55 protein-coding genes (1 of these 55 running past the window's edge) are annotated in these 57671 nt (G+C 32.0%); 7 read left to right on the top strand and 48 right to left on the bottom strand.

Annotation, left to right across the window (positions count from 1 at the left end; all coding sequences use genetic code 11):
* On the bottom strand, positions 1-1440 hold the 5' portion of the coding sequence (locus B0A80_RS17940; RefSeq protein ID WP_089078189.1) for an NAD(P)/FAD-dependent oxidoreductase. It extends 120 nt beyond the left edge of the window; the window shows 1440 of its 1560 coding nt (coding positions 1-1440); its start codon is at positions 1438-1440; the stop codon falls past the left edge of the window.
* 333 nt (positions 1441-1773) lie between these two features.
* Here B0A80_RS17940 and B0A80_RS17935 point away from each other — a divergent pair, with 333 nt between their 5' ends.
* The gene (locus B0A80_RS17935) at positions 1774-2013 is read left to right on the top strand and encodes a hypothetical protein (RefSeq protein ID WP_070907813.1); all 240 of its coding nucleotides are present in this window, start codon (positions 1774-1776) and stop codon (positions 2011-2013) included.
* 110 nt (positions 2014-2123) lie between these two features.
* Here the strand turns inward: B0A80_RS17935 and B0A80_RS17930 are convergent, their stop codons facing one another.
* The 3 genes from B0A80_RS17930 to recQ are packed head-to-tail and all read right to left on the bottom strand — an operon-like array spanning position 2124 to position 5511.
* Positions 2124-2543: a hypothetical protein gene (locus B0A80_RS17930; RefSeq protein WP_089059944.1), complete on the bottom strand. Its 420-nt coding sequence runs from the start codon at positions 2541-2543 to the stop codon at positions 2124-2126.
* A 4-nt stretch (positions 2544-2547) separates the two neighbouring features.
* Positions 2548-3306, bottom strand: a complete 759-nt coding sequence (locus B0A80_RS17925; protein ID WP_089078188.1) for a hypothetical protein — start codon at positions 3304-3306, stop codon at positions 2548-2550.
* Between the two features lie 9 nt (positions 3307-3315).
* The gene (gene recQ, locus B0A80_RS17920) at positions 3316-5511 is read right to left on the bottom strand and encodes a DNA helicase RecQ (RefSeq protein WP_070907816.1); all 2196 of its coding nucleotides are present in this window, start codon (positions 5509-5511) and stop codon (positions 3316-3318) included.
* Positions 5512-5598: 87 nt separating this feature from the next.
* Between recQ and B0A80_RS17915 the strand changes: the two genes are divergently transcribed.
* The 4 genes from B0A80_RS17915 (at position 5599) to lptB (ending at position 8553) form a co-directional block, all read left to right on the top strand.
* Entirely contained in the window at positions 5599-6564 is a 966-nt protein-coding gene (locus tag B0A80_RS17915) for a KpsF/GutQ family sugar-phosphate isomerase (protein ID WP_017494916.1), read from the top strand.
* The gene (tatC, locus tag B0A80_RS17910; RefSeq protein ID WP_017494917.1) at positions 6564-7379 is read left to right on the top strand and encodes a twin-arginine translocase subunit TatC; all 816 of its coding nucleotides are present in this window, start codon (positions 6564-6566) and stop codon (positions 7377-7379) included. Before B0A80_RS17915 ends, tatC begins: the two co-directional genes overlap by 1 nt.
* The gene (locus B0A80_RS17905) at positions 7372-7725 is read left to right on the top strand and encodes a carboxymuconolactone decarboxylase family protein (protein WP_017494918.1); all 354 of its coding nucleotides are present in this window, start codon (positions 7372-7374) and stop codon (positions 7723-7725) included. Before tatC ends, B0A80_RS17905 begins: the two co-directional genes overlap by 8 nt.
* A gap of 87 nt (positions 7726-7812) precedes the next feature.
* Entirely contained in the window at positions 7813-8553 is a 741-nt protein-coding gene (gene lptB / locus B0A80_RS17900; RefSeq protein ID WP_017494919.1) for an LPS export ABC transporter ATP-binding protein, read from the top strand.
* 56 nt (positions 8554-8609) lie between these two features.
* Here the strand turns inward: lptB and B0A80_RS17895 are convergent, their stop codons facing one another.
* Together B0A80_RS17895 and B0A80_RS17890 are read right to left on the bottom strand one after the other, a co-directional pair.
* On the bottom strand, positions 8610-9470 hold the full coding sequence (locus B0A80_RS17895) for a glycoside hydrolase family 25 protein (RefSeq protein WP_017494920.1): 861 nt from the start codon (positions 9468-9470) through the stop codon (positions 8610-8612).
* Positions 9471-9480: 10 nt separating this feature from the next.
* On the bottom strand, positions 9481-10197 hold the full coding sequence (locus tag B0A80_RS17890; protein ID WP_017494921.1) for a CDP-alcohol phosphatidyltransferase family protein: 717 nt from the start codon (positions 10195-10197) through the stop codon (positions 9481-9483).
* A 212-nt stretch (positions 10198-10409) separates the two neighbouring features.
* On the opposite strand from B0A80_RS17890, the gene B0A80_RS17885 reads away from it, so the two are divergent.
* Both B0A80_RS17885 and B0A80_RS17880 read left to right on the top strand, forming a co-directional pair.
* Positions 10410-11477, top strand: a complete 1068-nt coding sequence (locus tag B0A80_RS17885; protein WP_455550105.1) for a putative type IX sorting system protein PorV2 — start codon at positions 10410-10412, stop codon at positions 11475-11477.
* 37 nt (positions 11478-11514) lie between these two features.
* Complete coding sequence (locus tag B0A80_RS17880) at positions 11515-12651, top strand: lipoprotein N-acyltransferase Lnb domain-containing protein (protein ID WP_089078187.1); 1137 nt, start codon at positions 11515-11517, stop codon at positions 12649-12651.
* Between the two features lies 1 nt (position 12652).
* Here B0A80_RS17880 and B0A80_RS17875 read toward each other — a convergent pair whose 3' ends face one another.
* The 42 genes from B0A80_RS17875 to B0A80_RS17670 all read right to left on the bottom strand — a co-directional run.
* Positions 12653-14047, bottom strand: a complete 1395-nt coding sequence (locus tag B0A80_RS17875) for a sugar transferase (protein WP_089078186.1) — start codon at positions 14045-14047, stop codon at positions 12653-12655.
* 57 nt (positions 14048-14104) lie between these two features.
* On the bottom strand, positions 14105-15454 hold the full coding sequence (locus B0A80_RS17870; RefSeq protein ID WP_089078185.1) for an O-antigen ligase family protein: 1350 nt from the start codon (positions 15452-15454) through the stop codon (positions 14105-14107).
* Positions 15454-16530: a glycosyltransferase gene (locus B0A80_RS17865; protein ID WP_089078184.1), complete on the bottom strand. Its 1077-nt coding sequence runs from the start codon at positions 16528-16530 to the stop codon at positions 15454-15456. The genes B0A80_RS17870 and B0A80_RS17865 overlap by 1 nt, the downstream gene beginning before the upstream one ends.
* Positions 16527-17645: a glycosyltransferase gene (locus tag B0A80_RS17860; protein WP_089078183.1), complete on the bottom strand. Its 1119-nt coding sequence runs from the start codon at positions 17643-17645 to the stop codon at positions 16527-16529. Before B0A80_RS17860 ends, B0A80_RS17865 begins: the two co-directional genes overlap by 4 nt.
* A complete protein-coding gene (locus tag B0A80_RS17855) occupies positions 17642-18655 on the bottom strand; it encodes a glycosyltransferase family 2 protein (RefSeq protein ID WP_233430771.1) in 1014 nt (337 codons plus the stop codon). The genes B0A80_RS17860 and B0A80_RS17855 overlap by 4 nt, the downstream gene beginning before the upstream one ends.
* A gap of 4 nt (positions 18656-18659) precedes the next feature.
* Entirely contained in the window at positions 18660-19529 is an 870-nt protein-coding gene (locus B0A80_RS17850; RefSeq protein ID WP_089078182.1) for a CheR family methyltransferase, read from the bottom strand.
* A 6-nt stretch (positions 19530-19535) separates the two neighbouring features.
* Entirely contained in the window at positions 19536-21170 is a 1635-nt protein-coding gene (locus B0A80_RS17845) for a hypothetical protein (protein WP_089078181.1), read from the bottom strand.
* Positions 21163-22701 (bottom strand): glycosyltransferase family 2 protein, encoded by a 1539-nt coding sequence (locus tag B0A80_RS17840; RefSeq protein WP_089078180.1) that lies wholly within the window; start codon positions 22699-22701, stop codon positions 21163-21165. Before B0A80_RS17840 ends, B0A80_RS17845 begins: the two co-directional genes overlap by 8 nt.
* A gap of 4 nt (positions 22702-22705) precedes the next feature.
* A complete protein-coding gene (locus B0A80_RS17835) occupies positions 22706-23860 on the bottom strand; it encodes a glycosyltransferase family 4 protein (protein ID WP_233430770.1) in 1155 nt (384 codons plus the stop codon).
* Positions 23861-24742, bottom strand: coding sequence for a hypothetical protein (locus B0A80_RS17830; protein WP_089078179.1), 882 nt, complete (start codon positions 24740-24742; stop codon positions 23861-23863).
* Complete coding sequence (locus B0A80_RS17825; protein WP_089078178.1) at positions 24742-26175, bottom strand: MBOAT family O-acyltransferase; 1434 nt, start codon at positions 26173-26175, stop codon at positions 24742-24744. Before B0A80_RS17825 ends, B0A80_RS17830 begins: the two co-directional genes overlap by 1 nt.
* 17 nt (positions 26176-26192) lie before the next feature.
* Entirely contained in the window at positions 26193-27293 is a 1101-nt protein-coding gene (locus B0A80_RS17820; RefSeq protein WP_233430769.1) for a glycosyltransferase family 4 protein, read from the bottom strand.
* Entirely contained in the window at positions 27284-28675 is a 1392-nt protein-coding gene (locus B0A80_RS17815) for a glycosyltransferase family protein (RefSeq protein ID WP_089078177.1), read from the bottom strand. The genes B0A80_RS17820 and B0A80_RS17815 overlap by 10 nt, the downstream gene beginning before the upstream one ends.
* Positions 28676-28818: 143 nt before the next feature.
* On the bottom strand, positions 28819-29439 hold the full coding sequence (locus B0A80_RS17810) for a glycosyltransferase family 10 domain-containing protein (RefSeq protein ID WP_165769282.1): 621 nt from the start codon (positions 29437-29439) through the stop codon (positions 28819-28821).
* Positions 29440-29816: 377 nt separating this feature from the next.
* On the bottom strand, positions 29817-31532 hold the full coding sequence (asnB, locus tag B0A80_RS17805) for an asparagine synthase (glutamine-hydrolyzing) (RefSeq protein WP_089078175.1): 1716 nt from the start codon (positions 31530-31532) through the stop codon (positions 29817-29819).
* Positions 31532-32230 carry an acylneuraminate cytidylyltransferase family protein gene (locus B0A80_RS17800; RefSeq protein ID WP_089078174.1) on the bottom strand — a complete coding sequence of 233 codons (699 nt, stop codon included), beginning with the start codon at positions 32228-32230 and terminating at the stop codon, positions 31532-31534. The genes asnB and B0A80_RS17800 overlap by 1 nt, the downstream gene beginning before the upstream one ends.
* On the bottom strand, positions 32227-33216 hold the full coding sequence (locus tag B0A80_RS17795; RefSeq protein ID WP_089078173.1) for a glycosyltransferase family A protein: 990 nt from the start codon (positions 33214-33216) through the stop codon (positions 32227-32229). Before B0A80_RS17795 ends, B0A80_RS17800 begins: the two co-directional genes overlap by 4 nt.
* A gap of 28 nt (positions 33217-33244) precedes the next feature.
* Complete coding sequence (gene neuC, locus B0A80_RS17790) at positions 33245-34402, bottom strand: UDP-N-acetylglucosamine 2-epimerase (protein ID WP_089078172.1); 1158 nt, start codon at positions 34400-34402, stop codon at positions 33245-33247.
* 103 nt (positions 34403-34505) lie between these two features.
* Positions 34506-35519 (bottom strand): N-acetylneuraminate synthase family protein, encoded by a 1014-nt coding sequence (locus tag B0A80_RS17785; RefSeq protein WP_089078171.1) that lies wholly within the window; start codon positions 35517-35519, stop codon positions 34506-34508.
* Between the two features lie 30 nt (positions 35520-35549).
* Positions 35550-36464 carry a glycosyltransferase family 2 protein gene (locus B0A80_RS17780; protein ID WP_089078170.1) on the bottom strand — a complete coding sequence of 305 codons (915 nt, stop codon included), beginning with the start codon at positions 36462-36464 and terminating at the stop codon, positions 35550-35552.
* Between the two features lie 26 nt (positions 36465-36490).
* Positions 36491-37639 (bottom strand): glycosyltransferase family 4 protein, encoded by a 1149-nt coding sequence (locus B0A80_RS17775; RefSeq protein WP_089078169.1) that lies wholly within the window; start codon positions 37637-37639, stop codon positions 36491-36493.
* Between the two features lie 16 nt (positions 37640-37655).
* A complete protein-coding gene (locus tag B0A80_RS17770; RefSeq protein ID WP_089078168.1) occupies positions 37656-38543 on the bottom strand; it encodes a glycosyltransferase family 2 protein in 888 nt (295 codons plus the stop codon).
* Positions 38544-39389: a glycosyltransferase family 2 protein gene (locus B0A80_RS17765; RefSeq protein WP_089078167.1), complete on the bottom strand. Its 846-nt coding sequence runs from the start codon at positions 39387-39389 to the stop codon at positions 38544-38546.
* A 1-nt stretch (position 39390) separates the two neighbouring features.
* Positions 39391-40416 (bottom strand): glycosyltransferase family 2 protein, encoded by a 1026-nt coding sequence (locus B0A80_RS17760; RefSeq protein ID WP_089078166.1) that lies wholly within the window; start codon positions 40414-40416, stop codon positions 39391-39393.
* A 2-nt stretch (positions 40417-40418) separates the two neighbouring features.
* On the bottom strand, positions 40419-41579 hold the full coding sequence (locus B0A80_RS17755; protein WP_089078165.1) for a glycosyltransferase family protein: 1161 nt from the start codon (positions 41577-41579) through the stop codon (positions 40419-40421).
* On the bottom strand, positions 41566-42708 hold the full coding sequence (gene rffA / locus B0A80_RS17750) for a dTDP-4-amino-4,6-dideoxygalactose transaminase (RefSeq protein WP_089078164.1): 1143 nt from the start codon (positions 42706-42708) through the stop codon (positions 41566-41568). Before rffA ends, B0A80_RS17755 begins: the two co-directional genes overlap by 14 nt.
* Entirely contained in the window at positions 42705-43592 is an 888-nt protein-coding gene (locus B0A80_RS17745; RefSeq protein WP_089078163.1) for a methionyl-tRNA formyltransferase, read from the bottom strand. The genes rffA and B0A80_RS17745 overlap by 4 nt, the downstream gene beginning before the upstream one ends.
* 12 nt (positions 43593-43604) lie before the next feature.
* Positions 43605-44873, bottom strand: coding sequence for an ABC transporter ATP-binding protein (locus tag B0A80_RS17740; RefSeq protein ID WP_233430768.1), 1269 nt, complete (start codon positions 44871-44873; stop codon positions 43605-43607).
* 23 nt (positions 44874-44896) lie between these two features.
* Positions 44897-45760 carry an ABC transporter permease gene (locus B0A80_RS17735; protein WP_089078161.1) on the bottom strand — a complete coding sequence of 288 codons (864 nt, stop codon included), beginning with the start codon at positions 45758-45760 and terminating at the stop codon, positions 44897-44899.
* Positions 45761-45964: 204 nt separating this feature from the next.
* Entirely contained in the window at positions 45965-47935 is a 1971-nt protein-coding gene (locus tag B0A80_RS17730; RefSeq protein ID WP_089078160.1) for a polysaccharide biosynthesis protein, read from the bottom strand.
* An 85-nt stretch (positions 47936-48020) separates the two neighbouring features.
* Positions 48021-48905: a glucose-1-phosphate thymidylyltransferase RfbA gene (gene rfbA, locus B0A80_RS17725; protein WP_089078159.1), complete on the bottom strand. Its 885-nt coding sequence runs from the start codon at positions 48903-48905 to the stop codon at positions 48021-48023.
* Positions 48906-48984: 79 nt separating this feature from the next.
* Entirely contained in the window at positions 48985-49830 is an 846-nt protein-coding gene (gene rfbD / locus B0A80_RS17720) for a dTDP-4-dehydrorhamnose reductase (protein WP_089078158.1), read from the bottom strand.
* Positions 49830-50378 carry a dTDP-4-dehydrorhamnose 3,5-epimerase gene (gene rfbC / locus B0A80_RS17715; RefSeq protein WP_089078157.1) on the bottom strand — a complete coding sequence of 183 codons (549 nt, stop codon included), beginning with the start codon at positions 50376-50378 and terminating at the stop codon, positions 49830-49832. The genes rfbD and rfbC overlap by 1 nt, the downstream gene beginning before the upstream one ends.
* 26 nt (positions 50379-50404) lie before the next feature.
* Positions 50405-51547, bottom strand: a complete 1143-nt coding sequence (locus tag B0A80_RS17710) for a DegT/DnrJ/EryC1/StrS family aminotransferase (protein ID WP_089078156.1) — start codon at positions 51545-51547, stop codon at positions 50405-50407.
* Positions 51540-51965 carry a WxcM-like domain-containing protein gene (locus tag B0A80_RS17705; RefSeq protein ID WP_089078155.1) on the bottom strand — a complete coding sequence of 142 codons (426 nt, stop codon included), beginning with the start codon at positions 51963-51965 and terminating at the stop codon, positions 51540-51542. The genes B0A80_RS17710 and B0A80_RS17705 overlap by 8 nt, the downstream gene beginning before the upstream one ends.
* On the bottom strand, positions 51962-52927 hold the full coding sequence (locus B0A80_RS17700) for an MraY family glycosyltransferase (protein ID WP_089078154.1): 966 nt from the start codon (positions 52925-52927) through the stop codon (positions 51962-51964). Before B0A80_RS17700 ends, B0A80_RS17705 begins: the two co-directional genes overlap by 4 nt.
* A gap of 18 nt (positions 52928-52945) precedes the next feature.
* Positions 52946-53860, bottom strand: coding sequence for an NAD-dependent epimerase/dehydratase family protein (locus tag B0A80_RS17695; RefSeq protein ID WP_089078153.1), 915 nt, complete (start codon positions 53858-53860; stop codon positions 52946-52948).
* A gap of 1 nt (position 53861) precedes the next feature.
* Positions 53862-54650 carry a glycosyltransferase gene (locus B0A80_RS17690; RefSeq protein ID WP_089078152.1) on the bottom strand — a complete coding sequence of 263 codons (789 nt, stop codon included), beginning with the start codon at positions 54648-54650 and terminating at the stop codon, positions 53862-53864.
* A gap of 9 nt (positions 54651-54659) precedes the next feature.
* On the bottom strand, positions 54660-55697 hold the full coding sequence (locus B0A80_RS17685) for a glycosyltransferase family 4 protein (protein ID WP_089078151.1): 1038 nt from the start codon (positions 55695-55697) through the stop codon (positions 54660-54662).
* Positions 55698-55709: 12 nt separating this feature from the next.
* On the bottom strand, positions 55710-56744 hold the full coding sequence (locus tag B0A80_RS17680) for a hypothetical protein (protein WP_089078150.1): 1035 nt from the start codon (positions 56742-56744) through the stop codon (positions 55710-55712).
* Positions 56744-57229, bottom strand: a complete 486-nt coding sequence (locus tag B0A80_RS17675) for a glycosyltransferase (protein ID WP_089078149.1) — start codon at positions 57227-57229, stop codon at positions 56744-56746. The genes B0A80_RS17680 and B0A80_RS17675 overlap by 1 nt, the downstream gene beginning before the upstream one ends.
* Positions 57222-57671, bottom strand: a 450-nt coding sequence (locus B0A80_RS17670; RefSeq protein WP_208861493.1) for a hypothetical protein, incomplete at its 5' end; no start/stop codon positions are given. The genes B0A80_RS17670 and B0A80_RS17675, both read right to left, overlap by 8 nt.

The following is a 57671-nucleotide window of genomic DNA, read 5'->3' as shown; positions in this document are numbered from 1 at the left end:
TTCATAAGTCATAGGGTCTCTCGGAATTCGAACTGGTGATGATGTACGGCTTTCAGGAGCATGCAAAATTGCTTCATTGGTTAAATAACCGCGCATTGATTTTCCAAATTCTTTAAACCCTTCGCGTAGAATTTGTGATAAAAATCCCGGAAAAACCTGCCCCATTTCAACCGAAGTTGTTCCAGGAACATAAGACGTTTTCGGAATATCAGCTGAAACTTTATTCTGTGTAAAGTCGATCATTCGCTGAGCAGGAACCTTTTGAGTCTGCCCTGCCAAATGCCATGCTTTTTGTTCGATACTTTTTTGAAATTCCATTCCGGCTAAAGCTCCAAACTTTGCAAAAGGCTTAAAATCTTCCAACTTTAATTCGATTACAATTCCTGAATTTGCCGTAACCTGATCTCGTTTCGAAGGCGACCAACCATTCGTAACCACCTCACCCGGACTCGTTGCACAAGGTGCAATTACACCACCCGGACACATACAAAACGAATACATTCCGCGACCGTTGACCTGTTTTACAATAGAATATGGCGCAGGAGGCAGATGCTCCCCGCGATAATCACAACTATACTGAATACTATCAATTAATTGCTGAGAATGTTCTGCACGAACTCCTAAAGCAAAAGGTTTTGCTTCTATAAAAATTTTCTTTTTGTCTAATAACTCAAAAATATCTCGTGCTGAATGTCCTGTTGCCAGGATTAATTTATTTGCCAGAATCTTGTCGCCGTTTTGAATAACGACACCTTCAACTTCATTATTCTTTACCAGAATATCAGTAACGCGTGTATCAAACAAAACCTGACCACCAAACTCTATGATTTTATTTCGAATATCTTCAATAATTTTTGGCAACTTATTGGTCCCAATGTGAGGATGTGCTTCTATGAGAATGTCTTCAGAAGCTCCAAAAGCAACAAGCAATTCTAAGATTCGGGTTACATCTCCACGTTTTTTAGAACGTGTGTATAATTTTCCATCTGAATAGGTTCCTGCTCCACCTTCACCAAAACAATAATTAGAATCTTCGTTAACGATATGTTCACGATTTATTGCTTTTAAATCACGACGACGTCCGCGCACATCCTTTCCGCGCTCCAGTACAATTGGTTTTAAACCTAACTCTATTAATTGAAGCGCCGCAAAAAGCCCTGCCGGACCTGCTCCAACTACAATTACTTCTTGTGCCGACGAAACGTCCTTATATACAGGCAATTCTATTTTAGTTTCCTGAAAAGGTTCACCTTGCAGATAGATAATAACTTTTAAATTGATTTTGATCGCTTTTTGACGCGCATCAATTGATCGTTTCAAGATCGAAACGTGTTGAATTTCTTTGGGAGAAACTTTTATTTGTTTAGACAAATGGTCTTTCAGCAACAATTCGTTTGCTGCTATTTCCGGTGTTACCTGAAGTAAAAGTTCTCTTGGCATTGTATTTTATTTATTCAAATTAGCTTTTCTTTCTATGAAAAGAACATGCAAAAATACTATTTTGAAATGAAAATACATCAATTGAAAATTTTATCTGAATTAGGATGACAACGTCCAGTCGCATTGAGTGAGGTCAAAATATAGCAAAGGTTCTCGTCTCCGCTCGAACTGACATAGGGTCTCGTCTCTGCTCGAACGGACAAAGGTTCTTAACTCCGCTCGAATTAACAAGGGTTCCCGACTTCGCCCGAACGGACAATAAGACAATTTCAAAGTGAAACTTCAAACTAACCTTTGTACCTTTGCCTCTTTGAAACTTTGCACCTATAAATAATGTCCAGAAAAATAAAACTAATTTGGGATTTCCGTGGGCCAGCTTCTGCTAAAACAGCTGAGCATCATGAAATTCACTTAAAAGAATATATCATAATCGAAAAACTTCCGTTAAACATTACAGGATTTAAAATCATAAACGACATGCATGCCATTGCTTTTATGGTCGTTACCGATGAAAATATGATTCCCGTAAGAGATGCTTTGAAGCCGCATCGGGGGGAAGTATTTGAAGGATAAAATTCTAATTTTTGGGATGAAATTCCAATAAAAATAAATTCCAAATTCCAATTGCTTAACCAGCTTGGAATTTGGAATTTATATCTTGAGTTTTTTTTATTTTGCAGCAATTAGAAATTAATTTTATAATCGCTAAATATATAGGTATCCTTTTTCTCTCCTGAAAGTTTTATGCTTTTAAATTCTACTACTTCATCATTCTTTATTTCATAACTATACACTTCTGGATTTTTTGCATTCGAAGACAATTCATAAAATTTTCCTTTTTCTGTCCACCATTTCCCTTTTTCAGTAAAAGTTTCTATTTGACAATCCTCTTTTGTGGTAAACATAATTACATAGGTACCGTTTTCAAATCTTTGTTGTATCCAGTGCTTTTCTACTCCTTCAATCTGTTTTTCAACTTCAAAACCTTTCCAGACTCCAATTAATCTAGAATCTTGTTCTTTACTTTCTGTCGAAAAACTAAAAATTAACATCGCCAATAATAAAAGACCAAGTGATGTAAATAAAAATGATGTTTTTTTCATATAATTAGTTTAAAGGAATTTCTATTGTTTTCATATAATCGTTTAAAAAAATAAACATGAAAGATTCCACTTCCTTATCGGCTTTGTAATCAGCTTCTTTTTGCTTTAAATATTTATTTTCTTTACTATTACTATTTGAGTTTTCAAGTGTCAATTTATTTAAAACCTTATCACTTTCAGCCGTCATTTCTTTAAATTCTTTTGCTTTTTGTTTGTATTCGTCAGTCTTTTTATAATATTTAAAATATTTCTTTTTAAAATCCATAAACTCTTCGGCGGTTAATTTTTTAGATTTTACGTTTACTCCATCTTTTAGTTCTATCAAAGTATAATTTTCAAATACAGAACTATATCCCATATGAACATACTGCAACATTTTTCCTGAAGGACAAATTAGAAGACCCGAATAAAAGTTACATTCAAAATTTTTGTTTTCACCAAAAATAGCTTTATAAATAGAAGTCAAGAAAAAATCGCTTTCGCCTTTACTATTCTTCTTGTAATCCTCCTTATATATATTTTCAACAACCAGTTTTCCTTCCAAAAACTTAAAATAGGCGATATAACCTCTCCAATTTGCACTAGAGATGGTAGTTATTAAATTTTCAGGAATAGGATGTATCTTGAAATATTCTTCTAATGGATTTGACTGAATTCGCAATGTATCTTTATCAATAATCAAATAATCTGAAACCTGAGCAGTTGCAAACGATTTGGTAGATATCAATACGACAAAAATAAAAATAGCTTTTAAAAACTTCATAAAAACAACCTAGTTTGCAACCTCACTAATAAACTTAATTCTCATCAAACGCAACTCATCAATATCATAGTCACCATCAAATTCTTTAAGAGCATCCTCGATTTTATCAGATTCAGATTCCATGAAATAATCGTGAATTTCTTCCTGCTGATCGTCATCCAGCATGTCATCAACCCAGTATTTGATATTTAGTTTGGTACCCGAATAAACGATTTGTTCCATTTCTTTGATCAAAGCGTCCATCGAAAGTCCTTTTGCAGAAGCGATATCGCTTAGCGGCAATTTTCTGTCGATGTTTTGAATGATATATAATTTATTAGCGGAGTTAACTCCTGTAGATTTAACTACTAAATCATCCGGACGAATGATATCATTATCCTCAACATATCTGCTGATTAAAGAAACGAAATCACCACCATATTTTTTAGCTTTCCCCTCACCTACACCATGAATATTAAATAATTCCGTTAAAGTAATTGGGTATTTCAGAGCCATATCCTCAAGTGAAGGATCCTGAAAAACAACAAACGGAGGAACTCCTAATTTTTTAGCTACTTTTTTACGCAATTCACGGAGCATGCCCATTAAAACCTCATCGGCTGTTCCTGACGATTTTCCTGCGGTTACAATTGCTTCATCTTCAGATTCACTGTACTCATGATCTTCAGACATCATAAATGAAACCGGTTTTTTAATGAAGTTCAAACCTTCTTTCGTGATTTTCACCACACCATAAGTTTCAATATCTTTTGACAGATAACCTGCTACCAAAACTTGTCGGAGCAAGGCCATCCAATATTTCTCATCGTGGTCAGAGCCCGATCCAAAAAACGACTGGGTATCTGTTTTGTGAGCTTTAATTACAGCATTTACGCGGCCAATTAAGGTAAACACAATTTCTTTTGACTTATAAATATGCTTGGTATCCCGAACGATTTCCAACAATTTAACCACCTGATCTTTGGCTTCAATTCTTGTTTTAGGATTACGAACGTTGTCGTCCATATCTGCACCTTCACCAGTCTCGCTGTCGAATTCTTCACCAAAATAATGCAATAGGAACTTTCTGCGTGACATTGAAGTTTCGGCATACGCTACTACTTCCTGCAAAAGAGCAAATCCAATCTCTTGTTCTGCTACTGGCTTCCCGGACATGAATTTCTCCAACTTCTCTACATCTTTATAGGAGTAGTATGCCAGACAATGTCCTTCTCCTCCATCACGACCGGCACGACCCGTTTCCTGATAATAACTCTCCAATGATTTTGGAATATCATGATGAATTACAAAACGAACGTCCGGTTTATCAATTCCCATTCCAAATGCAATAGTTGCCACTACCACATCAACATCTTCCATCAGGAACATATCCTGATGTTTGGCACGGGTTTTAGCATCTAAACCTGCATGATACGGCACAGCACTGATCCCGTTAACTTGTAAAACTTCGGCAATAGACTCTACTTTTTTACGGCTTAGGCAGTAAATAATTCCGGATTTGCCTTTATGTTGCTTGATAAATCGAATAATATCCGACTCTATATTTTTTGTTTTTGTTCGAACTTCGTAGTACAAGTTCGGTCTGTTGAACGATGCTTTGAAAGTATTCGCATCGGCCATTTCAAGATTTTTCAATATATCCTCCTGAACTTTTGGGGTTGCAGTGGCGGTAAGTCCAATAATAGGTACTTTCCCTAATTGTTTGATTATATTTTTCAGATTACGGTATTCCGGTCTAAAATCATGGCCCCACTCTGAAATACAATGCGCTTCATCAATCGCTACAAAGGAAATGGATACACTTTGTAAAAAAGCCACATACTCTTCTTTTGTTAACGATTCAGGCGCTACATACAAAAGCTTAGTCAAACCTGAAGTGATGTCTTTTTTAACCTGGGCAATTTCTGTTTTGGTGAGAGAGGAATTTAACACATGGGCAATTCCGTTTTCTGAGGAAAGGCTTCGAATAGCATCAACCTGATTTTTCATCAAAGCTATCAAAGGAGAAACAACTATAGCCGTTCCGTCCTGAATTAAAGCGGGTAATTGATAACAAAGAGACTTTCCACCGCCAGTTGGCATAATTACAAAAGTATTCTTCTTCTCTAAAATACTCGTAATGACTTGCTCCTGCAAGCCCTTAAATTGGCTAAAGCCGAAATACTTCTTTAATTCCTTGTGTATTTCAATTTCGTTTGAATTCATTCTTTATATTAATGGATATTTTGTATAAATTTGCAACACATAAAGATACAACTTTCTTTTATACATACAAATTTTAAATATTCTGTTTTGATCACAAAAGAAAATATATTGGCAATCGCCAAAAAAACCATACTATCTGAGAGCGAAGCAATTACAAAGCTAATTGATTTTCTGGACGAAAATTTCTACGAAGCTGTCCAACGTATTTACGAAACTAAAGGCCGATTGATCGTTACAGGCATCGGAAAAAGCGCCATTATTGCTCAAAAAATGGTCGCTACTTTTAACTCAACCGGCACGCCTTCTATGTTCCTACATGCCTCAGAAGCCATACACGGTGATTTGGGTATGATACAAAACGAAGACATCATAATCTGCATTTCAAAAAGCGGAAACAGTCCTGAAATAAAAGTATTGGTTCCTTTGTTAAAACGTTTCGGAAACATCCTGATTGGGATGACCGGGAATGTAACTTCCTTTTTAGCTAAGGGCTCTGACTATGTATTAGACACCACTGTCGAAACAGAAGCCTGCCCGATCAATCTGGCACCAACCAACAGCACCACTGCTCAACTTGTTATGGGAGATGCCTTAGCCGTTTGTCTGATGGAAATGCGCGATTTTAAACCCGAAGATTTTGCAGTTTATCACCCTGGCGGAGCTTTAGGAAAAAAACTATTACTTCGTGTTAAAGACATGATTGAGCATTCGTTAAAACCAATGGTTACTCCTGATACCTCTATCAAAAAAGCAATTTTTGAGATCTCTGAAAAAAGACTGGGTGTAACTGCGGTAATCGAAAACGATAAAATTATCGGAATCATTACTGACGGAGACATCCGAAGAATGCTAAATGACGTAGATACTATTGCTGATTTAACTGCAAAAGATATTATGTCTAAAAATCCTAAATTCGTATCTTCAGAAACAATGGCGGTTGACGCTTTGAATATCTTAGAAGATTTTTCGATAACGCAGCTTATTGTTGCAGATAATGGAGAGTACAAAGGAGTATTACATTTACATGACATTTTAAAAGAAGGAATCGTATAATGGCAAAAAAAAACCTTGGCGAGATGTCATTTCTGGATCATCTTGAAGAATTAAGATGGTTGCTGGTTAGAAGTACAATTGCAACTATGATAATGGCATTTGTAACCTATTTTATAAGTGACTATTTATTTGACGAAATTATTCTTGGCCCAACCCGACCTACTTTTTTTACTTATGTTTGGTTCTGCGATTTATCACACCAACTAGGCTTTGCTGACAGCATCTGTATCACACAGCTGAATTTCATTATCCAAAATACAGAAATGGAAGGTCAGGTAAATATCTTTGTATGGATGTGTCTTTTAGCTGGTTTTATTCTGAGTTTCCCTTATATTTTATGGGAGATCTGGAAGTTTATCAGTCCTGCTTTATATGAAAAAGAGCGAAAAAATGCCAGAGTATTTATTTTCACCTCTTCTTTACTTTTCTTTTTAGGAGTACTGTTCGGATATTTCGTCGTGATCCCAATGTCGGTAAATTTCGTTGCCACTTTTTCTGTGAGTGATGTTGTAAAAAATCAATTCACATTAGACTCTTATATGGGAATGGTGAAAACAAGTATACTGGGAAGTGCCATCTTTTTTGAACTGCCAATTGCCATCTACTTTTTAACTAAATTAGGATTAGTAACTCCTGAATTCTTAAGAAAATATTGGAAATACGCCGTTATTATCATCTTGATTATCGCGGCGATTGTAACACCTCCGGATGTAGTAAGTCAAACTATTGTAGCGATACCAATGTTGCTTATCTACGAAGTAAGTATCCTGATTTCTAAGATTGTTTATCGAAATAAAATGAAAGAAAATGTCTGATATCATAAAAGAATTTAATGATTACCGTTCTAAAATGAACGAGAAATTATTGGCTGACAATAATAAAATTGTAAAAAGAATTTTCAATCTTGACACCAATGCTTATGCTCCCGGAGCTCTTGATGTTAAAACAAAAGAGCTTTTAGGATTAGTAGCCTCAGCCGTTTTGCGTTGTGATGATTGCGTAAAATACCATCTTGAAACCAGCCATAAAGAAGGTGTTACGAAAGAAGAAATGATGGAGGCTATGGGGATCGCAACTTTAGTTGGCGGAACCATCGTAATTCCACATTTGAGGAGAGCATACGAATTTTGGGAAGCTTTAGAAGAAGCTGAAACTAAATAATTGTTAATACGTTTATTTGTTGAATCGTTTATTTGTTAATTTGTAGCGAATAAACGATTCACACGTTTAAACGATTAAACTTAAAAAATGAAATTAAGAGCCGATAATTTAATAAAAACCTATAAAGGACGCAGTGTTGTAAAAGGAATTTCCGTTGAAGTTAATCAAGGGGAAATTGTAGGTCTTTTGGGACCTAACGGTGCCGGAAAAACGACTTCGTTTTACATGATTGTAGGATTGGTTAAACCTAATTCAGGAAACATTTATCTGGACGATCTGAATATTACCGATTATCCTATGTACAAACGTGCTCAACAAGGAATTGGCTATTTAGCACAGGAAGCTTCTGTTTTTAGAAAATTAAGCATTGAAGACAATATTCTGAGTGTTTTGCAATTAACTAAACTATCAAAAGAAGCGCAGATCGCCAAAATGGAAAGTTTAATTGAAGAATTCAGCTTAGAACACATTCGTACCAACCGTGGAGATTTGCTTTCGGGTGGAGAACGTCGTCGTACTGAGATTGCACGTGCTCTGGCAACAGATCCAAAATTCATTTTACTAGATGAACCTTTTGCAGGAGTTGATCCGGTTGCAGTTGAAGACATTCAGAGAATTGTAGCACAGTTGAAAAATAAAAACATCGGAATTTTAATTACCGACCACAACGTTCAGGAAACTTTAGCCATCACTGATAAAACATATTTAATGTTTGAGGGTGGAATTTTAAAAGCGGGTGTACCTGAAGAATTAGTGGAAGATGAAATGGTTCGTCGTGTTTACCTGGGGCAAAATTTTGAACTTCGTAAAAAGAAACTTGAATTTTAAGAAAGTCTACAGTCGCAGTTTTCAGTCTCAGGAAAACTGAAAACTGCGACTGAAAACTATTCCACAGTAATAAACTGCAATTGTTCTAAATCTCCGTTGTAAATATTCACATCTACCGTACGCTTGATTCCCGGTAAAGTTGCTTTTTCAGTAAATTGCCAGAACAACCAATCTTCTTCAATCTTCTCTCTGTAGAAATTATAATTAGCGATCCAGAATAAATATTCTCCAAATTCTTCTTTAAGAAAATCACCATAATAACGCTCTCCGGTATAAATAATCGGACGTACCTGATAATGCGCCTCAACCTTATTCAACCAGCGTTTTAATCCTTTCTTCAAACTGTCTAATGACTGATTTTTAGGTAATCTTTCGATATCTAAAACCGGAGGCAGATCCCCTTTTTGTAATTTTACTGTTTTAATAAACAAATCTGCCTGTTCTATCGAATTTTCGTTCGGACGATAGTAATGATAGGCTCCACGAATAATTTTATGCTTTTTCGCACCTAACCAGTTGTGCATAAACTGCCTGTCGACTTTATTATTTCCTGCCGTAGCCCGGATAAAAACAAACTGGACCGGATATTTTTCTTCCAAAACCTCAACATCACTCCAATGTACGGTTCCCTGAAATTCAGAAACGTCAATACCGATTACTTTTCCTTTGTGATTTTCCAGAACCTGGACATTTCTAACATCAGAAAGATGTTTCTCTACAGCATCCTCTTCCAGAACTTTATTTGATTTAAAGCCTAGATAATAAGCCAGTCCATCACGATAATGATAAACTGTCGCAAAAAAAAGCAATACTAAAAAAGAGTAAATAATAAAACGAAGTCCGCTCGCTAAAATTGACCTCTGAGGTTTCGATTTTCGGGAGTAAGAAGCTCTTCGGGTGGTCGTTTTTCTTGCCATTCCAATAAAACTACTTTTTCAAAAAGATATTATTCACTACTGAAAGCAACACATAAATGATAATAATTAACGGAATTGCCATGTACTGTAATAACACCACCAAAACCAAACAAATCAATAAAAACACAATTTGCAGGACATTATCTTTCACAGTAAACTTTTTAATCTTTAAGGCGAACAATGGAATTTCGGCATTTAAAATATAAGCACTGCATAAAGTAATTCCCAAAAGAACCCAATGATTGGTTAACATTTCAAATATAAACAATGAATCAGAGAAATCGATAACTAATGGAAGGCTTAAAATAAAAAGAGCATTCGCCGGAGTTGGCAAACCAATAAACGAATCCGTCTGACGTGTATCAATATTGAAATTAGCCAATCGGTAACAAGAACCTAATGTCACAATAAATCCAAGAAAAGGAACGATTGTTAAGGCAACTTCATTGTTCGGGTCAGCACTTTTTAAGAACAAACTGTACATTACATAACCCGGAACAACACCACTGGTTACCATATCTGCTAACGAATCTAACTGTAATCCAAGCGGACTTGAAACTTTGAACAATCGGGCAAAAAAACCATCAAAAAAATCAAAAAAGATCCCTAAGGAAACCATGCAAAAAGCCATTAAAAAGTTCTCTTGAGAAACAAAAACGACAGCAATACAGCCGCAGAACAAGTTGATTAATGTGATTAAATTAGGAATGTGTTTTTTAATGTTCATGATTTATATTTTTAACAAATGGTGAAGGGCAAATTTCGTATAAATAAGCGACATTAGTAGCAAAAATTTCTATTAAAATTCTCTCCTTTCAAAAGCTTTATAAACATTTTCTCCTGAAAAATTTAAGTTTTACAATAATTTCAATTAGATGAGTAAAATATTATATTTTTGATGAAAATTAAAACAGACTCCGGTTTGCTAAAATATATCCGTTGAAGAAAATCTTTGTATTTTTATTATTGTGGAGTTGCACCTTACAGTATGCACAAACCGTTCGAAAATATTCGAATGAGTTTATGAATATTGGTGTTGATGCAGCCGCCTTAGGAATGTCGGGTGCTGTTGTCGCTTCTACCAATGATGTCAATTCTGTTTATTGGAATCCGGCTGGTCTTACTCATCTTGAGGATCATCAAATTTCATTGATGCACGCCAATTACTTTGCCAATATTGCACAATACGACTACATTGGATATGCCAGCCCGATTGATGACAGAAGTGCCTGGGGAATTTCGATGATTCGTTTTGGAGTTGATGATATCATGGACACCACTCAATTGATCGACAATCAGGGAAATATAGACTACAATCGAATCAGATTGTTCTCTACTGCCGATTATGGTTTTACTTTTTCTTACGCGAGAAAATTACCTGTAGATGGTTTTCAGTATGGTGTAAATGCAAAAGTAATCAGAAGGGTTATTGGAAAATTTGCCAATTCCTGGGGCTTTGGCTTTGACTTTGGCCTTCAATTTGAAAGAAATGGATGGAATTTTGGTTTGATGCTTCGAGATATTACCACTACTTATAATGTATGGAATATTAATGAAGAGGAATACAAGAAAATTGCCAATGCCATTCCGGGAGAAAACAACGAATTACCAGAAAGTACTGAGATTACTTTACCAAAAGCTCAACTGGGAGTTTCTAAAAAAATTGAGTTTCACGGCGATTATAGTCTTTTGGTCGCTACCAATTTAAACATGCGTTTCGAGCAAACCAATGATATTATTTCCTCAAAAGTGGTTAGTATAGATCCTGCTTTGGGATTTGAATTTGGCTATACTAATCTTGTATTTTTAAGAGCAGGAGCAGGAAATTTTCAAAACGTAACTCAGCTGGATAATACTGAAAAGTTAAATTTTCAACCCAACATTGGCCTTGGTTTTAAATACAAAGGCATTCAGGTGGATTATGCTCTGACTGATTTAGGAAATCAAAGCACCGCTTTATACTCTAATATTTTTTCATTAAAAGTAGATTTAGGTATCTTTAGATAATATTTGTTAACCGTTAAACTTCTTAAAATTTTAAATTATGAAAAATGTCCTTTTCAAAAAAACACTTTTTAGTTTACTATTATTACTAGGTTTTTTAGGTTATAGCCAAAATGTACCCTTATCAAAAGAGGCTAAAATAAGCGTTATTACCTGCGGATTGGGTAACGAAAGTTATAGTTATTTTGGCCACACTGCCATTCGTGTTGCTGATCTGGCGAACAATATCGATGTTGTCTACAATTACGGTAATTTTGATTTTAGAACACCTAATTTTGTCGCTAAGTTCGCGAAGGGGGATTTACAGTATTTTATCAGTGTACGATCATTTCCTGAGTTTATAAACGATTACACTAACGAAAAAAGAAGTGTTTTCGAGCAGGAACTTTTGATCTCTCCAGATTTAAAACAAAAACTTTTTGACAATTTAAATGCGGCCGCATTCTCTGAGGAACGATATTACACCTATAAATTTATCGACAAAAACTGTACTTCGATGATTGTAGATGTCATCAATAAATCTTTAAAGGCAAATATTGTAACTAAAAAAGGAGATACAACTGAAACCTATCGATCTATTTTGTTTCCTTACTTCAAAGATCATTTTTATGAGCAGCTCGGAACCAGTATTATTTTCGGAACAAAAGTAGACCAGGCAGGTACGAAGATCTTTTTACCCTTCGAATTAAAAAACAGTTTAGAAAAAACTACTTTTCAGAATCAGCCTTTAGTAAATAAAAGCAAAACGCTGCTAAATTTTGAAAAAGAGATTCCAAGTTCATGGTGGAATAATATTTACACTTACCTCCTGCTATTGGGCTTTGTAGTTTTGGCACACCATAAAGTGGTAGATAAAATTTATCTTTTAATCTTATCGTTAATAGGAATCTTTTTTATTACGGTTGGGTTCTACTCGCTTCATCAGGAACTGGCAATGAACTATAATGTACTTTTATTAAGTCCGCTTTTATTGATATTAATCCTCTTTTCGCTCTTAAAAAACAAAAGATGGACGTATCGATTCGCAGTTCTACATTTACTTTTCCTGATCGTTTACACCATTTTTATGATCAACAAAGCGCACTTCTTTATTGTTCTGCCAATGATCATAACTAGTGGATTTGTTTTGGTGAGAGTGGCTATTCGAAATAAAAAACGTATTCCAATTATTATCTAATTTACTGTCCGCGGTAAAACAGAACGGTGGTAATGGTTTTAAAAGTAATACTCAAATCCAGAAAGATACTTCTGTGCTTGATATAGTATAAATCGTACTGCAGTTTGATCAAACTCTCCTCTATAGATTCTCCGTAAGAATAGTTTACTTGCGCCCAACCGGTAAGTCCTGGTTTTATAACGTGTCTTGTCTCGTAAAAAGGCATTATACGAGCTATTTCATCCACAAAAAATGGTCGCTCAGGTCTTGGTCCTATTACGGCCATATCGCCCTTTAAAATATTAAAAAACTGCGGTAATTCGTCAATTCTTGATTTGCGCATCATTTTACCGAAAGGCGTAATTCGTTTATCATTTGAAGTAGCGAAAACAATCCCATTAGACTCCGAGTTTTCTACCATAGTTCGAAACTTATAGATTTTAAAAACAACTCCGTTTTTGCCTACTCGTTCCTGCGTGTAAAACAAAGTCCCTTTATTCGCTAACAAATTCGTAACAAGAATAACGGGAATAAACAGAAAACAAATCAACAGCCCGGTAATGGAGAACAACAACTCTATGAAACGAACAAAAAACAAGTATAATTTATTACTATTATTTCTGCTGAAGGGAAAGAATCTATAAAAATCGCGGGCTATATAGTGCACCGGAATACGCTGTGTTTTGCTTTCGTAAACCTGAGTATACTCTCTGATGATATTTCCTGATTCTAATAAGTGAAGTAATTGCTGGTATAAATCGGCAGTGATTCCATCTGTTTTTTGGGAAGCAATCACAATCTCCGACACCTGATTACGTATCACAAACTCCTCTAAATCTTTCTTTTTAACTTCTTTTACATAGTGAAAATTTGAATCTTCTTCTGAAATTGCATCTGAATTTACAAAACCAATAATTTTATAGTGCGGGTCAACATTCTCAAGTCCCAAAACCAATTCTTCAACCTGATTCTGGTCACATATTAAAACTACATTCTGAGAAAAACGATGCGATGCCAAAAAGTAAACATAAAACAAACGCCACAATAACAATGTAACAAGTATTGTAAAATAAAAAATCACGATAATCAATCGCTGCTTAGGCAATACAGGCGCTAAAATAGGAGTAAACAAATAGGCCAGGCTTGAAGTTGTGGCCGTAAAAATTACACTTTGAAGAATTTGCAACTGATTACTGGCTACCTGTAAATTGTACATTTCGAATATTACGCCAAAAGCGTACACATAAGTCAGAAGTAAAAGTATACCTGGAAAATTACTCTTATCAAAAACGAAATAATTATAATGAAATATTAAACTTAACAGATATAATGCGGACAAAATAAAAACAACATCAAAAAGAAGAAGTAATACTCTCCTTTCCGAAATTTCGAAATGCATTTTTGTTTTTGAAAACATTTAATAAGTTTGTTTAGGGGCTTAAACGTGAGGCAAATGTATTATAAAAAACAGAATTTAGCTGACGGAAATTTCTTCTTTTTCAGGAATTTTAATCTGGACAAAAAGAAGCGATAATCCGTACACAAAAGCAGGTGCGGCCGTTCGCATGGCAGCGTGATTAATGGTTAATAACCAAAACATGAAAAATGAAAAAAAGTATAAATGCTGTCGATTGTTAACATACAACATTATAGGTACTGTTAAAAGTAATACGAGTCCCAAAACACCAAACAAACCATGCTCACTCAGCATTCGCGTAATCTCATTATGGGAAGCAACTTCTTCTCCAAACGTCTCTTTTCGAATTTGTTTTCCCATACCTGCTCCGACACCTAAAACAGGGTTTTCGATGAAAAGCTTTAACTCTTCATTCATAATCTGTTCTCTTCCTCCTAGACGGTCTTTCTTTTGTCTTCCACGTGCATCCTGATTTGAGTAACGTTTTCCAATGAGCCCATTAGTTTGTAAAGAAGAATAAGTCCATACGCCAACAGCCATTAGGCTGGTTAGGGCAAAAACTAACACAAACTTTTTTTTACCTTGGGCATTTGAAAAAATATAGAGCAAAAGCAATAAAAAAGCAATCATGACAATTGCGGTTATAACGCCACCCCTTGAAAAGGTCACGATGCCTCTGTAAGTTATAAAAATTAATAATCCACCATTCAAAAATATCCTTTTTTTCGATTTAGAGAATAATACTAATTGTGTAAAAAAAATAAATATCCCCAATCCTAAAACAGTCGAAACCTGATTGGGTCCAAAACCTCCTGAGGTTTCAAAATTGGATTGAGTTCCTGTAATTACATCTCTAACACTGGGATTATACAGGAACAGATAAACTGTGGTACTAATTATCGGTAATCCCATCGCAATCAATACATTTTGTAAATCTGAAAACAAAATTCTTCTTTTAAACATATAAATCGAAGATATGGCTAAACATAGTGGCCCCGATAAATTAAAAACTAATGATTTTTTGACATCTATAGCAGGATTAAAGACTGTGGATGTAATTAAAATCCCCGGAATTAATAAAATCAGAAAAAAACAATAGACAAATGCATTGGTCGAAAAATTACTGTAGATCATGCCTAATGACATAAAAAATATCACACTAACTTTTACATATTCATTATTAAAATTCCCTCCTGTCATTCGCAAAAAAACCTCAACACCAACCAAATAAGCCGCAACTATAAGAACTTCGTTATTTGCATTTTTTGTTCTGTAAACAATAAAAAAACCAACTATTGGAATTAAAAGTGCATAAATTTTAGATAAAAATGGCAAGCCAAAAATTACTAGCGCAATTATGGCGTGCATTAAAATCATATACTCATACGATAATCGAGTGTTTTTCATTATTTGCTTTTTTTATAAGCTGAAATTAATACGTCAATAACTCTTTCTTCGGAATAACTCTCGATTACTGATTGTTTAAAATTGATGCCAAATTCTTTAATGAGCAACTCATCCCCTATTAATTTCATTAATTGATTTTTCATTTTGATTTCTGAAAAAGGATTAAACAATAATCCCGTAATTCCTTCTTTGATTATATCCGAACAATATCCTACGTTTGTTGAAATTACAGCTAAACCGGATAATGCATACTCCAGCAAAGTGACTGGAAATCCCTCATCTGTCGATGCCAAAATTCCTATATTAGCTTGTGACAAAATATTTTTGATATCATTTTGTTCATCATACAAATGTATATCATTCCCGAGAGAATAAGTTTCTATAAAATTTTTTAACAAATTTGAATAATCATCAAAAAAGTCTTTGCCAATCAAGTGTAAGCTCCAACCTGATTCCTTTAATTTTAAATCTCGAAAAACTTTTAAAACCTGAATGTGATTTTTAGGATTTTTCAAATTTGCTAAAAAAACAATACGCTTTCCTTCTTTTCCTTTTAGAATGGTTGAAGGCAATTCGTTAACAGTAGCAGGAGTAAAATTAGGAATAAAAAACACCTTTTTACACCGCATATTTTTCTTATTCCACTGCTCTAACTTAGGATTTACTACTAAAATGGATGAGAAAAAAAATGAACAAGCAATTAAGGTTTTATTTTGTCTTACAGATTCTTTAATTCGGCTTCCGTAATGATCGTGCCAGATAATTTTAACTCCCGGCAAAGTGAGTTTAATCAAAATGGCTATAAAAAATGATGAACTATGCGCATGAATAAAATCAACCCTATTCTTTTTTATGTAGTTTCTTAATTTAAAAACTGCAGAAAAATCAATACTTTTCTTTTTCTCTAAGAACAAATAGGAAACATTAGAATCTAATTGTTTTTTTAATTTCCCTTCTTTTCTTGTTGCGACCAGACCAGAAAACTCAATCTTATTTAATAAAGCATTTGCATTATTAACAGCCATACGTTCCGCTCCACCAGCATCCAGGGAATCAATTATTTGAACAACTCTCATTTTGTTAGCAGCCTTTTTATTTCCATTTCAAAAACCTCGATTGTATATTGTCGCGCCCATTCGGTAGCAAGCTTGGTTTTATTTAAAAAATCATTTTCCGCTGCAACTATTCTTTCAATATTTATCAAATCATTCGCCATATTCATTTCCAATAGAACACCTCTATTCCCATAATCCAACATAAAAGGCACACATGAAACTTGTGTCGCAATAGGAACACATCCCCAAAACATGCCCTCGGCTATGGCTTTTGGCCAGCCTTCACTTTTAGATGGTAAGATCACAAAATGACTTTTTTGATAAGCTTTTTTCAAAGTATCCCTATTTTGATTTCCATGTAAAATGACAAAATTTTCCAGATTATTTGTTTTAATATACTTTTTCAAAGCGTTGTACTCACCGCCTTCACCATATAAATCTAAAACTACATTGTGGCCACTATCTCTTAGTTTTTGAATCAATTTTATAGCGTAAAAAGGATTTTTACCAGTAACCAGGCTCCCAACAAAAATGAAGTTTAGTACTAAATTAAAATCTGCTTTAGTAACAAACAGTTTTTCAGATTCTAAGTAAGTAGCAGTAAAAAATGGCTTTACATTTTTTGATTGGTTCTCCCACTGACCATAAACCAAAACTGTCATCTTACGAGTCAAAAAAGTATTACTTAATATCCATTTTTGAATTCTGTAGGTATAAGGCTGTTTACTTTTTGGATCCCAATTTCCAGCGTATTTTGCTGTTTTTATCTTCCCTGGAAATAAAATCTGAACCAAACAACCAATTAATCCCATATTCCCGGGACACCTCAAATGGATATGGTCTGCTTTTTTCATTGCCCAAAATACTTTCCAGAAAATTATTGGCAACTTAAATATCGAAACTAAGCTATTATTAAAGTTGGTAAAATTAAAATCAGGTACCTTTTTAAAATTGACTTTATTATGTTGATAAGCGGTGTCAATTGTGTTTGGCTGTTTATTTTTTAATGGAGCAAGAATAGTAACCTCATCAGTATATTTAAGCCAAATATTCATTTCATGAATGTATGGGCCGTAACCAAAATACTGGTTTTCATTCTGAACATGAGGAACATGTGTAACAATCAAGAACTTCATGAGTTTACTTTTGGCTTATTAATTAATAAACCCAAAAAACCAATACTTCTTCCCAAAGCTTCGGTAAGGGCTGCTTTTTTCTTTTGTTCTGTAATAACATTTGCAAACCGAATTAAGATTAAAAGTGCTGTTATTAAATTCCATTTTAAACGATCTTTAAAAATCGGATCTGAATTTTTAACGCGCCAAACATACCAACCATTTCGCACTACCATTTTCCCATAGCGATATTGATTGGGGCGTCCTGAAGGGGCATGAAAATGAGACAATTGAGCTTTTGTATTAATCGCATTTTTACCAAATTCAAGGGCTCTTAAACTAAAATCTGCATCTTCATAAAGGCCATAACCTTCAAAAAATTTAGAAAATTTAATATGATCGACAACATCTCTTCTAAATGCCATCGACATTCCGATAAGCAAATCTACTTCATAGAGTTTTCCGGTAATTGGAAATCCAGAAGTACGACCGTGTGAGAAGTTTGGCATTTTTCCTGAGCCTAAAGGAAATCCAAGACCTAAATAATTCCTCACCACATTACGTGTTCCCTCTTTGTAAAAAAAACCTTCAAACAAGTAATATTTTTTCTTATTGTAAAAAAAATTACTGTCTTGAAATTTCCATTTATTATCATTAATCGACACTCCCCCTACTCCTGCAACATCAAAATTGGCTTGAAATGTTTTTATGATCTCAGAAAAATAATTGGGTTCTAAAACGGTATCATCATCTAAAAAACAAACTACTTCGCTATTTGTACTTAGGTTTGATATTCCAAAATTTCTTTGCTTCGTTAGCCCTCTGTTTTCATCTGAAACTAAAAAATACTTTACGTTATCGAATTTATTTTCCTCCAGAATAACCTTAGTTTCTTTATTGGTTGAGCCGTCAATTATTAAAATTTCGTTTGGATAGAGGTTTTGTTTTTGAACTGATTTTAGTAACATTAATAAAGAATCAGCACGCATGTAGGTACAAACAATTAAAGAAAATCGCAATGGTGTATTCATCAAACTATACTTTTAAAACTACTAAAATATTACCCGCTGTTAATTCTTCGTGAGAATATTTGCGATAATCTTCATGCAATAGTACTTCTTTAAACAGATTATACTTTTGAGTTCCTTCATTAAGACTTTCATAATCTAAATGCATAATTTCAAAATTATACTTTTTAAATATTTCAAGAAATTGAGGTAATCTTAAACGATTATGATAATCAAACTTGGTGTGAATTCGATTCCATTCTTTCTTACTATACTTCAAAAAATCCTGCATAGACAATCTACTATCTGCATGTTGTCTTAAATCACTTGGTGAAATAAAATGAATGACGTAAGTGCCTTTTTTAAGCTCTTTCGCCATTTTTTCATGCAATGCATCAACATCATTTTCATTCATATGTGAAAGTACATAACGTGAAAAAACAATATCAGCATCTGGAAAACAATTCTTTACAACATTGTACTTCGGAAAATATTCAACATCATTTGGAAGTCCGTATTTACTATCTAAATTCGCCAGAACCTCACAATTATATCTTTTAGAAAACAAACCATTTAATTCTAAAACAGTTTCTTTTTTAAAATGCTGATTGATATCAAAAGTATAGACTTTTTTTACCTCAAACTTATATTTAAAAAAATAAGGCATCCCAGGAAACCACCCAGAACCAAATTCAAAAACAGTCTGGCCTTTTGCATCTATATTCAAATCTTTTAAAACTTTGGAAAGTCTTAAATAAGTTGACTCAACACTTTTTAAACGATCTTCTAATGGTGATTTATCAAAAAAACTTTGAATTTTATGATAACAATAATCACCAGCTTTATTGGGCAATAAAGCTAATGTCTTAAATAATATAGTTTTTAGTTTATGATTCATTTTTAATTATACTGCTTTTCGCATTTGTAAACCTGTATTACTTTTCTCAAATAAATTTCCTTGCAAATCTATATCCAATAATAGATTTTCAAATCCAGACCAATATTCAATTAGTTCCCTTAGAGTTGGGTTCCAGATCTCGTTGTTTTTAATTTTATTTCCTAAAAATTCGAAATTTTCAGCCACTTTTTTATCTATTATAGCCGGTGAAGAAAATAATCTTCCTTTATGATAATGCATCGGAACTGAAAAATAGGTATGTGCTATAAAAGCACCACTTTCATTGATCAACGTACTAATATTCTCCTGAGATAAAGATTTTTTAAAATCCAGCATTTCCAAAGTTTGAAAAATATAAAATTCTTTCTCTGCAATACTATGTTTAAAAACGATCGGAGAATATTTTGCTAATTTATAAGGCTTATTTTTCTTCGCGTTCCAAAATAATAAAACGGAAAAAATAGAAGCTCCAAGTTTTAAAAGATCATTTATTAATGGAAAAAATGACTTTATTTTTTTCTGAAAAAATACTTTCTTAAAATTTGACGCTGTACGTCTATACTTAGAAATTAAATCCTCATCATTGTAATAATGAAAAATAATATTTTTAATTATTAGTTGCACTTTTTTAGCAAAACCCTGATCTTTGTTTCCATTATAAAACCCTGATAGTGTAAAATGTTCCGTGTTAAATTGATTGATGACTCCTGTAGTTGCTGTACCTGAATCAATATAATTCCAAAGTGTATTAATTTTTTTATCTTGTAGAATTTCTTCAAAATCACAATCGGTTAAAACACCTTTTCTTAAAAGAGAAAAATTATAAGGCTGAAACCCATGATCAATCCATACTTTAATTGGATTAAATGGTGGTTTGAACTGCTTAAAATCCTTGAAACTTGCGTCATTTGATTTCAGAGATTGTGAAAGTGAATGGTAACACAATTCGTGTCCGGATTCTCTCCATTTTAATAATTCTTCTGCCTGATTTTGATAAGAGGCGTTATTATCTCTTTTAGAAAAATGATTTAAGAAGAATCCTTTCGTAATTTTTATTTGATGCTCATTGAAAAAATTTCTTTGTATGATCAAATTCTCTTCAGTGTCAAAATCGCAATGATCTGTAAAACAAGCTACAGCAGAAAATGGAATTTTAGACCTGCTAAACTCAAACCCGCATTCTTCAGGATATAATAATGCCGGATTTTCAATAAAATCAAACTTTTGCCTTGCCTGATAAGCTGTTTTTCTATTCTCACTTCCCAAATAACTTGCTATTGGTGCAGCATTTTCCGGATTAAATCTCCATAACAAAACACATGGCGCATTTTTATCAATTTCCCAAATTCCACTTGTTATGTTTGCCTGAACAACTTTATCATTCTGAAATTTTAGAATTTTGGGACTAAACTCATTTGCGATAAAATTAGTTTTTAATTTTTGCCATGTATAGTCGTGGTTTCTAAACTGTGCTACCGGCTCTGAAAAAACAATTTTTATGTCGAATGAATTACAATCTGAAAGATTAATCGAAGACAAATCAATAATAACTTTGTTTATCTGATTATCGAACAGAATCTCCCGATTTTCCGAAGATTTTAATAATGTAATAGATTGTATCAAAGATTCCGGTTTATTCATGCCTCTTTCCTAATTCTATTAATCTGCCAGCATAAAACAGGGACTTTTTAAATTGCAGATTTTTATAGGGTAATCTTAAAAAACGATAAAAAAAGCCTCTTTTAGCACCCTTAAAAAGATATAGAAAAAAATGTTTGTGTTTGTATTCTATTACTTGCTGCGGTGTAAAATTCTTTATAATTCCATACATAACTGTTGGGCTAGGAACTGGTTTTATCCATTTTACAGCTTCTCCTTGTTCCCAAGGCTGAGCTTTTCTTTTTTTTCCTAAAATTTTAGCCTGATTACCCCAAAAACGATATCCTCCAACTGGAGGTTTTAAATGCAAAATTGGAGAAAATGGGTTTGAAACCAGTACAACTCCTAATTTAGCCAGTGAAAAACCAAAATCACTATCTTCACCATAACCTCCGTCAAAATTAACGTCGTTTCCTTTTAATTTTCTAACATACTCTGTTTTTACACAAGAATTGGCATTACTAAATGTATCTGAAACACCAATTTTCCATCTTTCATCCTTTAACTTTTCTAATTTTAAATCAAGATCTTCTAATTGTTGGTATTCATTATCAGCCCTAATATCTAAACCATTGTTAGCATATGTCTTATATGTTTGTAATACTTTGAGATGATTTTCTATAAAATCTGATTTAAATCGAATATCATCATCCCCAAAAACGATATAATCACCTGTGCATAAATCAGTAGCTTCATTTCTCGCTCTGCAACTTCCTTTGGTCTCTTGCCATTTTACAATTAGTTCAAAAGGATATCTTTTTTCCTGATAAAGTGCTTCGTTTCTTTGTTCTTTCGGAGTAGCATCAACTACAATCACCTGAGAAACCGGATAACTCTGACTGACCAAATCATCTAATAAACTGAGAGTAAAATTCTGTCGCATCATTGTTGGAATAATGTAACTTACAGAAGGGTTCCCTTTAATTTCGTTTAATTTTCGAGGCTTGACAAGTGGTTTTACTTTTGATATTTTAAAATTTTTCTTTGCAAAAAAATAAGCATTCCATTCCTTCCATTTCCAGAAACCTTTTCTATAAAGCATAAAAACAGAGTGCTCTTTTTTGAAATTTTTTATAAAAAAAACATACCTGTCTTTTGCCGTTATGTTTATTTCTTCTTTAATAGTCTCTTTGAATAAATCTTTTACATAAAGCGGAATTGCTGCAGAATTTCGTAAAGCATTATAACCAAAATCCAGCGCCTGCATTTGATTGTTTTGATACTCAGAATCAAATCCACCTAAAGTTTCCCAAACCGATTTACGAACTGCAAACGAGTTTGGGTTAATTCTCCAGCTCACACATTCGTCTAAATTATCAAAATCATTTATGTACCAAAAGAAAGTAGCAGTTTGATATACTAATTCAGGAAAGGCGTTTTTGTACCCCTGTTCAAATGAACTATGCCAGATATCTCCGGCACCGGACGACAGAATTTCCAGTTTTTCTAAATCAGGCTGTCCATTGTAAAGAATAATCTCTCCACCAGTTGTTACAAATTCATTCAGTTTCATTTATTTATTCCTGATTTATTACTTTTTTGTAAAAATTAATATTGTCGTCCACTATTTTTGCTCTACTGAAAAACTGTTCTACTCTAATTCTTGCATTTTCTCCCATTTCTTCTGCCTGAACTGGATTATTCAAAAGCTGAAGGATTTTAGCAGCAAATACATCATGATGGGAAGGATGAGCCAAAAAACCACTTTCTCCGTCAACAATCATTTCTTTTGTCCAACCGATATTTGACGCTACAATTGCTTTTTGCATCGCCATAGCCTCAAGCCAGGAAACCGGGAAAGCCTCAGCAAATGAAGGAAACACACAAATTGTTGTTTCTTCTATTTTATTTTTAATTTCAGAATAAGGAATACTCCCCAAATATGACACCTGTGTTTTTGCCTTTTCTGAAAACGATTCCTGCATCATCTTCCAGGTCGAAGCGTTACCAGAAACAATATCCGGTACATCTTTACCAATTAAAACTAGTTTTGCCTCCGGATTACTCTCTACTACTTTATTAAAAATGTAAGGCAGCTCCAAAAGTCCTTTTTTTCTAATTAAACTTCCAAAATAGAGTATATTTTTATTGCTCTGAGAAAAATTCTTCAGAGACTTAAACTGATCTATATCAATAAGATTCGGAATAACTGTAAATCTTTCATTTAAACCAAAAACGGCATTTGTTGTAGCTGCTGCAAATTGACTTACAGACAATAAAGCAGCTGCTTTTTTTAAAGCACGTTTTTCATGAAATTTATTTACCCATTTAACAGGGCGATCGTCCAAATGGCAGAAATAAGCATCTGAACCGTGTAATCGGATTATTAAAGGACATTCACGAGGCTGAATAAAGGAAGTGATTCCCGTCCAGTCAGGTGCTTCTACTACATCAATCTCTTTGGCAGCATACAGCTGATCGATAATCTTTTCTATCTTTTTCCTGGTAAGGAACCATGATAATCCTTTAAATTTTACATTCTTTATTTGCTGGACAACAATCCCGTCATCATTAAAAATACTTTCTTCTTTCTGACCATACACAAGAACCCGAACTAAAATACCTTTTGTCAAAAGACCAAGTGCTAAATTCTTAATACTTGTTCCGATACCTCCGGAATCTCCGGTTTTAAAATGTGGGTATTCGGGCGTTAAAAAGGCTATTGTCATCATTTATTTACTGAAGAAGTCCTTTAAAATTCGAGAGGTAAACATTCTTGCTCCGGTGTTAGTCATATGTCCACAGGATGAAAAATATTTGTTTTCTACGACAACATTCTCATAATTGTAGATTTCCGGATAAGCTTTTTTTACTTTATCAAAATAATTCATCCCTACAACATTTTCACACATTGGCGTCATTACAGCAATAAAATTGATATTGTTGGCTTTACAAATATTTTTAATCTCTTCGTAATATTTATTATGGGGTAAGGGATTTAGATTGACAATATTATTTTTCATATTACCATTCTTGTGCTTCTCCAACGGATAATAGCCTAAATTGTCTAATGAATTTGTTTTTTTTTGAATTGCTGTAAAAAAAGTTTCTCTAAATCCGATTTTAGAATCATATTTTATATATCTATAGAATGGGATATAATACAACTCGTTGAAGTTTTCCTGATTTGAAAAATGCTCCCGAATAACATTTGAGTTGTGAATATAAGGCAAAAACAAAGCAGCAATACCTTCTGCTTTCTGATCATTTGAAAGATTCAAATCGGCCTCAAGAATTACATTTTTGATTTCATATTTTCGTTCGATCATTAATTTTAACATCAATGAAGCTTCAAACAAATGTCCGCCACTCATCCCATAATTAAAAGTTTTCAACCCTTTGTCTTCAAACATCTGAGAAACAAAGTGGTTGTTGGCTCTCGAAGAACCTAAAATTACCACATCTAATTTCTGAGCTTTAGAATTAAAAACAGTTTCAATTTTTCCTCTGTTTTTTGATTGCAAAAAAATGAATGTATACACCCCATCCAACAAGATTGCAATCAATACTACTGTTGCTAAACTCTTGGCTGTATAAATTAAAAATTGTTTCATTAAAATTGAAAATATATAAATTCTTTGTAATCTGAATATGTGCCAAATGCCAATACCGCTCCTATGGCCAAAGCAACTCTTAGCATACTTCTTTTCCCTGACAAGGGTTCTACTTTAGTTCGATTATTCCATTCTACTAAAACAAATAGTCCTATCATCAACAATAATTCGTAATTATATCTCTCGTTGTCCAGATATTGAGAATTAAAATCTCCGTTGAAAATTATTCGTTTTAAATAAGATACAGCATCCGTAATTGTTTTGGCTCTAAAAAACACCCATGCTACACAGGTAATCAAAAAGGTAAACAGAATACTTAATAGTACTTTTATCGAATCAAAGTTAAAGCTGAGCTTAATATCATCTATGTTATTCCTGTTACTATTTGATAAAAGCAATGGTAAAAAGTACATGGCATTTATAAATCCCCATGCGATATAAGTCCAGTTTGCTCCATGCCAAAATCCGCTTACTACAAAAATGATAAACGTATTTCTGATTTTCATCCATAGTCCGCCTTTACTTCCTCCTAAAGGGATGTATAAATAATCACGAAACCAAGAAGAAAGCGAAATATGCCATCGGCGCCAAAATTCTGCAATATCCCTGGAGAAATAGGGGTAATTGAAGTTCCTAAGCAGATCTAAACCAAAAAGTTTTGACACTCCTAAAGCGATATCTGAATATCCCGAAAAATCTCCATAAATCTGGAATGCAAAATATACGGCACCCAAAATAAGGGAGAAAGAATTCATTGAAGGATAATGATCAAAAATGGCATTAGCATAAGTTGCACAAGTATCTGCAATAACTACTTTTTTTACTAATCCCCAAATAATTTGATAAACCCCTTCTTTTGCCGTTTGAAAATTAAACTCTCTCTTTACTTTCACCTGAGGCAATAAATGTGTTGCTCTTTCTATTGGTCCGGCAACAAGAAGCGGAAAGTAACTTACAAATAAGGAATAATCTACAAAGTTGTATTCGGCTTTTATACGCTTGTAATAAATATCAATTACATAGGATAAGCCATGAAAAGTATAAAATGAAATTCCGACTGGAAGAATTACATTTAATAATAATGGGCTGCTTTTTAACCCTGCTGAACTTAATAATTCTGCAAATGATGATGCAAAAAAGTTATAATATTTAAAAACCCCTAGAAAACCTAAATTAACTAAAATACTAAGCCAGAACCAAAACTTTCGACTCTGTTCTGTTTTTCCTTTTTCAATTTGAATTCCTGTATAATAATCTAAAAAAGTAGAAAATACCAACAAAAACAGAAACCTCCAATCCCAGCAAGAATAGAAGTAATAGCTGGCAACAATTAATAAAGCATTTTGAGTACTTTTGGTTTTATTGAATACAAACCAATACAGAAAAAAAACAATTGGTAAAAAAATAGCAAAAGCTAAGGAATTAAAAAACATCTGTGGTTTTTGAAATTTTAAATATTAGTATCACTCTCCATTAGTAATTTAAAATGGTTTTCCACCATTTTTGGCAAAGAAAAGGAATTCGAAATTAATTCTCTTGTATTCATTGAGATCTTTTTATTTCCTAAAAAAAGATCTTCCAGAATTTCTGCCAAAGCTTTTACATTTTTGGCCTCAAAAATATATCCATTCTCTCCGGAAGTTATGGCTTCCCTATTCCCTCCAACATCGGTTGTAATTACGGGTACATTTGCAGCAAGACTTTCTAAAATTGATAAACTAAAACACTCCATATGCGTAGGCTGCAGCATATAATCATATTGCAAAAAAATCTCGTTCAAATTTGGTTTGCTTCCCATAAAATCGAAATTATTCTGTAATCCTAATTTTTCGATCTTTTCAAATAGGTTCCCTTTATAAGGTCCGTCGCCATATATTGCAATATGAATTTGACTTTTGACTTGAAAAGTAAGAAGGCTTACCGCCTCAATTAAATCCTGAATTCCTTTTGATTCTCTAAGATGAGAGGCCACTAAAAAGCTTGGTTTTATAGTAGCTCTAGTTTTTCTTACTGCTATTGCATCTAAAATAACACCATTGTAAATGGTTAAAGACTTAGATTTTAAATGTCCACCAAAATCTTTCAAAAGTTCATTTACGGTATAATTCGATACTCCAACAAAGACATCAATATATCTTGAAAATAAAATTCCTTTTACCCTCTTTTTTATTCTCTTTTTGAATGGATACCCATTTAAAGGTCTTGGGTTATGATCAACAGCTATTATTTTAGCCCCTGAAAGCTTCTTTACTTGAAAGAAAAAAGGTGTACACAATTCTATAAAATGAGTAATTATATGCGTATACTTAGGTTTAGTTATGCTACAAAAACTAAGAAAATAATTTTCTACATTACTAGTTTTACTACTATTGATATTCAAAGTCGAATAAAGTCCATGATCGGATTGATTTGGAAAAAACCAATCTACTTCGATACCATTTTCTTTGCATTTTTTATCAAAATCCCAGAAAAAATAGTCCATACCCCCAACTCTTTCCGGAAGCAATTCATAATTGCACAAAACGGCTATTTTACTTTGGTTTAAGCCCATTTTAAAAGTGTCTCAGCGATTCTCTTACCTGTTTTTTGCAATGGCTTGCTAACTTGCAATTGGAGCAATTGTTTTCTGTTTTCTGAATCCAATTTATGATTTTCCAGATATAAATTTATTGCATCAACTAACTCTTCTTTACTTTTTACAATTTTTGTTGCCTTACTGTTTACAACATTTTCTATATGAGCGTAATTTAAAAATCTTTGATCATCATATAATCCATTTTTAGAATTGCCAAAAACGGTATTTATTACAGGTTTGTCAAACTGAATAAAATCCAAACTCATCGTGGACAGCATATTGATATTTAGATCTGAATATTCTAGCAGGCTTCTTAAATCTTTAACATCTTCAATTGATGGTATTCTTTGTGACCAGGATTCCTGATGATTTTCTCTTGATAAATTCCATTTCGGATAATTCCACTTTATAAAAGGAAATTTTTCTACATATTCAGAAAAACGAATCGGGTCTTCTGCCGGAGAGGTTCTAATAATAAGATTCACCTCTTTTATTTCTCCTTCTTTTATAGCATTTGCGATAATCTTAATATACAATTCATCATTTTTACTAGTTGCAATATCTCCGCAACTAAAGCAAATTGTTTTAAAGTTTGGATTTAATTGAAACTTTGAAATGAATTCTTCTCGGGAAACTTTATAATGATCTAAAACATAAGGTTCAAACTGAGGAGTTCCTACAACTTCAATGTTTTCGGATTTAACAGCTGAATAAAATTGCTGCAATTCAGATTTCATCAAATCGCTCCAAACCAAATAATAATTAAAGTTAGCAGCCATTCGGCCTTTTGATGCCAGATTATCCCAGCTAAAAATAAAAGAAGCTGTCTTAATATTTAGTTTTTCTGCCTGATAAACCAATGGAGCGATAAATGGGGGGCGTTGATGCGTGAAAAACAAAAGATCAAAATTTTCCTTTTTCAATAACTCCTTATATCCTAATGTTTTGGGATCATTTTTAAAAGAAAGTTGTTGTCCCAGATTAAATCTTTGAATCCATTTTTCTGAGTTAAAAACAGCAGTCAGTTTAAAAATAAAACGTGTTGCATATCCGCGGTTACTTTTCGATGTAGATGTATTTGTTCGTAAACTATCCTGAATACCAAAGTTACCTTTTTGATGTAATTTGAGATGTGCAACTTCTTTAGTTTTCCTAAAAAACCAGGTCTTAAACTTTTCTTCAAAAACATCTAACTCGATAATCCTTGATTTTACTGCAAATCCCGAATATACTGTAGACGGTAAACAAGAAAGAATTACTACCTCATCAAATGTCTTTTCTGCCTCAACCAAAAAATCACTTAAAATGAAATTCCTAAAACCAACGCCATCTGTAATTACTATTCCTAGTTTTTTCATTATATTCTACTTTTTATGCTCCTCTATTTATTATTTGATTTACAGTGTGTGTTTGTATCTCATTTTAAAAACATAACCTCCCGGAAATATCGCTAAGGAATGATTTGAGTACATAGTAAAATTTACAACACTAATTGTATTTATTAGAATCTAAATTTCTTCGCTATTTTTTTTATCATTTTAAAGGCTTCCTTTTCAATTGTAACACTAAAAGGATAATTATCAAAATAGTCATTTCCTCCTTTAAAATAAACCTGCTCTTTTTCAGTTGAGAAATTATCCCCTTTTTCTAATTCGAAAGATTTAATTTGATTGGCCAAAAATGGAAATAATTGGTATTCATTTAAAATTAACTCTCTTGACTTTGAAATTGCGTCCAAATTATCTTCCCACTTATTAGAGGCTACTATTTCTTTTAAAAACAAATTAATGTGTTTATCTTTAGGGTCTATTTGAATAAACGAATTTTCAGGAAAAAAAGATTCTATTTTATCACATCCAAAATATAATGGCATTGTATAACTTAGAAAACAGTCTGCGATTTTCTCTGTCCAACAATGATCACTTTGAAAGTTTTCATAAGCAATTGCATATTTAGATTCACTTAGAACATCCCATTTATCCTGAATTGGATTAATCCCTCGTCCATATAAAGACACAAAAGGTTCTGCCTTTATCTTATCTAAAAAATCCATTCTTGCTATATGGCCTTTTGACGATCTCAAGTTGCTTGTGACCCAGGTTATAACATCTTTTTTAGGCAAGCTTTCAACATTCAGTTGTGTTAGAAAATCAAAATCCTTATCAACATGCCAGGGTAAGGCACCATGAGAAAGAATATTATTCTTTTTTATGTCCAGCTGATTGTATATCCATTTTACATTTTTATTAGCGTATTGTCTGTATTTTGAAACCTCATTGGGCGGTTCCAGACACAGATGCAAAATGTTATTTTTATTTACCTTAATAGAAAAGTCTTTTTTAGGATGATCCAGAATTACCAGATAATCACACTCCTCAACATCGTCTTCTGTAAAAGTAAAATCTCCTCATTTCATAGAACAACCGGGTGTTTGTCTTTTTAAATCCGGATAACTAAAGTATCGTTCAATCTTTACTATCATTTCTAAAATTTCATAAGTTATTTATTGCTGCTAACTTTCAGCATTTCGTACAGACTGATATACTGCCAGATATGAAAACTAGATTGAATATTGCCTTCAAAATAGCTTTTTACTTCCTTTTGCAGAGCCTCTTTATTAAACCATTCCGCTTGCACAGCATTTTCTATTTCTTTGACAGACTGACTTACCCATTCTTTTAAATCAGTTGCCAACCATTCTCGTTGTGGCGTCTGGAGCGCTCTTTTTGGTGCAAAAACCAAATCATTTACAAAATATTCTGAGGCAATTTCGCGTAAGATAAACTTAGAAACTCCATCTTTTATTTTATAATCCAATGGCAGTGAAAATGCAAATTCTACCAGACGATAATCTAAAAACGGTTCTCGTAATTCTGTCGAATATGCCATTGAAACCCGATCGTTAAATCGTAAAGCACGAGGAATTTTGGTATAAAACAAATCGCGATATTGCTTATTTAAAACCTCATCCTCAAAAGGTTTTGGATACAAAGGTTTTTCAGCTTTTTGCAAAAATGAATCAGCAAGGATATTAATTTTAAATGGAGAATCCTGAACGCCTTGTATTGTCGCCTCGTTATTTTGAGTGTAATAGTCATATCCTGCCCATTGTTCATCCATACCTTGTCCATCAAGAAGAACTAAAACCTGATCTTTTCTGGCTTGCTCAAAAATTTTAGCATAAGCCAAGGTCGGAACTCCTCCAAAAGGCTCGTCTTGCTGCCATTGTATTTTTTGTGTTAAACCTGGTATTTCATCAGATTGAAGAAGCACTTTTTTTAAAGGGTTTTGAGTTTCGGCAATCATTTTTTCTACCCAGGGCAACTCGTCATAATCTGAATCATTGGTGTAGAAAGTATAAGCATTAATTTTCGAATTGTCTTCCTGAACATTTACTAATGCTAATAGTACAGAACTATCCAGTCCGCCACTAACATTAAAACCTACTTTTACATCTGCTCTAAAACGTAAATTGATACTGTCTTTTAAAAGTGCAACATACTGTTTTTTTGCCTCTTCAAAAGTTAAATCCTTAGGTTGTTTAGCGACTTCTTCCTCAAAAAAATACCATTTTTTGATGGTTATTTTTTTGTTTTCGAATTCTAAAAAATGTCCTCCGGGCAACTGGGTAATGTCTGACCAAAAAGTTTCATCGGGCATTCCGTAAGAACCAAATGCAAAATAAGAAGCCCAAACTTTTTCGTTAGAAACCTTCTGTATTCCTGCTGCATGTAAAGCTTTTATCTCAGACGAAAAATAAAATGAATCTTTAAATACGCTATAATAAAAAGGTTTTACCCCAAATCGGTCTCTTGCCGCAAATAGTTTTTTCTCCTGATTATCCCAAATAGCAAAAGCAAACATCCCGTTTAGTTTTTCTAAACAAGATTTTCCGTAAATGATAAATGCCGCCAATAAAACTTCGGTATCTGATTCTGTTTTAAAATTATATTGATTGCTAAGAACCGTTTTAAGTTCTATATAATTATAGATTTCTCCATTAAAAACTAAAACATAACGTTCTGAATCATCTTTAAACGGTTGATTTGATTCTGTCGACAAATCGATAATTGCTAATCGGTTATGTCCTAAAGCACAAAAATCAGAATCAAAATATTTTGCTGTTGCGTCAGGCCCTCTATGATACTGACTTTTGAGCATGTTCTCTAATTGAACTTCCTTATAATTCCCAATTATCCCTGCAATACCACACATTATTTTAATTTATTTTGAATCATTTCTTCCGCTTTTTGCCAATCTCTCATAGTATCAATATTAACATAAAACTCAGGTTCAGATTCAATGAATGCAATACTTTTTCCGTATAAAGAATATTCGTTTAAAAGCACTTCTGTTTTGATTATATAAATGCTTCCATCACGGTGATAGGCAAGAGGAAGTTCTTGTCTGCTACTAATGATTTTTTCTTCACCTGTTGCAATATTTAAATTCCCGTCTTTATTTACTTCAAATGTCCAGTGTGGATTGTATTCATGAGGAACTCTGCAAACAGAAACTAAAGAATCAGATTTTTGATCTGCAAATTTATTTATTGCTGCATCTAAAAATTCCACTGTTCTAAAAGGGCTTGTTACCTGCAAAAGGCAAACAGCGTCAAAAAAAATATTTTGCTCTTCATACCACTTCAACGCATGAATGATAACATCTACGGTAGGCGTAGTATCCTGCGCTAATTCCTGAGGTCGAATAAATGGGACTTTTAACCCTAACTCTTTTGCTGTTTCTGAAATTTCTGCATCATCTGTCGAAATGATAACTTCTGTCAAATATTTGGATTGTAACGCTATTTCGGAAGTATAAGCTAATAATGGTTTTCCATTTAACAATTTAATATTTTTCCCGGGAATTCCTTTAGAACCTCCGCGAGCCGGAATTATAGCCAGGATCTTCATTTTTTATAAAAAACATTAAAAAGATTTTTTACTATTTTTTTCTTCAATCCAAAGTACTTATCGTAATACCAATTGTTATGTAAATCAATTGATTCAGTATATAAATTCTTTTTAGTGTATATCTCCGATTTTGTATTACGATTTTGTACATCAACCATCCAGCTTTCTAATTTATTCCCCATATGAAAGGCGTAATTATGATACGTAGATAATCTGAGTTTATTTGATTTATCAATTGCAAAATCAACATAATCATTTTCAGATGTTCCACCAACAAGAGTCAGAGAGGGACGTGTTGGCACGGTTTCGAACAAAATATCTCTATCAATGGTCAATACCTGATGTCCGCTGCCAATATTTGCTTTACAATTATTGCTTTCTACTACATTCCATTTCTCGTCTTTGTTAATTTGTAAATCCCAGTTGATGCTTTCCAGATATCTATTGTATGCCTCAAAATTTTCCGGAATAGGCATTGGCTTAAATTTTATCTTTCTCAATAAAATTTGCTTTAAAACAGATGACGTACCAAAAAAGGTTCCTTCACGAACTGGAATAGGAGAAACAGATCCTACCTTAGGGAAATTAGAAAAAACTTCTTCTATATTTTCCTGCCATCCGGTCGTAAAAAGAATATCAGCATCCGTAAGTGTAATGTACTTTTCTCTTGATCCCCTTGCGGCACCTATCAATGCATCAATTTTACCAATATTTGTATTGTGTGATACTAGACTGTCTATTTTTTTTTCTTTGAGATAAAGATTTAAAAAATCGGAAACTTTTTCATGCGAACCATTATTAACAACTGTTATTGCTGCCTCTGAATTTATAGTAGAAATAAGTGAATTCAAACACGTTTTAAATACTTCAAATGAATTTTCATAAAATCCTTCTGAATTTGGAATATAAACCACAACCACAATTCTGTGATGAGTTTCTAATGTAATTTTTCTTTCACTTTTTTGAGGATTAGCTCCTATTCTCATTCTGTTTTATAATTGATTAAATTAAGAACTAGTACATTATAGTTTTATGAAACTGCAAAGGCAACTCTGCTAATAAGTCTGCTATCTGAATACCTGCTTTTCCATTTCCATAAATAGTTGATGAAATTGTTTTTCCTTTTGCTGTTGAAGTCATTATTGCAGTTTCTATCTGTTCTTGCGAGTAATCAACATCTACACTATTTCCTCCTCGATCTCTTCTGTTTTGACGGGAACCGATATTAACAACCGGGATTCCTAAAAAAGCGCATTCGCGGATTCCTACACTCGAATTCCCTATCAGACAGTCACCATGTTTCAATAATTGCAAGAAATCTTTACCTTCCATATTCTTGAAAAAATGAACATTGGGTAATTGATGTTGTTCTCTAAATGCTCGAATTCCTGTTGAAGTCCCGTCTGCTCCTGCATCTACATTAGGCCAAAACCAAAGTGTGGGTTTATTCAATTTGTAAATTGCTTCCAGTGTTGCTTCAATATGTTTTCTGGAATCTTTATATTCTGTAGTCACAGGATGTTGCATTACCACAAAATATCCTTGAGATAAATCTGGTTTTGCTCCTACTCCACCATATTTTTCATAGGGATCGAAGGGAAGAATTTTACTTTGTAGCACTTCTTCAGCCAAATCAATAGAAGGACAACCTGTATTAAAAACGTTCAACGGATCTTCTCCTAATTTAATAACTCTTTCTTTTGCACCTTCTGAAGCTACAAAATGATAATCAGATAATTTTGTAATAGCATGACGTACTTTTTCATCAATATTGCCTGTAACTTCTCCTCCTTGAATATGTGCCAGAGGAATATTCATATACGAAGCTGCAATTGCCGTTGCCATTGTTTCGAATCTGTCCGCAACAGTTACTACGATATCCGGTTTTAGATTATCAAAAACAGTCGATAACTCCAAAATACCAATCCCGGTAGTTTTTGCTGCTGCTGTTAAATTTTCACCCTCTAAAACATTAAATACCTTAGCTGCAATTTTAAAACCGTCTTTTTCAATAAAATTTACAGCAGAACCGTATCGGTCTAATAAGGCTGAAGCAGCAACTACCAATAGTAATTCTAAATCAGAATGTTGCTCTATAGCAGATAATACCGTTTTTACACGACTGTAAGAAGGACGGGCCGTAATGACCACAGCTATTTTTCTTTTTGTCATTTTGAATTTATTATGGGGATAAATGTAGATTAAAAGAAGAAAGTAAAATGTTCTTTTTTTACTTTTTTATAAAATTAAAACGTCTCAAAAATTAAATTAGATTCTAATATAGATCTGTTTCATTTAGAAAATCCCATTGTTTCAAATCTTTATTGAGAGTTTTTCCTATAATTTCCTGAAAACGAGAAGCATCTAGTCCAAAACCTTTTGGTTTTTTAGACTCTAAATCATCAAAAGTTAAAATATGATCCTTTGGCAGGTCTCTATTTACTGCTAATGATTTTTCAAAAATTTGTTTGAGTAAAGAAAAATCTTCATTGTCATTTTTATCAATTCTATGGGCTAGTGCACTTGCAATATTACGAACTCCTGTAACTAAATCTTTAGTTTCTGCAATAGTTAATGATGATTTAGAATCCGGACCAAAAATTTGTCTGTCAAAAACAACATGAAATTCAAGTATGCTTGCCCCCAGAGCTGTTGCAGCAATACAAGTTTCTATTTTTGCTGAATGATCCGAAAATCCGATCGGTACTTTGTAGCGATCTTTCAAATCAGGAATTACATTTAAACCATACTGTTCCGGTTTTGTAGGATATGCAGTAGTACATTGCAATATTGAAAAAGATACATTTCTTTCTTTTAAAAAAGCAACGGTTTTGTCTAGCTCCTTAAAAGAACTCATTCCTGAAGATAAAATTACTGGCTTTTTTGTCTTTGCAATTTTTTCTAAGATTAACAAATTATTTACTTCACCAGAACCTATTTTATATTGCTCTACTCCTATTTCCTCCAGCCAGTCAACCGCTAAATTACTAAAAGGAGAACAGATGAAGTCTAAACCTGCATCGTCGCAATGTTTTTTAATTCCTTTCCATTGCTCTAAAGAAAATCCCATACGTTTCCAATAATCAAATCTTGTCTTATCTTCTAATGAAAACTTAACCCGAAAAGATTCATGTTCACTGCTTTCTGCTTCGGCTATATGCATCTGAAACTTTATAGCATCTACTCCAGTTTGACTAATAGCATCGATATAAGAATATAAAATTCCTAAGCTACCTTCGTGTGCCTGGCCAATTTCGGCAATAATATAAGGATTGTTTTTTTTTGACATATTAAAAATTATTTTCTGGTACAAATAAGATTATTCAACTTCGGGATACCAGTAAAGTTTTGTTGCTGCTATTTCCTGATAAGCCTTATATTCTTTACTTGTTAATCGATTTGCCTGCCGGGCAATTTTTGGAACTGAAATTAACAAATCAGCCATTGCCAGCAAAAGCGCTTTTAAAGCTTTAAAATCTCCTTTGAATACTTTTAATTTGAGTTGTATCCAAATTGAATAAGCCATTTTTTTTGGTATTACTACAATCGGGAAAAACAAAAAATATAAATACCAGCCAGAACGTAATGACCGCTGCAAACGTAAACTATAATCAGAATCCTTTTTACGGTCTGTAATTTTTACTCTGTGATTAACTAAAATCTCCGGTAAATAAAAAATCTTCCAGTTTTTCTTAAACAGTTGATACGATGCAAAATCTTCTTCCCCGTAAAAGATAAACCATGATGGATAATCCGGAATCTCATTCCATGCAGACATTCGCCAGACATTTGCTCCTCCTGCAAAACTTTGTACGGCATGAGCAACTTCATTACATTTTGTTATTTGGGGTTCGTTCAAACTCCAAAAAATTCGAAAACTAAAAAGCCCAACTTTTGGGTTCTCAATAAATGCTTTCTCTATAATTTCTAAAGGATTCTGAGTAATAAAGTGCAGATCATCGTCGATAGAAATAGCAAATTCAGTAGTTACTAAAGCCATCAGACGGTTTCTGCTATAAATTAATCCTTCACTTTTAACATTTTGGATCAATTGAATATTTGGATAATTTTCTTTAATAAAAAAACAGGTTTCATCTGTCGATCCATCATCACAAATAATAAAAACAACATCATCTCTATCCAGTAAATACTGAATTTTACGCAACGTAAATGCCAAATCATCTTTTCGATTTTTGGTTGTTATTAAAATGGTAAACTTTTTATCCGTTTGCATTATTTAGTAAACTTCTGTTCTTAATTTTATAATCCTAAAACTTTATCAATCGATTTTAAATACTTTGCAGCAATAGACTCGATCGTGTATTCCTTTTTATATTCATTTCTAAGACTATTATTGATTTTAGTCAGAGAATTATTGTCCAGATTTTTAAATCTTTGAAACTCTCTTTTAAATGTATTATAATCCAGAATATCAAACCAAAAATCATTTAAGGTATTTTTTAATCTTTCTGGCATAGCGCCAACTTTTGTTGAAATAATTGTTTTTGCAGCTGCCATTGCTTCAATACCCACTAAAGGTCCTGATTCTTCAAAAGAAGAGATGATAAGACAATCTATTTCTTTTAAAATGGAATCTAAATTTTCAGATTTTACAAACCCTAAAAATTTAATTTCGGGAAATCCTGCATATTTTAACTGTAATTTTTCTTTTAGTTTGCCATCACCTACAATAGTAAGTTGATCTTTTTGTTCTTTACATCTAACGAAATAATCGATAACTTCTTCAAAACCTTTTTCTTCAGATAATCTTCCCAATAATAAAAAATTAGTCTTGCCGTTATTATTTTCTAACGACAGCAATTGATCTTGTATAAATGTACATTGATCAATTATTTTATAATTACTTCGTTTTATCTTCTCTGCATTATTTACAGAATGATGAATAAATAAATCAACATCGTTGAGATAATTAAAGTCTGCACCTTTGATTTGAGCAGTTGTTCTAAAAATAACTTTAACCTGGTGTTTCTTTGAGAAAGTAATAATTTCATTCATGTAACCTGATGATAAATCAGCACAAATAAAAACAACCTCGTATTGTTTCACCAACTTCTCAAGAATATGATTTACTTTTTTATCATAATTAAAATAACGCTTTGCAATTTCATTGTTGGCATAACTTGTAAAAATACCTCTGAAGTAATTTTTAATATAAGATAGAAAACATAATAATTTTATGCTAAAAAAAGTCTTACATAATATATCTTTTACCGAAAATACCTTTTGATCTTTATCAAAATTAAATACCTGTGATTTCTTAGATACAGCACCCGTTGTACAAATATCAACTTCATACTTTGAAGCCAGTACAGAGGCAATAAATGATACTTCTAATTCTCTTCCTCCAAAGTTACCAAAAGGGCCAATTAACAATATTTTCTTCTTCATTATCTTTAAATCCGGATCAGTTGAAAATTTGCTTTTTCAGATCTAAAAAAACGTAAATGCCTAAACCACTTTGAAATCCAAACCTGACACTTTTGAAAATTACTTCCCAAATACGGTATCTTTTAATTGTTTTTGAATAAGTAATTAAATACAAATGAGCTCTATACAGATAAAGACTATTTTCTGAGCTTTTTATTGATTTTAAATTATTATGAATAATCTTCCAGCCTTTTAGCAAAAGATCAAATTGTTGTCTTGACCGAATAGCGCTCGTATTATCGTCATGAACTCTGCATCCTGCCAAAATTTCAGGAACCATCATAACACCCGGATTCTTTTTGCAGATTTCGGAAAAAAACACAGCATCATCATTCGGACTGTCCGTCCATTCAATTCCGGCAATTAAATCTCTGGAGACAATCCAGGAAGATGTGGCGATAAATCCACCACTTTTACCAAGTTTCCCAATTAATCTTCCTATAGCAATATTTTTTTCGTCAAACATCAATTCAAATGGAAAATTATAATCCTCCTCTATATTAGTGTTGAATTTTTTCCATTTTGTAATGGAAACAAGATTGGTCGGATTACCTTTTATTAATGCAAGCTGCACTGCTAATTTATTTACAAATAACAGATCATCATAATCTAAAAATTGAACAAAATTACCTTTGGCGATAAGCAATGCTTCATTTCTGGCATTATGTCTTCCATCTTTTGTTTTTAAATAAATAATTCTGTGATCTTCAATATTTAAAAATTCTTTGCATTCCTGCACTTCCAGTGCTCCATTACAGGCTATTATGATTTCAATATTTTTATACGTTTGCGACAAAGCACTTGTTACGCAACTTTTAAAAAAATCAATTGTTTTATGGACCGGGATAATTATGGAAACTAACATTTAATCAAAATCTTTACTTTTATTGAAGATGGTAAATCTAAAGAAGGTCTTACAAAAAAGATCAATTACATTTTTTTTACTTTTTAATTTTCTTCTATAACTGCTTTTTGCATCATTCAAATTTTGGTATAATTCTATTGATGATCCTAACTCACGGACAAAGAAATCGGCATGTTTAATGTTTAAATATGCTAATAAGTTTTTTTTATCTTCTCCTATCAATTGATTGTTTCTAGATTTTTCTTTAATTCTATAATAAAACCCAACTCCTTGCAAGCAATAAACTTTACCTCCATTCTTTAAAATAGCTATCCAAAATTCCCAATCCTCAAGGCCTTTATCCATATTAACATCATAGCCTCCAACTAATTCCCATTCTTTTTTTCGAAATAAAGCTGAGCAAAAAATTATATTTTTTCTACTTAAATTATGCAATGAAAAAGGGTTTAAAATCCACTCGCCATTTTCATCGCCAAACTTTTCTGCTTTACAATAGACAACTTTTAATGAATTATCTTTTTCAAAAGACAGGACAGCTTCTTTTACATACTCTTTTCCAATCTTATCATCTCCATCGAGTGGCAGAATATATTCTCCAACTGCGATTTCTATACCCAGGTTTCTTGCACTACTAACTCCCCCATTTTCCTTAAAAACATATTTAAATCTTGCATCTCTCGCAATCCATTTTTTTACTATTTCGTCTGTATTATCCGGACTGCCATCATTTACGATGATACATTCCCAATCTTCAAAAGACTGATTTAAAACAGACTGTAAAGCTTCGCCCAAATATTGAGCCTGATTGTAACAAGGAACTATTATGGAAACTAATGGCGTTTTCAATTTATTTTTTATAAAAGGTTATTGATTTTACAAATAGCTTCACTTCGTGAAAGAATCTCAATTTTGATTGCCATTCTTTTGTAATTTTCAAATATTGAAAATAAATTTTCGGGGAATAATGGTCTCTTTTCAAAAAATAATCTTTAAATACTGTTTTCTGAATTTTGGTTAGATATTTCTCAAAACCTTGTTTTTCAAAAAAAGAGCCTTGATTTGCAAGAAGTAGTTTGCTTTTTAAATTTAAAAACTGGGCCATTTCATGAAAAGAAAGTAACTCTCTTCGAACAATTTTCATTAAAAGATTTTGAGTTTCGGTGCTTTTTTCGAAACTCAAATGATTGAATAAACTAACTTTAATTTCTGCGGCAGTATTTCTTTGCTGATTATTTCTTTTTTGAGACACTTGCGAATTATGTACGCGATAATCAAGCAAAGCCTCCTGTAAATTGTATAGTTTTCCAACCACTAATATTCTTGTCCAAAGATCATAATCTTCTGCAGGTTCTTTATTTACATCATAAATTAAAGCATGTCTTTCTAAAGTTTCTCTTCGCATCATCACTGTTGGATGACCAATGCAACAATCCTTAAGCATTGCCAATTTTATATCCTCATGACCTTCAGGAACGACGATAATTTTATCCATTCCAATTATTTTAAAGAAAGTTCCGCAAAGGTCTACATCCTGGTTTTTGTCCAAAAAAGCAATTTGTTTCTCAAAACGTTCAGAAAAGCTTACGTCATCGCCATCCATTCTTGCTATATACTCTCCTTTTGCAATACTTAATCCGTAATTCAGACTATTCGTAAGGCCTGAATTTTGAGGTTTTATGATTAATTGTATTCTGGGATCATTATAGTTTTTTATAATTGACACTGTTGAATCTGAAGAAGCATCATCAATTATTATAAATTCAAAATTTGAAAAAGTCTGATTCAAAATACTATCTATTGCTTCCTTTATAAAAGGTTCGCAATTGTATACAGGCATCAAAACTGTGATTTTAGGATTAATAGAGATAATCATTCTTATTTTGAAAGTATTTCTTCTACGGTTTTTATATTTTTTACAATATCTCTATTATCCACAACATTTTGAAATTGTCTGTCTGAAATTGACTTTGCAATTTTTTCATTATACAAAATAGCCTTACTTGCTTCAACAAATAACAATATATCTTTATAATGCGGATAAACAACTTCCAACATATTTATCTGATTATTCTCTCCTACGAAAAAGTCCCAAAAAATCTGGGGTGTACCTGTTAAGCAAGCATCTAACCCAGCATATCCTCCAGGAATATTATTATATCCCTGAAACCATATTAAATCCAATTTTTCATCTAAAATTGTCTGTTTCATGTCAGACTGATGTCCTCTAAATGATACTTTATCCTTAAGACCAAGGTGATTAATGTAACGATCATATTCTGCTTGTTTAAAATCTCCAATTCCAAATATATGTAATTCAATATTTACACCCTGACTTATCAATATTTGATAAGCATATAAAAATGGATCTAATGGTTTATCTTTATGTAACCTCGTAAAAATCCCGATTCTTTTTATTTCATTATTATCCTTAAAATTCCATTTTTTGTATATATCAGAGATGTTCAGACTTAATGGCATATGTTGATAAGTATAATCTTTGAAACCCTGAAACTCAAATTCTACTTGTTCTAAATCATCAAATACACTAATAAAAGAATACTTGTTGTCTTTACTGAAGTTCCTGTAATTTTCCGATTGAAATCGAAAACTCATTACAAAAATAATTACTGTCTGAAAGAAATCATGTGGTATAAAAGTCGCTAAATATTGATACACATATTCCCCCATAAAGACAACCTTATCAAAATCATTTAATAAAGTTGCTATGCTTTTATTATTCTTTAAGCTAGTCCTTTTTTTAAAAAAATTTCTCGATACTTTATTTAAAACTTTATAAGCCATTGATTTATTGGGCTTGTTAAAGTAATCATCCAAAAAAATAACTTTCGATCCAAGTTCTAAATGTTTTTCGTAAAAATAATCGGACAGATCTGCTCTTGTATTTAATGGTGTTAAACTTAAAATAGTAATATCAAATTTACTCCTGTCCAACGATGTATCAAACTCGTACATTTCCCGTTGAGCTCCGTTATGATAAAAATCTGAAACTAAAAATATTATTTTAATCTTGTTCATTCTTAATCGTACTAATTATTAATTCAATATCCGTAGTCGATAATTCATAATACATTGGCAATCGCAATAAATTTTCTGAATAATAATTACTCCACATTAAATCTTCACCTGAATGCTTATTTTTATAAAAAGGGCTTTTATGTAAGCTCAAATAATGAAAAACTGAAAGGATGTTTTTGCTCTTTAGTCTTTTTATACAGTTTGCTCTTTTTTCTGTTGAGTCAAAAACCAAATAGAACATATGAGCATTATTTGTAGCAAAGTCTGGTATTTGTGGTAATTTAAAATTACAATTTGCTGTAATTTCTTTTAACCCCTCAAAATACTGCAACCAATTTTTTTTTCTTTTATCCTGAATAATTTTTAAATGCTCAATCTGCGCCCATAAAAATGCGGAAATAATTTCTGAGGGTAAAAAAGAAGATCCGATATCAACCCAACCGTACTTGTCAACTTCTCCTTTAAAAAAGGCCGTTCTATTTGTTCCCTTCTCCCAAATTATTTCTGCCCGATCTGCAAATTTCATATCATTAATAACCAACATCCCGCCTTCTCCTGAAATTATATTTTTAGTTTCATGAAAAGAGAAAGCTGCTAAATGTCCTATAGAACCCAATGCCTTTTTTAACCCATTTCTAAAAGTATAGAAACTATCAATAGCTTGTGCAGCATCTTCTATAACAAATAAATTATAGCGATTTGCTAAATCCATAATAGCTTCCATATCGCAAGCAATTCCTGCATAATGCACTACAACAATTGCTTTAGTTTTGGGCGTTATTAAAGATTCTATTCTTTCCACATCAATATTGGGATTTATGGAGCTAGAATCTGCAAAGATTATCTTCGCTCCTCTTAAGACAAATGCATTTGCTGTAGAAACAAAAGTATAGGATGGAATAATAACTTCATCATCAGGCTTAGTATCTATTAAAATAGCAGCCATTTCAAGAGCATCTGTACATGAAGTTGTTAACAAACATTTATTAAAACCATAATTTTTCTCAAAAAATTGCTGACACAATTTAGTGTATTTACCGTTCCCAGATATTTTACCAGAAGCCACTGCATCAGTTATATAATATGTTTCTTTGCCAGATAGATAAGGCTTATTAAAAGGAATGCTCATAACATTTTAACTCTAAGCAAATTGAACCTTACTTCTTCTCTAGAATCAAGATAAATAGCTTTTTCTATTTTTAAAATTCCTTCTCCGCAAATTACTAATGGCTTATTCTCTAATATCTGAAAAATTTTCCCCGGCACACGATTTATAATTTTTAAATCTTGTGTTTCTGTCACCTCTAAAATTTTTATTTCTTTACCATCATAAATTGCTGAAGCAAAATTATATGGAAAACCTACAGCATTAACAAATCTTTCAATTCTGGATGAACTCTCGCTCCAATTAATTCTATAATCATCATTATTTCTCCATAAACTATAAGTAGCTTCGTTTTCATCTTGAACTCTTCGTGATAAATCCTTATTAATATAATTAATTATAATCTTATACATTAATACTGAATACAACTCACTAACATAATCAATTGCTTTTTCAATTTTTATTGGGTACTTAATCTCTATAATTTCCTGACCAACAATATCCCCTGAATCCATTTTTTCATTTGCTATTAATGCAGTTACTCCGATCTCAGTATCCCCTTCTATTAATGCAGTTACCAGAGGATTGAACCCTCTATATTTTGGCAGCAATGCGTCATGAAAAACAATAATCTTATTTAGGTTTTCGTGCATTAGCCATCTCCAGCCAACAGCAAAAATTATATCAACATTACTATCATCTTCAAAAAAACTTCTTTCAAAAAATTTTATGTTATTTCTGGAACATAGATCATATATGTCTTTAAAATAATCCTCTAGAATAGAGTTGTCTCTAGAACAAACAACATATTTTATATCAAAACTACCTTTTTTTTCTAATATAAAATCCAAGCTTTTAAATCCTTTTTTTCCCATTAAAAAAAGGCCAATATTACAAATACTACTCATTATTTAGCGCTTTTAATATTTACACCATGGTAATTGAGGTCTAATAAAGCCGTTAACTTTTCCTAAGTATCCTGACTCTCTTTTAGTATCTTTGATCTCAAATGTTAATAATTCTGTATCTTGAAAAAGCATATTCATACTATTTGTGTGGATATACATATGGATCTGATAAACATCATCATTTAAGAAATTGCCGGGGATACTACACTTTAAAGAAGTAATTTGATTTATATCGCATTCAAAATTCTTCATTGAGCTAAATACAACATCCCCTTTTATAGTTCTTAAATCATAACCTACAAAAATTTCATCCTTATCTGTTTGATTAATAATTTTTATTTTAAATTCTATAGCTGATGTAACATCTATTACATCCTCAACATTATCTCCTGAAACGTTTTCAATTGAAGCAAAAAGAATACGTATATGATTATTACCTTTGGCTTTTTCGATTGTATCAAAACTGATATTACGTTTAGAAAAAGAGGCACTTTTTAAATAATCCGAAATGACTTTAGTTGGATTTCCATTACCGCAAATTCTACCATACTCCATACTAATAACCCGAGTACATAATGTTTCAATTGCTGCCATATTATGACTCACAAACAAAACAGTCCTGCCGCCTTCACGCGATATATCCTGCATTTTACCTATAGCTTTTTTCTGAAATTCGGCATCTCCAACTGCCAAAACCTCATCAACTACCAAAATTTCAGGCTCCAAAAATGCCGCTACCGCAAAGGCCAAGCGCACTGTCATTCCAGAGCTATATCTTTTTACAGGGGTATCTATGTAACGTTCACAACCTGAGAACTCAATTATTTCAGCTAATTTTGACGAAATTTCCTTTTTGGTCATTCCCAGAATAGCACCGTTCAGGAAGATATTTTCCCTTCCTGTCATTTCTCCATTGAAACCAGTTCCTACTTCAAGTAGTGAAGCAATACGGCCACGAGATTTGATACTTCCGGTAGTTGGAGCTGTTACTTTTGAAAGTATCTTTAAAAGTGTTGATTTTCCCGCTCCGTTTTTACCAATAATTCCGAGAACTTCTCCTCGTTCAACTTCAAAATTAATGTCTTGCAGTGCCCAGACATAATCTGAATTTCCTTTTGTGGAACGATCATTTGTATCCCCAATTTTTAAATAAGGATTGTCTTTACCTCTAATCTTATGCCACCAACGATTAATGTCATGACTTAAGGTTCCAGTACCTACTTGTCCTAAACGATATTGTTTAGAAATGTTCTCGGCCTTTAATATTATATCTCTTTTCAAAATTGCAAATGAAAAATCAGTAATTAAACAGTATCTATAAAACTTTTCTCCGTTTTATTAAAAACCAAAAGTCCAATAAAAAAAACTGTTATAGTGACAACTAAAGTATACGCTAATCCTAAAATCGAAATTTCCCCAACATTCAATAACATGAAACGGGCAGTCTCAATAATATAAGCTAACGGGTTATATTCGACGAGCCAACCGTAACTGGGTAATTTATCTTTAATAAGCTCCATAGGATACATCACTGCTGATAAATACATCAATAATTGTATACCAAAACCAATTAAATGACTAAAGTCGCGATATTTTGTTACCATTGCTGAAATAAGCATTCCAAGGCCTAATCCTAAAATCCCCATTATGATTATTAAAACCGGGAAAACTAAAACAAGACCATTAAAACTTAAATCAGCTCCTTGAAAATAGTAGAAAATATAGAATCCAATAAAAATTAAAAATTGTATTCCAAACTTTACAAGATTTGAAATTACAACGGACAGAGGAGTAATGATTCTGGGAAAATATACTTTTCCAAAAATTGCGGCATTAGCCTTAAAAGTATCTGATGTCCCGGTAAGACAAGCAGTAAAATAATTCCAAACTGTTATTCCCGCCAGATTAAATAAAAATGGAGGAACCGCTCCTGTGTTAATCCCAGCAACATTATTAAATATTATTGTAAAAGTTATTGAAGTAAACAATGGCTGAATCAGATACCAAAGCGGGCCTAAAACAGTTTGCTTATAAACCGTGATTACGTCACGTTTTACGAAAAGAAATAATAAGTCACGATACTGCCAAACTTCTTTTAAATTTAACGAGAAAAACTTATTTTTAGGTGTTATTTCAAACAACCAATCATTGGGGCTATTGTTGTTCATTTAATAATTGCTACAAACACATTGCAGCTAAATTTTTGATAAAACTATTTTCTAAAACTCACTTTTTCCTTTAATTGCGGCCAATCAATAGATAATTAACAGGATTATTATTCGGTTAAAAACGTTCAAAAAAGCAAAAAAGGCGTTTTTGAAAAAACACCTTTTAATATCTTAAAATTAAATCCTAATTCAAATAAAGTCAATTTATTTATCCAGAACTTCAAAAGTAGAATTCATGCTTTTAAATTCAGGAACAATTTTCTTCATTTTGGCTACAATATCTTCATTATCATAAAAATCAGCTATACCAATAAGTTCATCAATCTCGATATGCAGATTCTCGTACTCGTCCTGAATTTCCTGAGCGATCATAATTTTATTGTGATACGTTGGTAAAGTTTTAGAAGTATCGTTTAACAACTCTTCATAAAGCTTCTCTCCAGGTCTAAGACCAACCACTTTAATCTTTATTTCTTTATCAGGAATAAAGCCCGCAAGTTTAATCATTTTCTTAGCCAGATCGATAATTTTTACAGGTTTACCCATATCGAAAATATAAATCTCGCCTCCATTCCCCATTGCTCCGGCTTCTAAAACTAACTGACAAGCTTCGGGAATAGTCATAAAATAACGAATAATATCCTGATGCGTTATTGTGACCGGGCCACCTTCTGCAATCTGTTTCGTAAACAAAGGAACTACTGATCCATTTGAACCTAAAACGTTTCCAAAACGTGTTGTGATAAATTTGGTTACACTCTCACCACCATTCTCTCTCTGATTTTTCAGGAATAGAGATTGAACATACTTTTCAGCAATCCTTTTACTCGCTCCCATTACATTACTAGGATTCACAGCTTTATCAGTCGAAACCATGACAAACTTTTTGACATGATACTTACAGGATAAATCTGCTAAATTCTTAGTTCCTTTAATATTGGTATGAATAGCCTGTGCCGGATTTTCTTCCATTAATGGAACATGTTTGTATGCGGCGGCATGAAAAACAACATGTGGATTATAATTTTTGAAAACTTTTTCCAAAGCTTTTTTACTTCTAACATCAGCAACTACAGCTATAATTTTTGATTCGGAACCAAATGTTGCGGTTTCCAAACACAAATTATGAAGCGGCGTTTCGGCATGATCCAAAATAACAACCATTTTGGGATTAAAACCTAGAACCTGTCTAACAATTTCACTCCCTATAGATCCTGCTGCACCAGTAATTAAAACCGTTTTATCTTTTAATTGTTTCGAAATTGACTTACTGTCGAGAACAATAGGTTTTCTTTCTAATAAATCTTCAATCTGAATATTTTTTACTTTTTGAGAAATCTCTTTTTGGTTCTCCCAATCCGAAATCAGCGGAACAGTATATACTCTATAATTAAACTCTAAACACTGGTCTACAATAATTAATTGTTCGTCTTTAGACAAACTTTTATCAGCAATAATAACACCTTCTGCAGCTACAGAACGCATTAAGGCCGGTAATTTTTTTCTTAAAATCAAAATCGGCAGATCCAACATTCGCTTAGATGCATTCTGATTGTTTTTGTCAACAAATCCAACAATTTTAAATCTCGAAGGAGTTTCAAACTTCAACGCATTGGCAACAGAAATTGCATTGGCATCTGTTCCATAAATTACAGTTCGGATTAACTTTGTGGTTGTTTTTTCAGAGAAATACAATTCAAATGTCTGCTTTACGATCACACGATATAGAAACAATCCACAGAATGACAATACCAAATTAATAAAAAGAGCAGTGTTTAAAAACGCTTTATGTCCTGTATATAGTTCAAAAACTAAATTAAAAAACAAGAAAAACACCAAAACTGACATTTGAGAAAACAGTAATTTTATAGCGTCTATATATGAAGAGTGTCGTATAATACCAGAGTATGTTCTAAACAACCAAAAGAAAAATATATTGATACCTATTAAACTCGAGACGAAAAAAGACTGATGTGAGGTAACAATATAGCCTAATGCCGTTCCTTCAAACAGCATATAGGTAAAAGTAAACGAGAAGATCAACACCATTATATCAATGGCAATAATGATCCACCTAGGCAAATAACTTAGGTTATTAATACTAGCTCGCAAGTTTCTTGGTGAGAAAGAATTATGCAATATAGAAGCTATTTTGGTTGATTTATCAGTATCCAATTCTGGTTTCGTTTGATTTTGTAAACTTTGTATAGCCTACAAAGGTACAAATTAAAGGTTTTAAAAAATTATTCCCCTATATAAATTAGATTTTAACACCTTTTTTCTTTTGTCTTAAAAATTCTAACAAATATGTTCCATATCCTGATTTCACTAAAGGCAATGCAAGTTCCTCTAATTGAGCATCATTAATAAACCCTTGTCGCCAAGCAATTTCCTCAATACAACCCACTTTTAAACCTTGTCTTTCCTCAAGTACCTGCACAAATTGGCCAGCCTGCATCAAACTATTGAAAGTCCCTGTATCTAGCCAAGCCGTTCCTCTGCTTAAAATACCAACTTTCAATTTTCCTTTTTCAAGATAAACCTTATTCACATCAGTAATTTCGTATTCGCCACGGGCACTAGGTTTAATATTCTTAGCAATTTCTACAACCGAATTATCATAAAAATATAATCCCGGAACGGCATAATTTGATTTTGGTTCGAGAGGTTTTTCTTCAATAGAAACAGCCTTCTTATTCTCATCAAATTCAACCACTCCATATCTTTCAGGATCTGAAACATGGTAAGCAAAAACAACGCCTCCTTCAGGGTCTGCATTATCTTTTAATAATTGTTGCATATTTGTTCCGAAAAAGATATTATCTCCAAGAACTAATGCCACTTTATCATTACCAATAAAGTCTTCCCCAATTACAAAAGCCTGAGCTAGTCCATTAGGATCTGGTTGCTCTTCATAGCTAAATTTACATCCAATTGCACTCCCATCACCTAAGAGCTTCTTAAAATTTGGCAAATCATGCGGCGTTGAAATTATCAAAATTTCATTAATTCCAGCCATCATCAATGTTGACAAAGGATAATAGATCATCGGTTTATCGTAAACAGGCATCATCTGCTTGCTCATGGCAAGTGTTAAAGGATGCAAACGGGTGCCAGAGCCTCCTGCTAATATAATTCCTTTCATAAATCTTTAATTTTAGATTTTAGATTTTAGATTTTAGACTCTGATTACTCAAAACGCCAAAAATTCTAATGTTAGATTTTTAAACAAACATTTTTTTTAAACTTTCCTTATAATTTGGTACATCTAAATTATAAATAGTTTTGATTTTTTTCTTATCCAATAATGAAAAGTTTGGTCGCTTTGCTGGAGTTGGGTAAGATGACGATGGAATCCCTCCTACTTTACAGTTATAAACACCAAATTCTTTAATACTTAACGCAAATTCGTACCAGCTAATTTCTCCTTCATTTGAATAATTATAAATCCCTGGAATCCATTTTGAAGATTCAAGAATATTTACCATTGCTTGAGCTAAATCTGCAGCATAAGTTGGTGAGCCAACCTGATCATTAACCACGTTAATCTCTTCTCTTTCCTGCATTAAACGTTGCATCGTTTTTACAAAATTATTTCCGAATTTGCTATAAACCCATGAAGTTCTAATAATAATTGAATTAGGGCATTCTTTTATACAACAATTTTCTCCAGCTAATTTACTTTCTCCATAAACATTTACCGGATTCGTTTCTGCCTCCTCATCTAAAGCAACTGATGAAGTTCCATCAAATACATAATCAGTAGAAACATGAATCAGCTGTGTGTTATTCTCTTTAGCATATTTAGCAATTAATTCTACAGCTTTATTATTAACAATAAATGCTAACTCTTTTTCATTTTCGGCTTTGTCTACCGCCGTATAGGCACCACAATTAAATATGACATCTGGACTAATTTTATTTAATTGAAATTGCAATAATTCTAAATTATCTAAAGTCGCTTTTGTACGGTCAGCAAAAATCCATTTGTATTGAGAATAAGAAGTAGATAAAACTGAAAGTTCAGATCCTAACTGTCCGGTTGCTCCTGTTACAAGAATCTTTTTCATTAAAATAAACTATTACAATTTTCAATAAAAGGAAGTATTTGATCTTTTTCAGAAACGATGGCTTCTTTTAAATCCATCCCCCAATCAATATTTAAAGATGGGTCGTCAAATTTAATTCCTCCTTCGGAAGCTTTATTATAAAACTGATCACATTTATACATCACCGATGCTGTTTCGCTTATCACAGAGAATCCGTGAGCAAAACCTTGAGGAACTAATAGCTGTTTTTTATTTTCTGCTGATAATAAAACACTGAACGATTTTCCGTAAGTTGGTGAATCTTTTCTCAAATCTACTGCAATATCAATAATTTCGCCTTCCAAAACACGAACTAGTTTTGTTTGAGCAAACGGAGGGTTCTGATAATGTAAACCTCTCAAAGTTCCTTTTTTTGAAAAGGACTGATTGTCCTGAACGAATTCAATATCAATTCCTAAGTCCTCAAATTTAGTTTTACTATAAGACTCAAAAAAGTAACCTCTTTCATCTCCAAAAACTGTTGGTTCTACAATTACTAAATCTTTTATAAATGTCTCTTCGATTTTCATTTTTATATTAAATTCTTTAAACTAAATTATTTTTTAAAAATAACATTTATGACTTCCTCAATTCTATTTTTATTTTCAATTGTAAGATTTGATCCTGAAGGTAAACATAATCCCTTTTCAAACAAATCTTCTGCAATTTTATTTCCATAATATGGGTACTTTTCAAAAATAGGTTGCAAATGCAATGGCTTCCAAAGTGGACGACTTTCAATATTTTCCTTTTCAAAAGCCAACCGTAAGCTTTCTTTATTCCTATTATTTTTAAAATCAGGCTCTATCAAAATGGTATTTAACCAATAATTTGACAAATAATCATCATCATGAACTTCGAAAAGTTCAACACTGTCAATTGAGCTAAAGATATTTTTATAAAAGTTATGATTTATAACTTTTGACCCAATATTTGCCTCCAAGTTTTTGATTTGCCCTAGACCAATACCTGCACAAATGTTACTCATCCTATAATTATAACCTATCTCAATATGCTGATAATGAACCGCTTTTTCTTTTGACTGAGTTGCATAAAAAATAGCCCGTTCTTTTGTCTCATTGGAATTAGAAATTAATGCCCCTCCGCTCGAAGTAGTAATAATTTTGCTTCCATTAAAGGATAAAACTCCAAAACTGCCAAAACTGCCACATTTTTTCCCCTTGTAAGAGCTCCCCAGCGCTTCTGCACTATCTTCTATAACAGGTATTTCATAATGATCAGCTACTGCATGAACTTCATCAACTTTATAAGGAGTACCATATAAATGAACTGCAATTATTGCCTTGGGTTTCTTTCCTTTTTTTATCCTATCTTTTATTGCCATATCTAGAATTTGTGGGCAAATATTCCAGGTATCGCTTTCGCTATCAATAAAAATAGGCCTTGCGCCTTGATACAAAATAGGATTAGCTGATGCCGAGAATGTCATGGTCTGGCAAATTACCTCATCATCTCTTTTAACACCTAATAAAATCAATGCTAGATGAATTGCAGACGTCCCTGAGTTTAATGCTGTTACAAATGATTCGTTTTTGTAATAATTTTCAAGGTTATGCTCAAACTCTTCAACATTTGGTCCCCCAGAAGTAATCCAATTTGTCTGTAATGCTTTTTGAATATATTCATTCTCAAAGCCAGTCTGCTGTGACAATGATAAATGAATCCTTTTTCTATCCATCTATAGACCAATAATCTGAAGGATAACGAATATCATCCTCATTTACATTAGACAATGGTAAAGTAGAGAACGATATCAATTTTGAACCTTCTTCTAAGGATTCAATAGCATTTGCGTAACCTGCCGGAATATGAACTATTTTACTATCAAATTCCGAAACAATGACCGTTTCAATAACTAAATCTTTAGAAGGATTATCCCAATTATCAATTTTAATAAAATGAATCTTAAAAGATCCACTTAAACAATAAAAGTTTTTAATATCCAGTTTATGTCCTTGCCATGCCCGTATTGGATTTTCTGTTGAATTGCTAATAATATAAAATCTTTCAATATCTCTGAAAGTAAATTCATTTACATAAGAAATACTCCCGCGATGATCTCTAAAATTACCTCCTTGAATTATCTTTGGCTTCATGATTTCAATTTTAAATCACTCTTTCTAAGTAAATAAAACTTGGAAGAGTAGATCAAAAGTAAAGGAATTATAACAATTACAAACAGAAACCAATCCTGTACTTTCTGATATAAGAATATAACCAAGATTGAAATTACAATTTGCATTAATGCATAGTACAACGAAACTAATCTATGCTGAATCTTATATTCATTACTCAATACCTGATAAAGATGCAGTCGATGTGCTTCAAAGATATTCTGCTTTAAATACAAACGATGGCTAATTGTACAAATAGCATCAACGCCATAAACCGCCAAAAATAAAAGCCAAATTAGAGAATTTGTGTTCAGAATAAGTTTTAAAAGCAGATAGATTATCCAAAATGCTATAGCAATACTTCCTACATCACCGGCAAAACATTTTGCTTTTTTTCTATAATTAAAAAATAAAAAAACTAAACTCGCAACCATGATATATTTTATAAAACTTTCATCAGTAAAAAGCTGAATTTTTGTATTAACATATAGTAATGATCCCATCACAACTAAACTGTACAAGCCTGTGATACCATTAATGCCATCCATAAAATTATAAGCATTTATAAGTCCAATGGCTAAAACATAAGCGATCAAAACTCCCCAAATTGGCAATAAATGAAACAGATTTAGATCGTAAAAAATCAAACTGATCGCGAAAAAATGTACTCCAACTCTAATCTTATTAGATAAACTTTGAATATCATCCCAGAAACTAACTAAACTAACTAAAGTAATCCCTGTTAAGAAATAAAAGCTACTCTGAATATGTTGACTAAAATACAGTAAGGCCGAAATCCAGAAAATTATTCCTCCTCCTCTTAAAGTTATATCTCTATGCGAACTTCTTTCGTTTGGTTTGTCAATAATATTAAAACGCTTTGCTACTTTAAAATAAATTAACATTAAAACCATTAAAATAGCTCCAAGTATTGAATATTGCATATTTATCTATGACATTTTTTATTTACAATTATCCTCACTATCTAAATCCTCATTTTTTAGATAATCTAGTACATTCTGAGGTTTCCAATTTAATAATTCTCTAGCTTTGCTATCATCAAATGTTAAATCCGAAGTTATTTTCATTATTTTCAAAGAATTAATAGGAGCTTTTTCACCTATTAAATCACCTATTTTACCTAGTAGCTTTGCAATAAAGACAGGTAAACTAAAAAAACCTCTATTTTTTTTTGAGATAGCCAAACTTAATTCGTAAAAACTAGGATGATAGCCATCAGTAAGATTATATGTACCTCCAATACCAGAAACCGTAGAGATAATCAAAGCTATATCTTTAGTTAAGACCATACTTTTTCGTGCTCCACCCTGACCAATGTTGAAATAATAACCTTTCTTAATTGCCTTTATCATTGCTCCCAAATTACCAGGCGGAGTTTTACCTACTAATAATGGTAATCGCAAAATTGTACAAATAACATGATTATCTTCACACCACCTTTTTACTAAATCTTCAGCTTTTATTTTACTTAATCCATATGGATCTTGTGCATGTAGTGGATGATTTTCACTTATATTAATCCCCGATTCTTGACCATACACAGCAACACTACTTATAAAAACAAATTCTTTTGGAAGGCCAGATCTTTCTAACCCTTTTAAAAGATTTGACGTTCCCTCATAATTAACATCATGAAACTCTTTCTTTTCCTCTAGCGTCGTAGGGATACTGTGAGCCTTACCTGCAGCATGAATAATAACTTTAAAAATATTTTTGAAATCAGGAATTTCGTTTTCTAAAAACACTCTATAGTCCCCAGATTTTCTCGACAATGTAAACACAAAATCATTTACTGAAACTTCTTTTAGAATTGATTTCCCTAAAAAGCCATTCGCTCCTGTTAAAAGTATACTCATTCTAATAAAAACTCTTTAACCAACCCCATTTATTAAAATATATAAAGGCGCTTTCAATAGTGATCCATTTAAATTTTAGTTTCTTGTGTGTAAGTTTTCCAAAATGATGAAAAACATGACATTCAGGATAATAGGCCGTTTCCGATATTTGAAGAAACCTTCTTGTTAAATCTGCATCTTCTAAATACATAAAGATTTTATCATCAAAAAAACCTACTTTTTGCAGAGTTTTTGTTCTTAAGAACATAAAACAACCAGATAAATAAGGTACATTATATATTATCTCATTATAATCTTTATCCTTATATTCATATTTATCCATTCTTTTGTGAAAAAGTTTCTTCAGAAAAAATGGCATAAATCCTCTAGCAAACAAATCAAAAAAAGTAGGATTTGTCTTGCATAAATACTGCAATTTGCCATCTGGATAAGTAACTTTTGGCATTACATGACCAATTTTAGTATTCAAGTCCATAAAGCTACTAAGTTTTTCTAAAGTTCCTTCACAAAAGTATATATCTGGGTTTAAAACTAAATGATAATCAGAACCTAAATCAAAGGCTTTTTGAATTGCTATGTTATGAGAAGCTCCAAATCCAGGATTTGATGGATTATGAAAATACTCAATCCTAGGATCTGAAGCTAGTACTTTTAACTTATCTGTTTCTGAGTTATCAATCAAATATAATCTAACATTCAAATTGGTGGCAAGAAACGAACAGATTGCTTCTTCTAACATATTAATATCATTATTATATAAAACGATACAAGAAGTTATTATTGTTTTCAAAATAAAAAATTAATTAACTTTAAATAAATTACTAATCATAATATCATTTAGTTTATAAATCATCTTTTTCTCATACTGAGATAAAAATGCAGTATCAACAACAAAATTATTTGATAAAGCTTTTTGCAATGCCTCCAAAAGCTCTTCTTTATTTCCTAATTCAAAAAAAAATATGTTATTTGTCTCAAACTCCAAAAACGCTGGTATTTTTGAGGCAACAACAAAAGTTCCGCTCCTTATCGACTCCAAAACTGGTAAACCAAAACCTTCATATGTAGACGGAAATACAAAAGCAATCGTCGTTTTATATAAAGCACTTAAATCTTCATCTGTAATAATTCCAGTTGCAATAACATTATTAGAGTTTTGATGTCCTTTCCCCGCCAAAACTAAAGGAGGCAAACCAGGTGTAGTATTAAAAATCTCAATTAAAAAATTAATATTTTTATGAGGTCTATTATTTCCACAATAAAAGTAAAATCCTCTATCCAAAAGATCATATTTTCTTAAAACAGATAAATCATTACTTACAGCAATACTTGAATCTTCAGGTATATGAAAAGAGTTAAAACCAAAGGTATCAAAGACATCTTTCTTTGTAGTTTCTGATACTGAAACAATTAAATCTGCATTTAGCAATGTTTTCTTTACGATAAAATCAAAATAATATATTTTAAACTTATTTAAAATCAGATTATTTCCAAAAAAGTCCTTTACGAATCGATACATTAAATCATGAACAGTTACTACAACTTTAACTTTATTATTTTTTTTATAAAATCCAGAATAAAAAGGAATATGAAACAAGTCCAGTTTCAAATTATTTAAAAATTTTGAAAAGAAAAAAAAATGAAATATATTATAAGGTTTAAGTTCAGTATAAACAATACTAGATTTATTAAAAACAAATTTTTTATCGTTAGTAATCAAAAAAACATTTTCGGAACCAAACTTATTTATATAATAATCAATCAAAAATTCTGTATACCTTGATATACCAGTATTTTGAATTTTATTTATAAGCCTGCAATCAATTCCTATTTTCATTTATACTTTATTTTAAATTTTAGGTTCATTTAAAACTTCTCTCTTATCGAGATCAAACTTAAATCTAAATATCAAAACTAATAAGAATTGAAAAATAATTTTTATTAAAAAAAGATCTATTCCATGTCGTAAAAAATGGATAAAATTGAGAGAAATTACAAGTATTCCGTACGCTCCAATTGTTCGAATCATCAGTTTAATAAGAACAAAAACAAAAATCGAATATAAAATTATACCCACAGCAGTAAATTGGGTAACTGATCTAAAAAACATTAATGGATGAAACGCTAAATTATATCCATAAGTATTAATACTATCATTTTCTACCTTTGCCCTCAAAGCATTCAGACCAAAAATAGAAATATCTTTACCCGCAAACTGAATAGATGAAATAACACCTCTAAACTCCATGAGAGAAGAAAAAAGATCAATTTCTGCAAAATCCCCCCTTGAAAGATTTATAACAAAAACAAAAAGAACTGAGACTACTAAGATTAGTCCTAAATGCAAGAATTTAACTTTGAAAGAATGATAATCTGCTAAAAAAATCAAAATAGTCACTAAAGATATAAAATACTGCTTACCCATAAAAAGGACATCAATGATGCAAAAAAGTACAAAAATTGCGATAATAATCTTTTTACTAGATTTAATAAATTTAAGATAAAATAAGATCAATACTATACCCATCCCCTGTAGAAAAGTAGAACTTAATATCCCTAATAAAGCTCCACGTTCTGTACCAATCAACCTTAAAAAAAAACCCAAAAAAAACAAAAAAATCAAATAGGTTATATATATATTATAACCTGCATTCTCACTAAATTTGCCATAAGCATTAAAACTTGGCACTATAATCCTTTTTTTTAATAATGGCGATAAAAAAAAAGCCACTCCGAGAGTTAATACAACTAAATCAAAATACAATTCTGAGTCAACAAAATCACCTATTAAAAAATCACTACCAATAATTTTACTAATTTCAAAAGGTATGATGCCATACATCATCACCAAAAAAAGCAAAAAAAAGTACGTCTTCTTGTACATTAAATTGTTTTATATAATCTTTCAACATCCCTTGCAAATCTAACTTTATCAAAATAACTTGATAAATCTAATAAATTCTCAAGGTCACAGTTTTTATTTATTTTTTCAGCCATTTGTTCTATACTTTTACATATAGAATTTTCAGATACATAATTTTCTACACCAGGCATCTCTAGTATTGCAATCTTTTTATGGTTATTTTTATAAGCTTCAAGAATACTTAAGGGACACCCTTCATAATCTGAGACAAAAATCATTATAGATTTCTCATCTATATAATCTACCCAATTATTTTTAAATCCTAAAAAATTAAACTTTTTATTATTCTCAAATTCTTTATATTCATTTGAATTAAAATCAACATCTGAAAAAATTTTAAAACTATAATCGCAATTATCTAGATCTAATAGTTTTGATAATTCTAATAATCTGTCAATACGTTTTTGCCTAACTATAAATCTACCTACGAAATATAAATTAATCATTTCCAACTATATTTTTAATTACAATAGATTTCTTTACAGCGCTATATTTTAATTGCCATTCATCAATCAATACCCGTTCACTAATTAAAAGTTTATTAAAAAAAGGAATTAACTTGTGATGAAATCTGTCTTGCATTATTTTTAACTCAGGAAATGGCACATAATCAATCAATTTAAATAATATCATTTTTAATAGTATTTTTTCCAACAAAAAACCATATGGACTTCCTGCTATAATTATAATAGTCACATGACGTTTTCTAAACCTAATCTTTAATAATGTTTTTAATAAAACTAAAAGATTATGATAGCCAAAAATTTGGTTTTCATACGTAAATTTTGAAATTAATTTTTCATTTAATATACAATTGACTTTATAAGGTGCTTTTTCTAAAATTTTTAATGCCATTTTTTCGTGACCACTAAAAACGGTAGATGGGAA

Origin of the sequence: Flavobacterium tructae, from assembly GCF_002217475.1 — a bacterium.
In the GTDB taxonomy this organism is placed as follows: Bacteria; Bacteroidota; Bacteroidia; order Flavobacteriales; family Flavobacteriaceae; genus Flavobacterium; species Flavobacterium tructae.
This window is presented reverse-complemented; position numbering and strand designations above follow the sequence as displayed.

Excerpts from the sequence above, each read along its gene's own strand:
- rfbD (WP_089078158.1), bottom strand. The coding sequence starts at position 49,830 with ATGAAAAAGATTCTTGTAACAGGAGCAACCGGACAGTTAGGATCTGAA.
- B0A80_RS17835 (WP_233430770.1), bottom strand. The coding sequence starts at position 23,860 with ATGATGACAATAGCCTTTTTAACGCCCGAATACCCACATTTTAAAACC.
- B0A80_RS17875 (WP_089078186.1), bottom strand. The coding sequence starts at position 14,047 with ATGTTTTCAAAAACAAAAATGCATTTCGAAATTTCGGAAAGGAGAGTA.
- B0A80_RS17755 (WP_089078165.1), bottom strand. The coding sequence starts at position 41,579 with ATGAACAAGATTAAAATAATATTTTTAGTTTCAGATTTTTATCATAAC.
- B0A80_RS17785 (WP_089078171.1), bottom strand. The coding sequence starts at position 35,519 with ATGTCAAAAAAAAACAATCCTTATATTATTGCCGAAATTGGCCAGGCA.
- B0A80_RS17780 (WP_089078170.1), bottom strand. The coding sequence starts at position 36,464 with ATGCAAACGGATAAAAAGTTTACCATTTTAATAACAACCAAAAATCGA.
- B0A80_RS17830 (WP_089078179.1), bottom strand. The coding sequence starts at position 24,742 with ATGAAACAATTTTTAATTTATACAGCCAAGAGTTTAGCAACAGTAGTA.
- B0A80_RS17825 (WP_089078178.1), bottom strand. The coding sequence starts at position 26,175 with ATGTTTTTTAATTCCTTAGCTTTTGCTATTTTTTTACCAATTGTTTTT.
- B0A80_RS17840 (WP_089078180.1), bottom strand. The coding sequence starts at position 22,701 with ATGAAACTGAATGAATTTGTAACAACTGGTGGAGAGATTATTCTTTAC.
- B0A80_RS17685 (WP_089078151.1), bottom strand. The coding sequence starts at position 55,697 with ATGAAAATAGGAATTGATTGCAGGCTTATAAATAAAATTCAAAATACT.
- B0A80_RS17820 (WP_233430769.1), bottom strand. The coding sequence starts at position 27,293 with ATGGGCTTAAACCAAAGTAAAATAGCCGTTTTGTGCAATTATGAATTG.
- B0A80_RS17795 (WP_089078173.1), bottom strand. The coding sequence starts at position 33,216 with ATGAGAATAGGAGCTAATCCTCAAAAAAGTGAAAGAAAAATTACATTA.
- B0A80_RS17700 (WP_089078154.1), bottom strand. The coding sequence starts at position 52,927 with ATGCAATATTCAATACTTGGAGCTATTTTAATGGTTTTAATGTTAATT.
- rfbC (WP_089078157.1), bottom strand. The coding sequence starts at position 50,378 with ATGAAAATCGAAGAGACATTTATAAAAGATTTAGTAATTGTAGAACCA.
- recQ (WP_070907816.1), bottom strand. The coding sequence starts at position 5,511 with ATGAATTCAAACGAAATTGAAATACACAAGGAATTAAAGAAGTATTTC.
- B0A80_RS17680 (WP_089078150.1), bottom strand. The coding sequence starts at position 56,744 with ATGTACAAGAAGACGTACTTTTTTTTGCTTTTTTTGGTGATGATGTAT.
- B0A80_RS17850 (WP_089078182.1), bottom strand. The coding sequence starts at position 19,529 with ATGAATCATAAACTAAAAACTATATTATTTAAGACATTAGCTTTATTG.
- B0A80_RS17675 (WP_089078149.1), bottom strand. The coding sequence starts at position 57,229 with ATGATTAATTTATATTTCGTAGGTAGATTTATAGTTAGGCAAAAACGT.
- B0A80_RS17870 (WP_089078185.1), bottom strand. The coding sequence starts at position 15,454 with ATGAAAAACACTCGATTATCGTATGAGTATATGATTTTAATGCACGCC.
- B0A80_RS17925 (WP_089078188.1), bottom strand. The coding sequence starts at position 3,306 with ATGAAGTTTTTAAAAGCTATTTTTATTTTTGTCGTATTGATATCTACC.
- neuC (WP_089078172.1), bottom strand. The coding sequence starts at position 34,402 with ATGACAAAAAGAAAAATAGCTGTGGTCATTACGGCCCGTCCTTCTTAC.
- B0A80_RS17905 (WP_017494918.1), top strand. The coding sequence starts at position 7,372 with ATGTCTGATATCATAAAAGAATTTAATGATTACCGTTCTAAAATGAAC.
- B0A80_RS17855 (WP_233430771.1), bottom strand. The coding sequence starts at position 18,655 with ATGAATACACCATTGCGATTTTCTTTAATTGTTTGTACCTACATGCGT.
- B0A80_RS17735 (WP_089078161.1), bottom strand. The coding sequence starts at position 45,760 with ATGAACAACAATAGCCCCAATGATTGGTTGTTTGAAATAACACCTAAA.
- B0A80_RS17845 (WP_089078181.1), bottom strand. The coding sequence starts at position 21,170 with ATGAATAAACCGGAATCTTTGATACAATCTATTACATTATTAAAATCT.
- B0A80_RS17760 (WP_089078166.1), bottom strand. The coding sequence starts at position 40,416 with ATGATTATCTCTATTAATCCTAAAATCACAGTTTTGATGCCTGTATAC.
- B0A80_RS17935 (WP_070907813.1), top strand. The coding sequence starts at position 1,774 with ATGTCCAGAAAAATAAAACTAATTTGGGATTTCCGTGGGCCAGCTTCT.
- B0A80_RS17705 (WP_089078155.1), bottom strand. The coding sequence starts at position 51,965 with ATGAAGCCAAAGATAATTCAAGGAGGTAATTTTAGAGATCATCGCGGG.
- B0A80_RS17745 (WP_089078163.1), bottom strand. The coding sequence starts at position 43,592 with ATGAGTAGTATTTGTAATATTGGCCTTTTTTTAATGGGAAAAAAAGGA.
- B0A80_RS17890 (WP_017494921.1), bottom strand. The coding sequence starts at position 10,197 with ATGAACATTAAAAAACACATTCCTAATTTAATCACATTAATCAACTTG.
- B0A80_RS17880 (WP_089078187.1), top strand. The coding sequence starts at position 11,515 with ATGAAAAATGTCCTTTTCAAAAAAACACTTTTTAGTTTACTATTATTA.
- rfbA (WP_089078159.1), bottom strand. The coding sequence starts at position 48,905 with ATGAAAGGAATTATATTAGCAGGAGGCTCTGGCACCCGTTTGCATCCT.
- B0A80_RS17860 (WP_089078183.1), bottom strand. The coding sequence starts at position 17,645 with ATGAAGTTCTTGATTGTTACACATGTTCCTCATGTTCAGAATGAAAAC.
- B0A80_RS17695 (WP_089078153.1), bottom strand. The coding sequence starts at position 53,860 with ATGAGTATACTTTTAACAGGAGCGAATGGCTTTTTAGGGAAATCAATT.
- B0A80_RS17770 (WP_089078168.1), bottom strand. The coding sequence starts at position 38,543 with ATGTTAGTTTCCATAATTATCCCGGTCCATAAAACAATTGATTTTTTT.
- lptB (WP_017494919.1), top strand. The coding sequence starts at position 7,813 with ATGAAATTAAGAGCCGATAATTTAATAAAAACCTATAAAGGACGCAGT.
- B0A80_RS17800 (WP_089078174.1), bottom strand. The coding sequence starts at position 32,230 with ATGAAGATCCTGGCTATAATTCCGGCTCGCGGAGGTTCTAAAGGAATT.
- B0A80_RS17710 (WP_089078156.1), bottom strand. The coding sequence starts at position 51,547 with ATGGATAGAAAAAGGATTCATTTATCATTGTCACAGCAGACTGGCTTT.
- B0A80_RS17930 (WP_089059944.1), bottom strand. The coding sequence starts at position 2,543 with ATGAAAAAAACATCATTTTTATTTACATCACTTGGTCTTTTATTATTG.
- asnB (WP_089078175.1), bottom strand. The coding sequence starts at position 31,532 with ATGTGTGGTATTGCAGGGATAATTGGGAATTATAAGGAAGTTCAATTA.
- B0A80_RS17775 (WP_089078169.1), bottom strand. The coding sequence starts at position 37,639 with ATGAAGAAGAAAATATTGTTAATTGGCCCTTTTGGTAACTTTGGAGGA.
- B0A80_RS17895 (WP_017494920.1), bottom strand. The coding sequence starts at position 9,470 with ATGGCAAGAAAAACGACCACCCGAAGAGCTTCTTACTCCCGAAAATCG.
- B0A80_RS17815 (WP_089078177.1), bottom strand. The coding sequence starts at position 28,675 with ATGAAAAAACTAGGAATAGTAATTACAGATGGCGTTGGTTTTAGGAAT.
- B0A80_RS17865 (WP_089078184.1), bottom strand. The coding sequence starts at position 16,530 with ATGAGAGTTGTTCAAATAATTGATTCCCTGGATGCTGGTGGAGCGGAA.
- tatC (WP_017494917.1), top strand. The coding sequence starts at position 6,564 with ATGGCAAAAAAAAACCTTGGCGAGATGTCATTTCTGGATCATCTTGAA.
- rffA (WP_089078164.1), bottom strand. The coding sequence starts at position 42,708 with ATGAGCATTCCTTTTAATAAGCCTTATCTATCTGGCAAAGAAACATAT.